51 protein-coding genes and 2 tRNA genes are annotated in these 54,003 nt (G+C 66.8%); 29 read left to right on the top strand and 24 right to left on the bottom strand.

Annotated elements, in window-relative coordinates:
• The 5 genes from bioB to LH128_RS10930 all read left to right on the top strand — a co-directional run.
• Positions 1-716, top strand: a 716-nt coding sequence (bioB, locus tag LH128_RS10950; protein WP_008829692.1) for a biotin synthase BioB, incomplete at its 5' end; no start/stop codon positions are given.
• Complete coding sequence (locus LH128_RS10945) at positions 716-1,570, top strand: alpha/beta hydrolase (RefSeq protein WP_236727276.1); 855 nt, start codon at positions 716-718, stop codon at positions 1,568-1,570. The genes bioB and LH128_RS10945, both read left to right, overlap by 1 nt.
• Entirely contained in the window at positions 1,552-3,573 is a 2,022-nt protein-coding gene (locus LH128_RS10940) for an acetyl-CoA carboxylase biotin carboxylase subunit (RefSeq protein WP_008829690.1), read from the top strand. The genes LH128_RS10945 and LH128_RS10940 overlap by 19 nt, the downstream gene beginning before the upstream one ends.
• Position 3,574: 1 nt before the next feature.
• Positions 3,575-3,946, top strand: a complete 372-nt coding sequence (locus tag LH128_RS10935) for a tRNA-binding protein (protein ID WP_008829689.1) — start codon at positions 3,575-3,577, stop codon at positions 3,944-3,946.
• The gene (locus tag LH128_RS10930; protein WP_008829688.1) at positions 3,946-4,725 is read left to right on the top strand and encodes a thioesterase family protein; all 780 of its coding nucleotides are present in this window, start codon (positions 3,946-3,948) and stop codon (positions 4,723-4,725) included. The genes LH128_RS10935 and LH128_RS10930 overlap by 1 nt, the downstream gene beginning before the upstream one ends.
• Positions 4,726-4,729: 4 nt before the next feature.
• On the opposite strand, the gene LH128_RS33325 is transcribed toward LH128_RS10930, so the two are convergent.
• From LH128_RS33325 to LH128_RS10915, 4 genes are all read right to left on the bottom strand, one after another.
• Positions 4,730-4,906 carry a hypothetical protein gene (locus LH128_RS33325; protein WP_008829687.1) on the bottom strand — a complete coding sequence of 59 codons (177 nt, stop codon included), beginning with the start codon at positions 4,904-4,906 and terminating at the stop codon, positions 4,730-4,732.
• Positions 4,906-6,288, bottom strand: coding sequence for a peptide MFS transporter (locus LH128_RS10925; protein WP_008829686.1), 1,383 nt, complete (start codon positions 6,286-6,288; stop codon positions 4,906-4,908). The genes LH128_RS33325 and LH128_RS10925 overlap by 1 nt, the downstream gene beginning before the upstream one ends.
• A 484-nt stretch (positions 6,289-6,772) precedes the next feature.
• Positions 6,773-7,879: a 3-dehydroquinate synthase gene (gene aroB / locus LH128_RS10920; protein WP_008829685.1), complete on the bottom strand. Its 1,107-nt coding sequence runs from the start codon at positions 7,877-7,879 to the stop codon at positions 6,773-6,775.
• Positions 7,870-8,454: a shikimate kinase gene (locus tag LH128_RS10915; RefSeq protein ID WP_008829684.1), complete on the bottom strand. Its 585-nt coding sequence runs from the start codon at positions 8,452-8,454 to the stop codon at positions 7,870-7,872. Before LH128_RS10915 ends, aroB begins: the two co-directional genes overlap by 10 nt.
• A gap of 57 nt (positions 8,455-8,511) precedes the next feature.
• On the opposite strand from LH128_RS10915, the gene LH128_RS33320 reads away from it, so the two are divergent.
• The 4 genes from LH128_RS33320 (at position 8,512) to LH128_RS10900 (ending at position 13,056) form a co-directional block, all read left to right on the top strand.
• Positions 8,512-8,670 (top strand): hypothetical protein, encoded by a 159-nt coding sequence (locus LH128_RS33320; RefSeq protein WP_155986147.1) that lies wholly within the window; start codon positions 8,512-8,514, stop codon positions 8,668-8,670.
• Positions 8,667-10,559: a hypothetical protein gene (locus tag LH128_RS10910; RefSeq protein ID WP_008829683.1), complete on the top strand. Its 1,893-nt coding sequence runs from the start codon at positions 8,667-8,669 to the stop codon at positions 10,557-10,559. The genes LH128_RS33320 and LH128_RS10910 overlap by 4 nt, the downstream gene beginning before the upstream one ends.
• Before the next feature lie 5 nt (positions 10,560-10,564).
• Positions 10,565-11,461: a tyrosine recombinase gene (locus LH128_RS10905; RefSeq protein WP_008829682.1), complete on the top strand. Its 897-nt coding sequence runs from the start codon at positions 10,565-10,567 to the stop codon at positions 11,459-11,461.
• An 89-nt stretch (positions 11,462-11,550) separates the two neighbouring features.
• On the top strand, positions 11,551-13,056 hold the full coding sequence (locus tag LH128_RS10900; protein WP_008829681.1) for a M48 family metalloprotease: 1,506 nt from the start codon (positions 11,551-11,553) through the stop codon (positions 13,054-13,056).
• Positions 13,057-13,161: 105 nt separating this feature from the next.
• Here the strand turns inward: LH128_RS10900 and LH128_RS10895 are convergent, their stop codons facing one another.
• Both LH128_RS10895 and LH128_RS10890 read right to left on the bottom strand, forming a co-directional pair.
• Positions 13,162-13,335, bottom strand: a complete 174-nt coding sequence (locus LH128_RS10895; RefSeq protein WP_008829680.1) for a Flp family type IVb pilin — start codon at positions 13,333-13,335, stop codon at positions 13,162-13,164.
• A gap of 121 nt (positions 13,336-13,456) precedes the next feature.
• Positions 13,457-13,645 (bottom strand): Flp family type IVb pilin, encoded by a 189-nt coding sequence (locus LH128_RS10890; protein ID WP_008829679.1) that lies wholly within the window; start codon positions 13,643-13,645, stop codon positions 13,457-13,459.
• Between the two features lie 121 nt (positions 13,646-13,766).
• On the opposite strand from LH128_RS10890, the gene LH128_RS10885 reads away from it, so the two are divergent.
• The 3 genes from LH128_RS10885 (at position 13,767) to LH128_RS10875 (ending at position 14,469) form a co-directional block, all read left to right on the top strand.
• On the top strand, positions 13,767-14,222 hold the full coding sequence (locus tag LH128_RS10885) for a (deoxy)nucleoside triphosphate pyrophosphohydrolase (protein ID WP_008829678.1): 456 nt from the start codon (positions 13,767-13,769) through the stop codon (positions 14,220-14,222).
• A gap of 44 nt (positions 14,223-14,266) precedes the next feature.
• Positions 14,267-14,343 (top strand) — tRNA-Arg (locus LH128_RS10880).
• A gap of 49 nt (positions 14,344-14,392) precedes the next feature.
• Positions 14,393-14,469, top strand: a tRNA-Arg gene (locus tag LH128_RS10875).
• A 206-nt stretch (positions 14,470-14,675) separates the two neighbouring features.
• Here the strand turns inward: LH128_RS10875 and LH128_RS10870 are convergent.
• Together LH128_RS10870 and LH128_RS10865 are read right to left on the bottom strand one after the other, a co-directional pair.
• Positions 14,676-15,974: a chloride channel protein gene (locus LH128_RS10870; protein ID WP_008829677.1), complete on the bottom strand. Its 1,299-nt coding sequence runs from the start codon at positions 15,972-15,974 to the stop codon at positions 14,676-14,678.
• A 195-nt stretch (positions 15,975-16,169) separates the two neighbouring features.
• On the bottom strand, positions 16,170-16,796 hold the full coding sequence (locus tag LH128_RS10865) for a hypothetical protein (RefSeq protein WP_008829676.1): 627 nt from the start codon (positions 16,794-16,796) through the stop codon (positions 16,170-16,172).
• Between the two features lie 560 nt (positions 16,797-17,356).
• On the opposite strand from LH128_RS10865, the gene LH128_RS10860 reads away from it, so the two are divergent.
• From LH128_RS10860 to LH128_RS10845, 4 genes are all read left to right on the top strand, one after another.
• Positions 17,357-18,910: a phospholipase D-like domain-containing protein gene (locus LH128_RS10860; protein ID WP_008829675.1), complete on the top strand. Its 1,554-nt coding sequence runs from the start codon at positions 17,357-17,359 to the stop codon at positions 18,908-18,910.
• Positions 18,888-19,508 carry a GTP cyclohydrolase I FolE gene (folE, locus tag LH128_RS10855; RefSeq protein WP_008829674.1) on the top strand — a complete coding sequence of 207 codons (621 nt, stop codon included), beginning with the start codon at positions 18,888-18,890 and terminating at the stop codon, positions 19,506-19,508. The genes LH128_RS10860 and folE overlap by 23 nt, the downstream gene beginning before the upstream one ends.
• A 17-nt stretch (positions 19,509-19,525) precedes the next feature.
• A complete protein-coding gene (locus LH128_RS10850; protein WP_008829673.1) occupies positions 19,526-19,987 on the top strand; it encodes a GFA family protein in 462 nt (153 codons plus the stop codon).
• A gap of 218 nt (positions 19,988-20,205) precedes the next feature.
• Entirely contained in the window at positions 20,206-21,663 is a 1,458-nt protein-coding gene (locus LH128_RS10845; RefSeq protein ID WP_008829672.1) for a hypothetical protein, read from the top strand.
• Here LH128_RS10845 and LH128_RS10840 read toward each other — a convergent pair.
• A complete protein-coding gene (locus LH128_RS10840; RefSeq protein ID WP_008829671.1) occupies positions 21,626-22,306 on the bottom strand; it encodes an SDR family NAD(P)-dependent oxidoreductase in 681 nt (226 codons plus the stop codon). The genes LH128_RS10845 and LH128_RS10840 overlap by 38 nt on opposite strands.
• A 148-nt stretch (positions 22,307-22,454) precedes the next feature.
• The gene (locus tag LH128_RS10835; protein WP_008829670.1) at positions 22,455-22,934 is read right to left on the bottom strand and encodes a peroxiredoxin; all 480 of its coding nucleotides are present in this window, start codon (positions 22,932-22,934) and stop codon (positions 22,455-22,457) included.
• Between the two features lie 321 nt (positions 22,935-23,255).
• Between LH128_RS10835 and LH128_RS10830 the strand changes: the two genes are divergently transcribed.
• Both LH128_RS10830 and ahcY read left to right on the top strand, forming a co-directional pair.
• Positions 23,256-23,768 (top strand): hypothetical protein, encoded by a 513-nt coding sequence (locus LH128_RS10830; protein ID WP_008829669.1) that lies wholly within the window; start codon positions 23,256-23,258, stop codon positions 23,766-23,768.
• 254 nt (positions 23,769-24,022) lie between these two features.
• The gene (gene ahcY / locus LH128_RS10825) at positions 24,023-25,432 is read left to right on the top strand and encodes an adenosylhomocysteinase (RefSeq protein WP_008829668.1); all 1,410 of its coding nucleotides are present in this window, start codon (positions 24,023-24,025) and stop codon (positions 25,430-25,432) included.
• 100 nt (positions 25,433-25,532) lie between these two features.
• Here ahcY and LH128_RS10820 read toward each other — a convergent pair whose 3' ends face one another.
• Complete coding sequence (locus LH128_RS10820) at positions 25,533-25,847, bottom strand: helix-turn-helix domain-containing protein (RefSeq protein ID WP_008829667.1); 315 nt, start codon at positions 25,845-25,847, stop codon at positions 25,533-25,535.
• Positions 25,848-26,318: 471 nt separating this feature from the next.
• Here LH128_RS10820 and LH128_RS10815 point away from each other — a divergent pair, with 471 nt between their 5' ends.
• The 7 genes from LH128_RS10815 to trxA all read left to right on the top strand — a co-directional run bounded on the left by LH128_RS10815 (position 26,319) and on the right by trxA (position 37,683).
• The gene (locus LH128_RS10815; RefSeq protein ID WP_036522691.1) at positions 26,319-28,670 is read left to right on the top strand and encodes a PAS domain-containing sensor histidine kinase; all 2,352 of its coding nucleotides are present in this window, start codon (positions 26,319-26,321) and stop codon (positions 28,668-28,670) included.
• Positions 28,667-29,113, top strand: coding sequence for a tRNA (adenosine(37)-N6)-threonylcarbamoyltransferase complex ATPase subunit type 1 TsaE (gene tsaE / locus LH128_RS10810; RefSeq protein WP_008829665.1), 447 nt, complete (start codon positions 28,667-28,669; stop codon positions 29,111-29,113). Before LH128_RS10815 ends, tsaE begins: the two co-directional genes overlap by 4 nt.
• On the top strand, positions 29,110-30,108 hold the full coding sequence (locus LH128_RS10805; protein ID WP_008829664.1) for an aminoglycoside phosphotransferase family protein: 999 nt from the start codon (positions 29,110-29,112) through the stop codon (positions 30,106-30,108). Before tsaE ends, LH128_RS10805 begins: the two co-directional genes overlap by 4 nt.
• Positions 30,105-30,824, top strand: a complete 720-nt coding sequence (locus tag LH128_RS10800) for a nucleotidyltransferase family protein (protein ID WP_008829663.1) — start codon at positions 30,105-30,107, stop codon at positions 30,822-30,824. Before LH128_RS10805 ends, LH128_RS10800 begins: the two co-directional genes overlap by 4 nt.
• Positions 30,817-33,792, top strand: coding sequence for a PD-(D/E)XK nuclease family protein (locus tag LH128_RS10795; protein WP_008829662.1), 2,976 nt, complete (start codon positions 30,817-30,819; stop codon positions 33,790-33,792). The genes LH128_RS10800 and LH128_RS10795 overlap by 8 nt, the downstream gene beginning before the upstream one ends.
• Positions 33,789-37,283 carry a double-strand break repair helicase AddA gene (gene addA / locus LH128_RS10790; RefSeq protein ID WP_008829661.1) on the top strand — a complete coding sequence of 1,165 codons (3,495 nt, stop codon included), beginning with the start codon at positions 33,789-33,791 and terminating at the stop codon, positions 37,281-37,283. The genes LH128_RS10795 and addA overlap by 4 nt, the downstream gene beginning before the upstream one ends.
• Positions 37,284-37,362: 79 nt before the next feature.
• Complete coding sequence (gene trxA / locus LH128_RS10785; RefSeq protein ID WP_008829660.1) at positions 37,363-37,683, top strand: thioredoxin; 321 nt, start codon at positions 37,363-37,365, stop codon at positions 37,681-37,683.
• A 173-nt stretch (positions 37,684-37,856) separates the two neighbouring features.
• Here trxA and LH128_RS10780 read toward each other — a convergent pair whose 3' ends face one another.
• From LH128_RS10780 to argJ, 3 genes are read right to left on the bottom strand one after another with little or no spacing between them, the layout of a single operon-like run.
• A complete protein-coding gene (locus LH128_RS10780) occupies positions 37,857-38,666 on the bottom strand; it encodes an inositol monophosphatase family protein (RefSeq protein ID WP_008829659.1) in 810 nt (269 codons plus the stop codon).
• Positions 38,663-39,301: a glutathione S-transferase family protein gene (locus LH128_RS10775; protein ID WP_008829658.1), complete on the bottom strand. Its 639-nt coding sequence runs from the start codon at positions 39,299-39,301 to the stop codon at positions 38,663-38,665. Before LH128_RS10775 ends, LH128_RS10780 begins: the two co-directional genes overlap by 4 nt.
• 1 nt (position 39,302) lies before the next feature.
• Positions 39,303-40,529 (bottom strand): bifunctional glutamate N-acetyltransferase/amino-acid acetyltransferase ArgJ, encoded by a 1,227-nt coding sequence (argJ, locus tag LH128_RS10770; protein ID WP_008829657.1) that lies wholly within the window; start codon positions 40,527-40,529, stop codon positions 39,303-39,305.
• 402 nt (positions 40,530-40,931) lie between these two features.
• On the opposite strand from argJ, the gene LH128_RS10765 reads away from it, so the two are divergent.
• Positions 40,932-41,399, top strand: a complete 468-nt coding sequence (locus tag LH128_RS10765) for a hypothetical protein (RefSeq protein ID WP_008829656.1) — start codon at positions 40,932-40,934, stop codon at positions 41,397-41,399.
• 39 nt (positions 41,400-41,438) lie between these two features.
• On the opposite strand, the gene LH128_RS10760 is transcribed toward LH128_RS10765, so the two are convergent.
• The 3 genes from LH128_RS10760 to pdxH all read right to left on the bottom strand — a co-directional run bounded on the left by LH128_RS10760 (position 41,439) and on the right by pdxH (position 44,673).
• Complete coding sequence (locus LH128_RS10760; protein ID WP_008829655.1) at positions 41,439-43,001, bottom strand: outer membrane protein assembly factor BamB family protein; 1,563 nt, start codon at positions 42,999-43,001, stop codon at positions 41,439-41,441.
• Between the two features lie 128 nt (positions 43,002-43,129).
• On the bottom strand, positions 43,130-44,053 hold the full coding sequence (locus LH128_RS10755; protein WP_008829654.1) for a cation diffusion facilitator family transporter: 924 nt from the start codon (positions 44,051-44,053) through the stop codon (positions 43,130-43,132).
• Complete coding sequence (gene pdxH / locus LH128_RS10750) at positions 44,050-44,673, bottom strand: pyridoxamine 5'-phosphate oxidase (protein ID WP_008829653.1); 624 nt, start codon at positions 44,671-44,673, stop codon at positions 44,050-44,052. Before pdxH ends, LH128_RS10755 begins: the two co-directional genes overlap by 4 nt.
• A gap of 170 nt (positions 44,674-44,843) precedes the next feature.
• Between pdxH and LH128_RS10745 the strand changes: the two genes are divergently transcribed.
• From LH128_RS10745 to fabI, 3 genes are read left to right on the top strand one after another with little or no spacing between them, the layout of a single operon-like run.
• The gene (locus LH128_RS10745; protein ID WP_008829652.1) at positions 44,844-45,779 is read left to right on the top strand and encodes a DnaJ C-terminal domain-containing protein; all 936 of its coding nucleotides are present in this window, start codon (positions 44,844-44,846) and stop codon (positions 45,777-45,779) included.
• Positions 45,769-46,710: a YihY/virulence factor BrkB family protein gene (locus tag LH128_RS10740; RefSeq protein ID WP_008829651.1), complete on the top strand. Its 942-nt coding sequence runs from the start codon at positions 45,769-45,771 to the stop codon at positions 46,708-46,710. The genes LH128_RS10745 and LH128_RS10740 overlap by 11 nt, the downstream gene beginning before the upstream one ends.
• A gap of 21 nt (positions 46,711-46,731) precedes the next feature.
• Positions 46,732-47,535 (top strand): enoyl-ACP reductase FabI, encoded by an 804-nt coding sequence (gene fabI, locus LH128_RS10735; protein WP_008829650.1) that lies wholly within the window; start codon positions 46,732-46,734, stop codon positions 47,533-47,535.
• A 187-nt stretch (positions 47,536-47,722) separates the two neighbouring features.
• Here the strand turns inward: fabI and LH128_RS10730 are convergent, their stop codons facing one another.
• The 7 genes from LH128_RS10730 to LH128_RS10700 form a co-directional block, all read right to left on the bottom strand.
• On the bottom strand, positions 47,723-48,577 hold the full coding sequence (locus LH128_RS10730) for a sulfite exporter TauE/SafE family protein (RefSeq protein WP_008829649.1): 855 nt from the start codon (positions 48,575-48,577) through the stop codon (positions 47,723-47,725).
• 158 nt (positions 48,578-48,735) lie between these two features.
• Positions 48,736-49,320 carry a hypothetical protein gene (locus LH128_RS10725; RefSeq protein ID WP_008829648.1) on the bottom strand — a complete coding sequence of 195 codons (585 nt, stop codon included), beginning with the start codon at positions 49,318-49,320 and terminating at the stop codon, positions 48,736-48,738.
• A 136-nt stretch (positions 49,321-49,456) separates the two neighbouring features.
• Positions 49,457-50,026, bottom strand: a complete 570-nt coding sequence (locus tag LH128_RS10720; RefSeq protein WP_008829647.1) for a hypothetical protein — start codon at positions 50,024-50,026, stop codon at positions 49,457-49,459.
• 162 nt (positions 50,027-50,188) lie between these two features.
• On the bottom strand, positions 50,189-50,710 hold the full coding sequence (locus LH128_RS10715) for a demethoxyubiquinone hydroxylase family protein (protein ID WP_008829646.1): 522 nt from the start codon (positions 50,708-50,710) through the stop codon (positions 50,189-50,191).
• A gap of 1 nt (position 50,711) precedes the next feature.
• Positions 50,712-51,197, bottom strand: coding sequence for a disulfide bond formation protein B (locus tag LH128_RS10710; RefSeq protein ID WP_008829645.1), 486 nt, complete (start codon positions 51,195-51,197; stop codon positions 50,712-50,714).
• Between the two features lie 19 nt (positions 51,198-51,216).
• Positions 51,217-52,581, bottom strand: a complete 1,365-nt coding sequence (locus LH128_RS10705; RefSeq protein WP_008829644.1) for a S41 family peptidase — start codon at positions 52,579-52,581, stop codon at positions 51,217-51,219.
• A gap of 276 nt (positions 52,582-52,857) precedes the next feature.
• The coding region (locus LH128_RS10700; protein ID WP_008829643.1) for a murein hydrolase activator EnvC family protein at positions 52,858-54,003 on the bottom strand (1,146 nt) is incomplete at its 5' end.

Below are 54,003 nucleotides of genomic sequence, written 5' to 3'. Positions count from 1 at the left end.
ACCGCGACATGCCCGCCATCATCGAGATGGTGAAGGGCGTGCGCGCGATGGGCATGGAAACCTGTATGACGCTGGGCATGCTGACGCCCGATCAGGCCGACATGCTGAGCGACGCGGGCCTCGATTACTACAACCACAACATCGACACTTCGCCTGAGCGCTACGATCAGGTCATCACCACGCGCACGATGGAAGACCGCCTCGATACGCTGTCGAACGTGCGCATGGCGGGCATCAACGTATGCTCGGGCGGCATCGTCGGCATGGGCGAGACCCGCGCCGATCGCGTGGGCTTCGTCCACACGCTGGCTACGCTGCCGGAGCACCCGCAGTCGGTCCCGGTCAACGCGCTGGTGCCGGTGAAGGGCACGGTGCTGGGCGACATGCTGGCCGATACGCCGCTCGCGAAGATCGACGACGTGGAGTTCGTCCGCACTGTTGCCGTGGCGCGGATCACCATGCCGCTGTCGATGGTGCGCCTCTCTGCGGGCCGCGAGTCGATGTCGGAGATGACGCAGGCGATGTGCTTCATGGCCGGCGCCAACTCGATCTTCACCGGCGACAAGCTGCTCACCGCGCCCAACGCGGGCGACGACAGCGATCTGGCGATGTTCGCACGCCTCGGCCTCAAGCCGATGGCGATCGAACTGACGCCTGCGCAAGTCGAAGCCCAGCGTATGCCCAAGGGCTGCGCCAAGCTGGAAGCGGCCGAGTGATGAAACGGGCGGGATCAATGCTGCTGGCGTTGTCCTGCCTCCTTTGCGTGCCGGGCGTTGCGGTTGCCGAAGCGCCTGCATCCACTCCGATCACGATCGGACAAACACACCTCGTTGCCTCTGCCGATGGCGACCAGCGACAGGTCAACGTCTATCTGCCCGAAGGTTACGCGGAGGGGACCAAGCACTATCCGGTGCTGTATCTCATCGATGGCGGCCTTTCGCAGGACTTCCTGCATGTTGCCGGAACGAGCGCGCTGAATGCGATCTGGGGCCGCTCGCTGCCGGTCATCGTCGTCGGGATCGAGAGCAAGGACCGCCGCGCCGAGCTGATCGGCAGTGCTGGCAATGCCGCGCAGCACAAGCAGTACCCGACGGCTGGACAGTCCGCACGGTTTCGCGCCTTCCTGCGTGACAAGGTCAAGCCGCTGATCGAGGCGGACTATCGCACCAATGGCGACGATGGCGTCATCGGTGAATCGCTCGCGGGCCTATTCATCGTCGAGACGTGGCTGCGCGAACCCGGCCTGTTTCACCGTTACGCCGCCATCGACGCGAGCCTGTGGTGGGATGACGCGGCCCTCGCGAAAGCGGCTGCAGGTCTCATCGCGACGTCTCCCCGGACCGGTTCGCTGTACCTGACATATTCGAACGAAGGTCAGGAAACCGCTCAGGCCGCGCAGCGCGTCGCCACAGCGGGCGGCTCGCTGGTCTGCCTCTCGCCGCGTGAGGATCTGACCCATGCGACGGCCTACCACGTCCTCTCGCCGCAGGCGCTGCAGTTCCTGTTTCCGACCGCCAACAAACAAGACCCCGAATGGGGCTTCGAGGTGCCATGTTCAAAAAAATCCTGATCGCAAACCGGGGCGAGATCGCCTGCCGCGTCATCAAGACGGCGCGCCGCATGGGTATCGCTACGGTCGCCGTCTATTCCGACGCCGACGCCCGTGCGCCGTTCGTGCAGATGGCGGATGAGGCGGTTCACATCGGCCCGGCGCCTGCCGCGCAGTCGTACCTGATCGCCGACAAGATCATCGCCGCCGCCAAGCAGACCGGCGCCGACGCCGTGCACCCCGGCTACGGCTTCCTGTCCGAGCGCACGTCCTTTGCCGAGGCACTCGCCGCAGAGGGCATCGAGTTCATCGGCCCTCCCGTGAACGCGATCGCGGCGATGGGCGACAAGATCGAGTCCAAGAAGCTCGCCAAGGCCGCCGGCGTCAACGTCGTCCCCGGCTTCGTCGGCGAGATCGAGGATACCGAGCACGCCGTGCGCATCTCGGCCGAGATCGGCTACCCGGTGATGATGAAGGCCAGCGCGGGCGGCGGCGGCAAGGGCATGCGCCTCGCCTATAACGAAAACGACGTGCGTGAAGGCTTCGAGGCGACCAAGCGCGAGGGCCTGAACTCGTTCGGCGACGACCGCGTCTTCATCGAGAAGTTCATCCTCAACCCGCGCCACATCGAGATCCAGATCCTCGGCGACAAGCACGGCAACATCCTCTACCTGAACGAGCGCGAATGCTCGATCCAGCGCCGCCACCAGAAGGTGGTCGAGGAAGCGCCGTCACCCTTCGTCACGCCCGCGATGCGCAAGGCCATGGGCGAGCAGTGCGTCGCCCTGTCGCGCGCGGTGGGATACTACTCGGCGGGCACGGTGGAACTGATCGTCTCGGGCGCGGATCCGACGGGCGAGAGCTTCTACTTCCTCGAAATGAACACCCGCCTGCAGGTGGAGCACCCCGTCACCGAAGCGATCACCGGCGTCGACCTTGTCGAGCAGATGATCCGCGTCGCGGCGGGTGAAAAGCTGGAACTGACGCAAGACGACGTGAAGATCGACGGCTGGGCCATCGAGAACCGCGTCTACGCCGAAGATCCCTATCGTGGCTTCCTGCCCTCGACGGGCCGCCTCGTGCGCTACAATCCGCCGGTCGAAGGCTGGACGGATGACGGCGAAGAGAACGGCCGCCGCGGCGTGGACGGCGTCCGCGTGGACGACGGCGTCTACGAAGGCGGCGAAGTCTCGATGTTCTACGATCCCATGATCGCCAAGCTCATCACTTGGGGCGAGACGCGCGACGAAGCGGCGGACAAGCAGATCGCCGCGCTCGACGCCTTCGAGATCGAGGGCCTTGGCCACAACATCGACTTCGTCTCGGCCATCATGCAGCACCCGCGCTTCCGTTCGGGCGAACTGACCACCGGCTTCATCGCCGAGGAATATCCCGAGGGCTTCCACGGCGCGCCTGCGTCGGACGAAATCAAGGTACAGCTGGCCGCCGTCGCCGCCTTCGTCGCCACCGCGCGCGCTGATCGCTCGCGCCGGGTCGAAGGCCAACTGGGCGGCCCGCTCGATCCTCCGGGCGAGTGGACCGTCACCATCGATGGCAGCACGTTCGCGGTCGAACTCGACGAGGACCTGCTGACGGTCAATGGCGAGGAAGTCGAGCTGGAGCTCGAGTACACCCCGGGCGACCGCTTCGTGGATGCGGAAGTCGATGGCGAGGACTTGACGCTCAAGCTGGACGTCACTCGCACCGGTTTCCGGATGACCACGCGCGGCGCGATCCACAAGGTGGACTGCCTGCCCGCGCACATCGCCGGCTACACGCAGCACATGATCGAGAAGATCCCGCCGGATCTCTCGAAGTACCTGATCTGCCCGATGCCGGGCCTGCTCGTTTCGCTCAATGTGGGCGAGGGCGACAAGGTCGAGGCCGGCCAACCGCTGGCGGTGGTGGAAGCCATGAAGATGGAGAACATCCTGCGCGCCGAGAAGTCGGGCACGGTGAAGTCCGTCAACGCCAAGGCGGGGGAAAGCCTTGCGGTCGATGCGATCATCCTCGAGATGGAGTGATATGCATCTCGATCACGACCCTGCCGCGCCTCCAGGCGAAACCATAGGCTTCGACGACTTCCTCAAGGTGGACATCCGCATCGGCACTATTGTCGGCGCGGAAGTCTATGAGGACGCACGGAAACCCAGTTATAAGCTGCGGATCGATTTCGGTCCCGGCATCGGCGAGAAGAAGAGCGTGGGCCAGGTAGCAGCGCTCTATTCTCCCGAGGAACTGACCGGGCGACAGGTGGCGGCGGTCGTAAACTTTCCCGTTCGCCAGATCGGCAAGGCGCTGTCCGAAGTGCTGACGCTCGGCTTCGCGGACGAGGAGGGGCGAGTGACGCTGTTCTCGCCCGACAAGCGCGTACCCGATGGATCGCGGCTGTTCTGATGGCGGGGCTGGGAGATATGCTCGCTGGGGCGGAGCCGCTGGAAGGCGGTTTCGCGCTGGAAATCACCGAGGACTGGCTGCAGGGGCGCACCGCTTACGGAGGACTGACTTCGGCAATCGCATTGGCGGTGGCAAAAGGTGTTTCCGAGGATCTGCCGCCGCTGCGCTCGGGTCAGTTTTCGATGGTCGGGCCATTGTCCGGGCGCATCGAGGCTCGCGCGAAAGTGCTGCGGCAGGGGCGCAATGCGACCTGGGTTTCGGTCGAACTGACCGGCGAGGCGGGAGTGGGATTCACCGCCGCTTTCGTCTTCATGCGCCGGATCGAGAGCGTGCTGTCGATCGATCACTATCCGCTGCCGGACGGCGTCATTCCGCTCGACGAGGCGAAGCCGGTGCCGATGGATCATGCCCCGGCTTTCCTGCGCAATCACTTCGAGGCGCGCTTCGCCATGCCGAAGAATGCGCTGGGCGAGGCGGACCTCGCCTGGTGGGTGCGGCCGCGCGAGCGCGGGGGCCTCGATCCCGAACTAGAGTGCCTGCTGTGCGGCGATGTGCTGCCGGTGGCGGTCTGGCCGCTGCTGGGCTTCAAGGTGCCGATTTCCTCGATGCAATGGCACGTCAACATGCTGGACGCGAAGCCCTCGGCAGAGGGCTGGTGGATGATCCGTTCGACCAGCCTGCATGCGGCGCATGGCGGGGCGAGCGAGCATATCATGCAGTGGAACGCGGATGGTGTTCCGGCCGTCGCGGGCATGCAGTCGGTCGCCGTGTTCGGCTGAGCACTCAGCGGCCGCGCATGCCTTTGATGAAGGCGTAACTGCCGCCGCCGAACACCGCGATGGCAAGGGTAAAGCCGATCCCGGCACCCCATTTCGCACCTTCGGCTCCCCAGAGAAAACCGCCTGCCGTGAGGCCCAGCAGCGGCAGGACGATCAGCAGCAGGCAGCCGATGACGGGCATCAGGCGGTGCCCATCAGCCTTTTCGCGAAGAATAGCTTGAACACCACAAAGCCGATGGTCGCCACGGCGGCCGAGGCCATGTGCAGCAGCCAGAACTGCGTCGTCGGCATCGTCGAGAACAGCGTGCCGATCTTGCCCACGGCAAGGTTCGCGCCGAAGAACGACAGGTAATAGATGCCCACGATCGAGGCGTTCAGCGCGCGCGGGGCAAGGCGGGTGAACAGCGCGAGGCTCACCGGCAGCAGGTGCGCGAAGCCGATCGAGTTCACCAAGTGAAACATCACGGGCCAGAATAGGCCAATCTTTCCGGTACCTTGCGTCGCCGCAGCCATATAGAGGCACGCCGCGCCGCCGACGATGAAGGCGCAGCCGAGGATCATCTTGCCCAGTTCGTCCGGCTCCTTGCCGGTGCGCTTGCCGACGAAGGCCCAGAACGCGGCGACGGCCACCAGCATCGAGAAGCTGAGCGTCGCGTCGATGGTGATCATCCAACTGGACGGCAGCGTCTCACCCATGAAGCTGAGCTGGAACTGCTGATCGGCCCAGACGAGATAAGCGTTGAAAATCTGCTGGTTGGTCAGGAGCGAGATGCCCATGATCGGCACCAGTACCAGCACGGCCAGAAGACGTGGGCCGTCTCCCTTCTCGAACGTGGCGCGGGGCTCGGAGGACTTGGCGGCCTTGCTGTCGGCGGGCAGCCAGGGCTTTGCGTAGATGTACAAAAGCAGGCCGAGCACCATGACCACGCCGGCGCAGCCGAAGCCCCAGTGCCAGCCGACTTTCTCACCCAGCGTGCCCGAGATCAGCGGCGCGACGATTACCGAGACATTGATAAATATGTAGAAAATCTGGAACGCCATCGCGCGGCGGATATCGCCCTGCTTGTAGAGTTCGCCGACCTGGCTGGCGATGTTGCCCTTGAACAGGCCGACGCCGACCACCAGAGATATCAGCGCCAGCAGGAAGGCGCTTTCGAACGCCATCAGGAAATGGCCGAGCGACATGACCACGCCGCCCGCGATCAGCGCGGCGCGGCGGCCGAGCAGCAAGTCGGCCAGAATGCCGCCGAGGATCGGGGTCAGATAGACCAAGGCCGTGTAAAGGCCGAATATTTCGGAAGCCAGCGGCTGTCCGGACAGGCCCGGGAACACGTGCGTTGTCACCCAGTCGAGCCCGATCACGCCCTCCTGCCGCCCCGGCACCAGCAGGTACTTGACCATGTAGAGCGTCAGCAGCGTCTGCATCGAATAGTAGGAAAACCGCTCACACCCCTCGACCAAGCCGAGCAGGCCTAACCCTTTGGGATGGCCCAGGAAAGCGCGGTCGTCTCGCGCCGCTTCTTCAGGGAAGTCGAGGTTGGGCGTCGCTTCGGGTGCGGTCATGTCTGTCCCGTAATTATCTTGTGCATCGGCGTAATCGCCGTTCCTGCGCGAGCAATGTCATGTCGATGTAACAGGGTCAAACCTGAATGCGTGGCTAATGAAAAGGCGGCAGGCCGATCGACCTGCCGCCTTCCGCAACGCCCCGGGGGATTCGCACGGGGCGTCTTGGCCCCCCGGCCAGCGTGACAAACGCCTACTCCATTGAAAGAGCATGCAAATATACAACGTTCGCGAGCCTGCATCGATCCGGGCTTCGTCGCTGCACGGCCACAAAGCGGCGCATAAGCACTGTGTTTTGCAGGGTGCACTCAACGGCACTCAACGGCACTCAAAGATGCCACAAGGCGCCACGAGGTGAATGGCAGTGACGTACCCGCCATCGTCATTGCGAGCGTAGCGAAGCAATCCAGAGCGGTTTAGGCGGCTCTGGATTGCTTCGCTACGCTCGCAATGACGACGTTGAGGGATGGTGCTCAGGAGAGCGTCAGCGCCCCAATTCCTCGTCGAGGAACACCGCCACGTCTTCCAGCGAAACCTGCTTGTCGAGGTAGGTCTGGCCGATGCCCTTCATCAGCAGGAAGGGCAGGGTGCCGGCGTCCATCTTCTTGTCGTGGAGCATGTGCTGCACGAGAGCGGCACCGTCGCAGTCCATCCCGAGCGCCCTGAGGCTGGCAGGCAGCCCTATCTCGCCGATATGCTGCGCGACATGCTCGGCGCTCGCCTGCGGCATCAGCCCGCGCCTTGCCGAGTAACGCGCCGCCAGCACCATGCCGAGCGCGACGCCCTCGCCGTGGAGCAGGCGGTCGCCGAAGCCGGTCTCGGCCTCCAGCGCGTGGCCGAAGGTGTGGCCGAGGTTTAGCAGGGCGCGGCGGCCGGTGGTCTCGAACTCGTCCTCGGCGACGATGCGCGCCTTGGCCGCGACCGAATGCGCCACCGCATATTCGCGAAGCGCGCTGTCGCCCGCCAGCATCGCGGCGGCATTGCCGTCGCACCAGGCGAAGAAGTCGGCGTCGTCGATCAGCCCGTACTTCACGACTTCGGCATAGCCCGCGCGCAAGTCCCGCTCGGGCAGGGTTTCCAGCGCCGAGAGGTCGGCCAGCACCAGCGAGGGCTGGTGGAACGCGCCGACGAGGTTCTTGCCGGCCGGCGTGTTGATCGCGGTCTTGCCGCCGACGCTCGAATCTACCTGTGCCAGCAGCGTGGTGGGCACCTGGATGAAGTGGCACCCGCGCTTCAGCACCGAGGCGCAGAAGCCGGTGAGGTCGCCGATCACGCCGCCGCCCAGCGCGATGATGTGATCGCCGCGCTCCACTTCGAGGCCGAGCAGCCAGTTCACCGTGGCCGAGAGTTCGTCCCACGACTTGGTCGCCTCGCCCGCAGGCAGGATGCGCCAGTGCGGTTCGTGGCCGTTGTCGCGCAGGGACTTTTCCACCACGTCGCCCCAGGCCGCGTGGACGTTGGCGTCGGTGACGATTGGCACGCCGCGCTTGCGCAGCTTGCCCCGGCAGTTGGGGGCGAGTTCCGCGAGCAGCCCGGCGCCGACGCGCACTTCGTAAGGGCGACCGGCGATATCGACGGGGATCACAGCCATTGGGAAATTCCCTGAAGTACTTTGTTGATCGTCTGGACGTGCGGGCCTGCGCTGCTCAGCACGTGGATCGGCGCCTGGCAATAATGCTGCGCCCGTTCCTCGCGCAGGCGGCCGAGAATTTCGCGCGGGTTGCCGCCGCGCAGCAGCGGGCGGTTCTCCTTTCGCGCAGTGCGCTCGACGAGGGTATCGACCTCGCTGTCGAGCCAGATCGTGATCGCCTTGTCGAGGATCAGCGCGCGGGTTTCGGCATTGACGAAGGCGCCGCCGCCGGTGGCGATGACGATGCGCTGCCGTCTGGTCTCGCTGTCCGTGATCAGGCGCGCAATCACCCGGCGCTCGCCGTCGCGGAAATAGTCCTCGCCATAAGCGTCGAAGATTTCCGGGATGCTCATCTGCGCGGAGCGTTCGATCTCGTCGTCGGCATCGACGAAGGGGCAATCGAGCAGGTTCGCAAGCCGCTTGCCGACGCTGGACTTGCCCACGCCCATCATACCGACAAGCACGATGGGCCGGTCGATACGGCGGGCGAGCGCTGCAATTTCCTGCGCGGAAAACCGGGTTTGTTGAACGTCCATTGCCCGATCGCCTATAGTTGCGCTAGGTCGCAGCGCAAGCATGGTGAAGGAAGCCGAGTGAACATCGTAAAGCGCAGGCGCCGTATAGCGTCGGCCGTTGCCATTCTCCTGCCGATTGCCGTGGTCGGCCTTGGTATTGCCGCATGGAATGACGCGGGCGTGCAGCCGGTGACGCAGCAGACCGTCTCGATCCCGCTGCCGGAACTGTCGAAATGAGAGCGGTGCACCTGCTCGCGGGAGGCGCCTTGGCGCTGACTTCGGTGTGGGCGGTGGCGCAGGACAGCCCCGAATCGCTGCTGCCCAAGATGTTCGACGAGCCCGCACCCGCGCGCACGGCCACGCCGCGTCCGCAGGCGCCGCGCACCCAGGCACCTAAGCCGCAAACTTCCTCCGCGCCGAGTGCTGCGGCGTCGAGCGCTCCGCGTCCCGCCGCGACATCGACCCCGGTGGTGCAGGCGATCCCGACCGGTACGCCGGGCGCGACGCCCACGGTGATCGCGCAGGACGACGGCACCTTGCGCCGTATCCCGAGCCTCGAGGAACTCGAGAAAATGTCGCCCGAGGATTTCGAGGCGCTGCTCGGGGCCAAGGTGGTGATCGACATGCCGCCCGCCGCGCGGCGCTCCGCCGACGAGGCGGGGATGCTCGGTGCCGACGAAGGGGGGCTGCCGCTGGCCTCGCTCGCCGGGCAGAACGGCAGCCTGATCCGCGTCGCGCTGGAAGGCAACCGGGGGCAGCTTGTTTCGCGCTGGGGGCATATCCTGTTGCGCCGCGCGCTGGCCTCGCGCCTCAATCCGCCGAGCGGGATGAGCGCGGCCGACTTCATGGCGATGCGCGTCGGCCTGCTGCTGCGCATGGGCGAGACCGATGCGGCGCGCGTGGTGCTGCAGGACCTCGACATCGCCGATTACACCCCGGCGTTCGGGCAGGTGGCGTTCGACGTCTATGCCCGCAATGCCGACTTCACCGGCATGTGCCCGGTGATGGCGACGCAGGGCTCGCTGCGTGACGATGCCGCGTGGAATACCTCGCGCACCATCTGCGAGGCGTTTCGTGGCAACAGCACGGCGGCGATCTCGAAGCTGGAGCGCGACCGGGTTCGCGGCAAGATGGACCAGATCGACCTGCTGCTCGCGCAGAAGTACGCAGGCGCGGCCGGCAAGGCGCGGCGCGCGGTGACGATCGAGTGGGACAAGGTCACGACGATGACGCCGTGGCGCTACGGTCTCGCGATCGGAACGGGGCTGGAACCGCCGACCGCGCTGATGGCCACGGCCGGGCTGTCCTACGATTATGCGACGGCGCTGGCGCCGATGGTCAGCCTTGGCCGCCGGGCGGCGGCGGCGGATCGTGCCGCGGCGGCGGGCGTGCTGTCCAACGCGGCGATGGTGGACCTCTATTCGCAGATCTTCGCCGATCCCGATGTCACCGGCGAGTGGCAGGACCGCGCGGAATCGCTGCGGGACGCTTATGTGCAGCAGGACCCCGCCGCTCGGCTGGCGGCGATGCAGGCGCTTTGGAACGTGACCGGGTCGGCGCTCTATGCGCGGCAGGTGCTGACGGCCGCTGCCGCCGCGCGCATGGCGCCCAGCGCCGACATGGCCGACAGCGCGTCCTCGCTGATCGCCTCGATGCTGGCGGCGGGATACGACGCCAATGCCCTGCGCTGGTCGAGCGTGGTCGAGGCCGGATCGCGGGCATGGGGCATGCTGATCCTTGCGGCACCGGGGCGCGTGGCGACGGTCGGCAGTTCTACGCTCAATACGTATGTCGATGACGACGACAGCACGCAGAAGCGCCGCTCGGCCTTCCTTGCCGCCGGTCTTGCCGGGCTGGAGCGCGTCGATCGCGCCGACGCCGAGCGGGTCACCCGCGATGCCGGGATGGACATGGCTGGAAGCACGCGCTGGACTCAGGCGATCGACCATGCCGCCAGTCGCGGCGACGAAGCCAGTGTCGCGCTGCTCGCGGCCTTCGGCATGCAGGGCGACAACTGGCAGCGCATGACGCCGCGCCACCTCTATCACATCGTCTCGGCGCTGCGGTCGGTGGGGCTCGACGCCGAAGCGCGGATGATCGCCGCCGAGGCGGTCGCGCGGGTCTGAGCGCAGTGACTGTGGCCGCGGCCGGGAACGATCTCGCCGAGCGGTTCCTGGCGATGCTGGCGGCGGAACGCGGCGCGGCGGCCAATACGCTCGCCGCCTATCGCCGCGACCTCGAAGCCGCGCGCGAGGTGCTGGGCGATGTCGCCAATGCCACGCCCGAGGCATTGGAGGGGCTCGGAGGCGCGTGGAGCGGACTGGCGGCGTCCAGCCTCGCCCGGCGGTGTTCGGCGCTGCGGCAGTTCTATGGTTTCCTGATCGATGAAGGGCTGCGCAAGGACGATCCTTCCGGTGCGCTGCCCAAGGGGCGCGTGCGCCGCCCGCTGCCGCGCCTGCTCAGTCACGAAGAAGTCGAGCGGTTTCTCGCGCAGGCGGACGAGGAGGCGACTTCCGAGCGGTCCGACGCGGTGCGGCTGCTGGCGCTGCTCGAACTGCTCTACGGGTCCGGCCTGCGCGCGACCGAACTGGTTTCGCTCCCCGTCACCGCAGTGCCGCGGGATGCGCCGTTTCTCCACATAACCGGCAAGGGCGGGCAGCAGCGCATGGTGCCGGTCAGCACCCGCTCTCGCGCGGTGCTGTCGCGCTGGCTGGCGTTGCGGAAGGGGACCTCGCGGTTCCTGTTCCCGTCGAGCGGGGCAAGCGGTCACCTGACGCGCGTGCGGCTGTTCCAGTTGCTGCGGGCACTGGCGGGCAGGGCGGGGCTCGATCCGGAGCGCGTCTCGCCGCACGTGCTGCGCCATGCCTTCGCAACTCACCTGCTGGAAGGCGGCGCGGATTTGCGCGTGCTGCAGATGCTGCTCGGCCATGCCGACATCGCGACGACGCAGATCTATACGCATGTGGACAGCGCGCGGCTGGTGGAACTGGTGAACTCGCGCCATCCGCTCGCGAAGGGGCAGATGTAGGGCGCAAGGGAACAAGCCCGCCGTGCGACTCGTTGCGCGAAGGGCAAGAATCGCGGGTGGCGGCCCGCAGAATGGAGGAAGGGAGCGACATGGTATCCAACGTGAAGCGCGTGGTTCGGGCCGGAGTTCGGGGAGGCGCGGTCGTCTCGGCGCTGGGGCTGCTGGTGGTCTCGGCGGGGCCGGCGCGGCTGGAGGCGCAGGCGTCGAAAGCGCCGCAAGTCTATGCGATCAGTGCTGCCGACAAGTCGCAAGGGGCCAAGGCCCATCCCGAACTGCTGGCCGAATTCGGCGGCGGCCTGACCGGTCCGCAGGCCAGCTACGTCGAGCAGGTTGGCAAGCGAATCGCGGTGCAGTCGGGCCTGTCGAACGCGACGGGGGATTTCACCGTCACCCTGCTCAATTCGCCGGTGAACAACGCTTTCGCGATTCCCGGCGGCTATATCTACGTGACGCGCCAGCTGACCGCGCTGATGAACAACGAGGCGGAGATGGCGGGCGTGCTCGGCCACGAGGTCGGCCACGTCGCCGCGCGGCACTCGGCGCAGCGGCAGAAGGCGGCGCAGCGCAACCAGATCCTTGGCGTGCTGGGCTCGGTGCTGGCGGGCGCGGTGCTGGGCGACAACGCTTTCGGGCAATTCGGGCAGAAGCTGTTTTCGCAAGGTTCGCAGCTACTTACGCTGAAGTTCTCACGCTCGCAGGAGCTGCAGGCGGACCAGCTGGGCATTACCTACCTCAAGCGCGCGGGCTACGATCCGCGCGCGATGTCGAGCGTGCTGGAAAGCCTTGCGCGGCAGAACGCGCTGGAGGCGCAGCTGCGCGGGAGCACGAATCAGACGCCGGAATGGGCCTCGACTCACCCCGATCCCGCCTCGCGCGTGCGCTCCGCACTGACATATGCGGGGCAAGGGAGCAGCGGCACCACGAATCGTGACACTTTCCTCACGCGAATCGACGGGCTGGTCTATGGCGACGACCCCAAGCAGGGCGTCGTGGACGGCCGAAAGTTCACGCATCCGACACTTCGATTCGCCTTCGAGGCCCCTGACGGCTTCTTCATGGTCAACGGAACGCAGGCTGTTACGATCAGCGGATCGTCGGGGAAGGCACAATTTTCCGGCGGGAAGCTGACCGGCAGCCTCGATTCGTACATCACCGGCGTCTTCGCCGGGCTGACCGAATCGAATCAGGCGCGAATCACTCCCGCCAGCATCGAAAAAACCACGGTGAATGGCATCCCCGCCGCTTACGGAGTCGCACGGGTGCAGCAGCAGAGCGGGGCGGTGGACGTCGTCGTCTTCGCCTACGACTTCGGCAACGGGCAGGCCTATCACTTCCTGACGCTGGCGCAGGCGGGTGGTGCAGAAGTGTTCACGCCGATGTTCCGCTCGATCCGGCGCATCTCGGCGGCGGATGCAGGCAGCGTGAAGCCGCGATTGCTGCGCGTCGTCACTGTAAGGCAGGGCGACACCGTGCGCTCGCTGGCGGCGAAGATGGCCTATACCGACGCGGCGGTGGACCGTTTCCTGGTGCTCAACGGCATGGATGCGAACACCGCGCTGACGCCGGGGCAGAAGGTGAAGATCGTAACCTACTGATATTGCTGCTTTATGGATTCCGCAGGCCACAAAGCGAAAGGGGCGGCAGGTTTCCCTGCCGCCCCTCATTCCTTAATCTGTAAGTACAGTTCAAGTATTCAGATATTAGCTGACGCCCTTCGACATTGCCGACGAGGTCTTCGAGAAGGTCGAAACGAGCTGCGAGCCCATGCCCTGCATGGCGGCAATGGCGGCAACTGCGATGAGAGCGGCGATCAGGCCGTATTCGATGGCGGTTGCACCCTTTTCGTTGCGGCGCAGCTTGGCGAGAAACTTCATGGTGGTCTCCTGATAAAGCAGTCTAGTGTACCCGGTCCGCCTCGCTTCAGTCTCTCTTCTGCGCCTTGGACAATCTCTTTTTAGCCTGCAATCGTTGATAAACGCTTAAGGCTGTTTCACCCTAGTTTTTGGACATCGCGGCCGACGACTTAGCGGCTACGTTGTTCCACATAGATACGGTCTCGCTGGCCACGCCCTGCAGCGTGGCGAAGATGGCCAGTACGATGAAGGCGAGGATCATGCCGTATTCGACCGTGGACGCACCGTCCCGGTTTTCGATGATCGTCTTGAGAAGGCGATGAAGGCGCATGGTCACCGTGCTAGTTCGCGCGAGGGACGTCTGATCCCACGGCAGCGTTAATTAGGCATTAAGGCAGGAGGCACAGCTGGAAAGTCCACCGACACCTTTACTCGTCGTCGCAGGCGCACTCGTGCGTCCCGATGACAGCGGGCGCGACGACGGGCGTTCCGGCACAGTGCTTATGCAGCAGCGCGATTTCATCGGGGTGCATGGCGGCCTATGGGAATTTCCCGGAGGCAAACTGGAGCCGGGTGAGAGCCCGGAGGGCGCCCTTGTACGCGAACTCGAAGAGGAACTGGGCGTAATCGTCGCGCCGGGCGATCTGGAGGCGGTGGGCTTCGCCAGCGGCCGCACCGCTTCGGTCGAGGAAGGCGGGAAGGGGCCGCCGCGCCCGCTCGTGATTCTGCTCTATATGTGCTTCCGCTGGCAGGGCGAGCCGCGCGCCATCGAGGCCGCAGACGTGGCCTGGGTCGCGCCCGGCGCGATCGCGGGGCTGCGGATGCCGCCGCTCGATTACCCGCTGGCCGAGGCTCTCCAACGGCATATGGGGGCTGTGGAAAACAATCTGCAAAAAAGCGGAACATAGGCGTTGACCGATCCCGATTCCCCCCCTAGAGGCAGCCCTCCAAGGCGCCCGTAGCTCAGCTGGATAGAGCATCAGACTACGAATCTGAGGGTCGGACGTTCGAATCGTTCCGGGCGCACCACTCTTCCTTCCGGGGGTGATGTGGTCCTTGTTTGGGTTGAAAATGGTAGGCGCCCGTAGCTCAGCTGGATAGAGCATCAGACTACGAATCTGAGGGTCGGACGTTCGAATCGTTCCGGGCGCACCACCATCCAAAACGAAAAACCCCGCCCTCACCGGCGGGGTTTTTCGTTTTGGCGTTTCATCGCTGCGACCGCACCGGGTCTTGATATTTTGCCCGTCATCCCCGCGAAGGCGGGGACCCAACTGATGACGCCTCGACAGGGAACATCAGGAGATGGGTTCCCGCCTTCGCGGGAATGACGACGCGTGGTGATGATGAACGGCGCTCGGTCACCCTTTCGCCAGAAACCCGCGCGAGAGGCCGTGGTAGAGCTTTTCCCGGCACACCAGCGTGCTGGCGGTATCGGCGATGATCGCTGTCAGGAACAGCGGCAGTATCATCCCGCGGCTTGCGGTGGTCTCCATCAGAATTATCACGGCGGTCAGCGGCGCGCGCACGACGCCGACGAAGTAGCCGGTCATGCCCAGCAGGACGACGGCGGGCATGGGATCGCCTGAGAAGACGTAGGACAGCAGTTCACCGAAGCCCGCGCCCACCGACAGCGATGGGGCGAAAATGCCCCCGGGAGCGCCGGAGATCGCCGTCGCGGCGGTGGCGACGAACTTGGCCGGGCCGAACCAGGGGGAGGCGCTCTGCTGGCCGTCGATCATCAGGCGGGTGGTCTCGTAGCCGGTGCCCCAGGTGGAGCCGCCGGTCATGACGCCGAGCACCGCAACGACAAGCCCGCAGACCAGCGCCGTCGTCACCGGCCGCGCCCGCATGGCTGCGAGCATGGGGTGCTCGCCGCGCGCGCAGGCCAGCAGCAGGCGCGAGAACAGCCCGCCGAGTACGCCGCCGAAGATACCCGCGACTGGCGCGATCATGACGACCGAGCTGACTTCCAGCGTCTGTCGCATGGCTCCGAAGTAGACGTAGTCGCCGGCGATGCCGAGGCTGACGAGGCCCGAGACGACAACCGCGCCCATCACCAGCACCGCGACACGCTGCTCGAAGGCGGCGGCGAGTTCCTCGATGGCGAAGGCGACCCCGGCCAGCGGCGTGTTGAAGGCGGCCGCGACCCCGGCCGCGCCGCCTGCGATTAGCACGCCCGCCGTCATCGGCACGCGCAGCATGCGGTGGCAGGCGACCATGATCGCGGCGCTGACCTGCACCGTCGGCCCCTCGCGCCCGACCGAGCCTCCGGCCAGCAGCATCGTCACCGTCAGCAGTAGCTTGGTGATCGCGGTGCGCATCTGCAGCAGCGGCGAGCGCGCGAGTTCGAGGTTCTCGCCCGCTGCCATGACCTGTGGAATGCCCGAGCCGCGCGCAGCGGGCGCCCAGCGCCGGGTGATGAAAACGACGGCGGCGAAGATCGCAGGCGTCATGACCAGCGGCGCGTAAGGGTGGACGGCGGTGAACCCTCGGAACACTTTCTGCGCGGTGTCACCCGCCCACGCGAAGGCGATGGCGATCAGGCCCAGCAGCACTGCGCCGCCGATCGTCGCGGCCCTGCGGCGGGCGAGGTCGAGCGAGGCGTCGATGCCCGGGACGGCCTTGAAAAAGGCCGTGAAGCGTTCCGAGATGGTCAATGCGGACCCCAAGATGGTCTGGCGGCGCGCTTGTTGCGCGTCTGGACGGGCTCGCGCCTCTATTGGGGCAACGGGTGCGCGAATCGCAAGACCTTTTTGACCCGGATAAATAGAGAGGGCCGGAAGCGACCTCGATCGCTTCCGGCCCTCGGCCACTTTTCCGGTCACCCTGCCAAGGCAGGATGAGGCAGAGGCTTACTGGCCTTCGGGCGTGGTCGCCGCAGCCGCACCGCCTGCGGTCGCGGCGGCGTCCGCGCCCGGCTGGCCGCCGGCGGCCGACTGGGTCGCCTTGGCGAAGTCGGCAGCGCTCATGCCCAGAGCCAGCGAACCGTCGGCACCGAGGCCGAGGTAGGACTTCTTGAGCTGCGCGGCCGAACCGCCGCTGAGGGCCACGGTGACGTTGTCACCTTCGACCTTGCTGACGGTGCCGAGTACGACGCCGTCGCTGCTCTTGATCGGCGCGTCGGCGACGATCGCGGCATCCTTGGCGGCGGTGTTCTCGGCCTTGGCGCCGTTTACGGCCGATTCCAGCTCGGCCTTGGTCATGCCGATGGTGAGGCCCTTGTCGCGCGTCACGAAGGCGTTCTTGGGAAGACCGGCGCGGGCAGTGCCGGTGGAGACGGTGACGATGTCGCCCTGGACGGCCTCGACAGTGCCGACTTCAGCGCCTGCGGCGTCGAAGACCTTGGCGCCGGTGGTCGGGTTGGCCGTTGCGGTCGCCGACGCGGCGGGAGCGGCAGCCGGTGCAGCGGCCTGAGCCATCACGGCAGCAGGAGCGAGGGCGGCCGCAGCGATGGCGGCGGTGATGAGGGTTTTCTTCATGGCGTACTCCTTGTTTGCGGGACCCGTGGGAGGACGAGCCCGGAACAAGCCCCCCTGAAGGGGCGAGAAATGCGGCCCGGCGAACCCGGGCTGGGGTTACCCCGTCCGACTTTCGCCGGCCCCGCCGTGGCGAAACTTCGCACACGGCAGACGGGGTGAGGGACAGGTATAGTCAGGCAAATCCATCGCAGGGTGAACGGTTGCGTGTACAAGGGGCGAGTCGAGCCATTCCCGCGATGAGCCGGTCAACCCTTGTGGAAAACTGCGGATTCCCGCCGTTCTCGCCATCGGGTGATGTACGAGTGGTTGTTGGGATGACCACCACGCGGTCACGAATGGCCAAATCCTCGCGTTGGCGCAAACCGGGCGGCAACCACTTCCGACGCGAGCGGCGAGCGAAATCTGGTCCTTGCCGCCCGCGCCCGCAAAGGTTGCTGCGACGAATGCCGGGAGGGATCGGGCGAACGCCTCCTTCGTGTGCACAAGTTGACATTCGAGGGGAACTTTCGCGGCCTTCGGTGCTTGAACCGGCCGTGGTGGAAGCTCCGGCAGGATGGACGATGCAAGATCAGAACGACGAGGGTGTAGCGCCTTCGGTATGGCGCTATGCCAAGGCTTCGCGCGCGCACGTGGTCGTGGACGCGGCCGATTACTTCGAGGCCATTCGCGAGACGATGGAAGGCGCGCGGCAGCGCATCTTCATGATCGGGTGGGACTTCGATTCCCGCATCCTGCTGACCTCCGGGCGGCGCTGGTGGCAGCGTGGCCGCAAGCGCAAGTTTCCCGCGCGCCTCGGCTCGTTCATGCTCTGGGTGGTGAAGCGCAATCCGGAGCTTGAGATCAGGCTGCTCAAGTGGAACGTCGCCATGCTCAAGTACCTGTTCCGGGGTACGATGCTGTTCGACGTGGTGCGCTGGGCGAAGCATCCGCGCATCGACTTCAAGTTCGATTCCGCCCATCCGGTCGGCTGCAGCCATCACCAGAAGATCGTGGTGATCGATGACAAGGTTGCGGCCTGCGGCGGCATCGACATGACCTCCGACCGCTGGGACACGCCCGACCACCTGCCGCAAGACCCGCGCCGCAAGCGGCCGACCGGGCGGCTCTACGGTCCCTGGCACGACGTCACGATGATGCTGGAGGGCGACGTCGCCGTGACGCTCGGCGAACTGGGGCGCGAGCGCTGGAAGGTCGCCGGCGGCGAAGACCTCGCGCCCTGTCGCCCGCGCGAGGGGACGCCGTGGCCGGAGGGGCTGACCGCCGAGTTCGAGAACGTCGAGATCGGCATCGCCCGCACCCGCGCGGAGTATAACGACTGCCCGCAGGTCGCCGAGATCGAGAAGCTCTTCGTCGAGCAGATCGCCCGCGTGAAGCGCTTCATGTATGCCGAAACGCAGTACTTCGCTTCGCGCGCGATCGCCGAAGCCATCTGCAAGCGGCTGACGGAGGACAATCCGCCCGAGTTCTTTATCGTCAACCCGGTGACCGCCGATGGCTGGCTGGAGCAGCAGGCGATGGACACTGCCCGCGTCGAACTGGTCGAGACGCTGCAGGCGGCCGACGCGCATGGTCGTTTCCGCATCTTCACCCCCTCCAACGCCGAGGGCGAGCCGATTTACGTCCACGCCAAGCTGACGATCATCGACGACGAGGTGCTGCGGGTCGGCTCGGCGAACATGAACAACCGTTCGATGGGCCTCGACAGCGAGTGCGACGTCTTCATCGACCTTGCCCGGCCCGCCAATGCCCACGTCGATCCCGCGACGATCACCGAATTGCGCCTGCGCCTGCTGGCCGAGCACTGCGGTATCGCGGAAGGCGAAGTGGCGGCCGGGATCGAGCGGCATGGCTCGATGGCGGCGATGGTGGACGCGCTCAATCGCGACGGACCCAAGGCCGGAAAGAAATATCTCGAACCCTTGCCCTTGAAGAACTTGTCGGAAGCTGAAAGAGCACTCGGCCAAAGCGGGGTGCTCGATCCGGAACGCCCCGGCGAAATGTTCGAGCCCATCGCGCGACGCGGGTTGTTCCGGGGCAAGGGACACCTGATGCGTGTGCGCCTGATGAAGAAATTGAGAAGGAGCAAGTCGGATGAGCAGCCTGGTCGGTCCTGATGAGGACAGCCCGCGCCATGACCCCTTGCGCAAGCCGGATGTGCCCGACAACGTTCAGGACGCAATCCGCACGCTGATCCAGTGGGCCGGCGACGATCCGACGCGCGAAGGGCTGGTCGACACCCCCAAGCGTGTTGCGCGCGCCTGGCTGGAATACTGCCAGGGCTATCAGGAGGATCCGGCGGTCCACCTGTCGCGCATCTTCGAGGAAGTGGGCGGCTACGACGAGGTCGTGCTGCTGAAGGACATTCCCTTCCAGTCGCACTGCGAGCACCACATGGCGCCGATCATCGGCAAGGCCGCGATCGCCTACCTGCCGCGCAACCACGTTGTCGGCATCTCCAAGCTGGCGCGCGTGCTGCACGGCTTCGCGCGCCGCCTGCAGATCCAGGAGCGCCTAACCGCCGAAGTCGCGCAGTGCATCTGGGAACACCTGAAGCCGCAGGGCGTCGCGGTCGTGATCGAGGCGAACCACGCCTGCATGACCGCGCGCGGCGTGCGCACGCCGGGCGTCGGCATGATCACCAGCCGCATGATGGGCACTTTCCTGGAGGACGAACGTTCCCGCAAGGAAGTGCTCAGCCTGATGGGCTACTGAATACGCGGAGAGGCGTCATGGGTCATGCGCAGGTACTCGAGGGCGGTTGTCGCTGCTCGCGCCTGCGCTTTCGCCTGACGGCGCCTCCGCTGATCGAGGGCCTGTGCCATTGCACCGGCTGCCAGCGAATGACCGCCAGCGCCTTCTCCACCACGATCTCGGTTCCGGTGAAGGGCTTCGAGGTCGTCACCGGCGAGACCGAGATCGGCGGCATCCACGGCGACGAGGCGCATCACCATCACTGCGTCTGGTGCAAGTCCTGGGTCTTCACCCGCGTCGATCCGTCGATGGGATTCGTCAACGCGCGCGCCACGCTGCTCGACGATCGTTCGGTGTTCATGCCCTACATCGAGATGCAGGTGGCGGAGAAGCTACGCTGGGTGGAGACGAAGGTGGAGCGTCGCTACGACCGCTTTCCGGAGCTGGAGGAGTATCCGCAGCTGATCGCCGACTATGCGGCTTGGCGGGCGGTGCGGTAATTCCGTGGCCCACCACGTTTCGTCATTGCGAGCGTAGCGAAGCAATCCAGGGCAGTGTTACGCCGCCCTGGATTGCTTCGCTACGCTCGCAATGACGAGAGCAGGGGATGGCGGCGCGGGAGAGACTTCCTTCCGCGAAAGATTGCGCTTGAACGCCGCCGCGCCTGCGGCCAGAGCCGCTGCCATCCGGTGAGGGCAGGCCGGAGGCGGACGGGCAGATGATCGAGCAGAATAACGGGGCATTTCAGGCAAGACCGGCGCGCGTGCGCCTGCTGCTGGCGCTCGTCCCCGCGGTGACGTTGCTGGTCCTGCTGCTGCGGCCGGTGTGGGACGTCGATATCTTCTGGCAGCTCAAGCTGGGCGAACTGATCGTCGATCGCGGCGGTCCGGTGCCGACCGAGCCTTTCGCCGCGCTCCATGCCGGAGAGCCGCTGCCCGCCGTCGCATGGGCCGGGCAGGCGGTAATGGCCACGGTGCGGCGGATCGGCGGCTGGGACCTGCTGCGCGTGTTCGACGCGCTGTGCTGGCTCGGCGGCTTCTGGGCCGTCGCCGCCGCGTGCCGCTGGAAGGGCGCGGGGCTGCAGGCGGTCACGGTCGCGCTGGCGCTGGTCTTCGTCGCGGCGCTGCCGACCGCGAGCGTGCGCCCGCAGAGCTTCGCCTGCCTGTGTTTCGGGCTGCTGCTCGCGTTGCAGCGGCTGGACTTGCGGCCGCTGCCGATGGTGGCGCTGGGTCTGCCGGTGCTGATTGCGTGGCAGAACCTGCACCCCTCGGTGAGTGTCGCGGTGGCGGCGCTGAACCTTGCCGCCGGGGCCGGATGGTATCGCTGGACGACCGGCCGCGCCGCCGCTCGCCCATGGGGGCTGAGCGCCCTCGGCGTGCTTTCGGTGGCGGCGATGTTCGCCACGCCCGACGGCGCCTCGATACTCGCGACCTCGGCCGCCAACGCGCAGGCGAGCGTAGCCATCGGCGCGAGCGAGTGGTTCCCGATCTGGACACCCGCCAACTACGCCAATGCCCTGCCGGTGCTGGTGGTGACCGTGCTGACGCTCTGGCTGATCGTGCGTCGGTGCGGGTGCGTCGATCTGGCGGAAATCGCCGTCGTCATCGGCCTTTCGGTGATGACGCTGACGGCCTATCGCTTCGTGCTGTTCTGGGCGGTGGCGATGGTGCCGGTGATCGCCCGCGCTGCCGGAAAGGAGGGCGCGAAACCCACCCGTTCGGAATGGCTGACGGTGCTGGCTCCGCTCGCGCTCGTCGCTGTGGTCACCCCGCTGCTCGCCCCGACCCGCTTCGCGCCGACTCTGCCGCTGAAAGCGGTGGAGCACTTGCGCAAATTCGGGGTGCGCGGGACGGTCTACGGCGATTTCCCGTTCGGCGGCGTCATCATCGACACCGGCTACCCGGACTGGAAGGTCGCTTACGACGGCCGCTACTACCGCTACGCGCGCGAGGAGTGGCAGTACAACGGCGGGATCGAGAACGGTATCGTCCCGCTCGTCGACGTCGTGCGCAAGTGGAACCCGGCCGCCTTCGTGCTCGACGAGGACCACAATGCGCCGCTCGCCGAGGCACTCGCCCGCAGCCGCGCATGGCAGCGCATCTATGCGGGTGAGGGCATCGTCGTCTACGTGCCGCGCATCATCCGCCGCGCGTCACCGGGATCAGCGCCCCGCTGATCGCCCGCGCCTGTGCCGAGGCGAGGAACACGATCACATCCGCGATGGCCGAGGGCTGCACCCATGTCGCAAAGTCCGAGTCCGGCATGTCGGCGCGGTTGGTCGGGGTGTCGATGGTGCTCGGCAGGATCGCGTTGACGGTGACGGCGGTGCCGGAAAGCTCCTCGGACAGCGCCTCGGTCAGCCGGTGGACGCCCGACTTCGACGCTGTGTAGGCACCCATGCCGGCCGCCGCCTTCCCCGCCGCGCCCGCACCGATGTTGACGATCCGGCCCGCAGCCGAAGCCTTTAGTGCGGGCAGGGCGAGCTTGGTGATCGTTGCGCCGGTGAGCACGTTCATCGCCTGCATCTTCACCCAGGCATCGATCGAGCCGTCCTCCAGCGTCTCCCAGGTGAAGCCGCCGGCGACGTTGACCAGCACGTCCACCCCGCCATGCGCCGCCGCGACCGTGTCGAGCGCGGCCTGGGTGGAGGCCGCATCGGTCAGGTCGACCCCGCCGATGTCGAGCGCGCCGTCCAGCGGCTCATGCGCGGTCTTCGCGAAGTCCACGCGGGCGACCTTGTCTCCCGCCGCAGCGAAGGCCTGCGCCACTGCCTGCCCCAGAACCCCGAAACCACCGGTGACGATAACCGAGCGCGCCATGATCTAACCCCTGAGATGAATTGTTCGCACAAGTGCTACCCGCGCACCCCGTCAAGGCCAAGGTGCGAGGCCATTCCACCGCCCCGCCGATACGAAAAGGGCGCCCCTCCGCATGGAAGGGCGCCCTTTTGCCGAATATGCCTCAGGCTCAGAGCTGGCCGAGCATGTGCTCTGCCGAGCTGACCTCGAACGAGCCGGGCGCCTCGACGTTGAGCTGCTCGACCACGCCGTCGTTGACGACCATCGAGTAGCGCTGGCTGCGCGTGCCCATGCCGAAGCCCGAACCGTCCATGGTCAGGTCCACGGCCTTGGCGAAGTCGGCATTGCCGTCGGCCAGCAGGGTCACGTCCGATGCCTCGGCGGCCTTGCCCCAGGCGCCCATCACGAAGGCGTCGTTGACCGAAGTGCAGACGATCTCGTCGATGCCCTTGGCCTTGAACTCGTCGATCTTTTCGACGAAGCCGGGCAGGTGCTTGGCCGAGCAAGTCGGGGTGAACGCGCCGGGGACCGCGAAGAACGCGACCTTCTTGCCCGCGAAGTATTCGGAGGACTGCACCGGCTCGGGGCCGCTTTCACCGACCTTGATGAGCTTTACGTCGGGCAGCGTGTCGCCAACGGAGATGGCCATGGCATTCGTCCTTTCATGACAGCAAAAACGGCTTTGCCGCGCAGATATAGGCCGCGTGCCCGGATGGGCAACGCCGCGCCTGCGGGAATTTCGATTCGCACCGTGAGCCGGGCGCCGAGCAAGGCGTGTCGCGGCGGCGTCCGGGGATACGTTCACTCATGCTCTCAAAAGGCGTCCGATGTGGTCATTCGTGATCGTTCAAACGGCCATTTTGCGGGGATTTTCATCGTGAAAATGCGTTAACCGTGGTTCTTCAGATCGCGGTATGCAATCGATGACATTCCCGTCCGGTCAGGCGATGTGCCTGCGGGGAACAGGGCAATGATCAGGATCGGAATCAAGCGGCCGTGGCTGGCCGTGACACTCGCGTGCGGGCTCGGTGCGGCAACACCGGCACTCGCGCAATCGGCAGTACCGGAGGCACCTCATACCGTCGTCGCACCGCCGACGGCTCGCCCGAGCGAGGCGCAGAAGCTGCGCCGCATGGACATCATGCTGATGGTGACCGGCCTGCGATGCCGCACCACGGCGGACGACTTCATGGAGGACTACGGCAAGTTCACCAGCAGCCACATGTCCGAACTCAACGAGGCGAATGCCCAGTTGCGCGCCGAACTCGGCGATGCCGCCGACGCCTCGGGCGGGCCGCTCGACCGCATGAGCGTGGTCATGGCCAACGAGTACGGCGGCGGCCATCCCTGGCTGTCGTGCCACCAGTTGCGCTCGATCACGCAGGGGCTGGCCACGGTGCAGGGCCGCGCAACTTTGGTGGAAGTCGCGGGGCAGCTCTTGGAGCGCCAGCCGCCTATCCTCATGGCGTTGGCCATGCGCTGACATCAAATCAAACCACACTTCGTCATTGCGAGCGTAGCGAAGCAATCCACGGATGGCCCACGGCGCTGGATTGCTTCGCTACGCTCGCAATGACGATCCGAGACAAAGGTATCGTGCGGCAGACATAACATATAAAGCTATCTTTATATTTGCCTCGCTGATGCGGAGCGGGTAGGGACGCGGCAGTACCGGCGCCGCTCGCGGGGGGTTTTCCGCGCGCGGCGCCGGCGTGACGCAATCTTCAGGAGTCCCACGTGGCCACCACCCCCGACTACGCCATCACCGACATCGGCCTCGCCGACTTCGGCCGCACCGAAATCGCCATCGCCGAGACCGAAATGCCGGGCCTGATGGCGCTGCGCGAGGAATTCGGCGCGTCGCAGCCGCTTAAGGGCGCGCGCATCACCGGTTCGCTGCACATGACGATCCAGACCGCCGTGCTGATCGAGACTCTGGTGGCTCTCGGTGCGGAAGTGCGCTGGGCCACCTGCAACATCTTCTCGACGCAGGACCACGCCGCCGCCGCCATCGCCGCCGCCGGTATCCCGGTCTACGCGATCAAGGGTGAATCGCTGGCCGATTACTGGGACTATGTCGGCAAGATCTTCGACTGGTCGAGCGAGGGCAATCCCGACCTCACCGCCAACCTGATCCTCGACGACGGCGGCGACGCCACGATGTTCGCCCTGTGGGGCGCGCGCGTCGAAGCGGGCGAGACGCTGTTCGAGCCGAGCAATGCCGAGGAAATCGAGTTCGTCCGCGCGCTGAACGCCTTCCTCAAGGCCAAGCCGGGCTACCTGACCGCTTCGGTCAAGGCGATCCAGGGCGTTTCGGAAGAGACCACCACCGGCGTTCACCGCCTCTACCACCTCGCCAAGGACGGCAAGCTGCCGTTCCCGGCGATCAACGTGAACGACAGCGTCACCAAGTCGAAGTTCGACAACCTCTACGGTTGCCGTGAATCGCTGGTCGACGCGATCCGCCGCGCCACCGACGTGATGCTGGCCGGCAAGGTCGCCTGCGTCGCCGGCTTCGGCGACGTCGGCAAGGGCTCGGCCGCTTCGCTGCGCAACGGCGGCGCGCGCGTCCTCGTCACCGAGATCGACCCGATCTGCGCGCTGCAGGCGGCGATGGAGGGCTACGAGGTCGTCACCATGGAGGACGCGGTTTCGCGCGCCGACATCTTCGTGACCGCCACCGGCAACGAAGCCGTCATCACCGGCGAGCACATGGCCGCGATGAAGGACAAGGCGATCGTCTCGAACATCGGCCACTTCGACAGCGAGATCCAGATCTCGGCGCTCGACAACTACGAGTGGAAGGAAGTGAAGCCGGGCACCGACCTCGTGACCTTCCCGGACGGTAAGCAGATCATCGTGCTCGCCAAGGGCCGCCTGGTGAACCTGGGCTGCGCCACCGGCCACCCCAGCTTCGTGATGTCGGCCAGCTTCACCAACCAGACGCTGGCGCAGATCGAACTGTTCACCAAGAACGACGCCTACAAGAACGACGTCTACGTGCTGCCCAAGCACCTCGACGAGAAGGTCGCCGCGCTGCACCTCGAAAAGCTGGGCGTGAAGCTCACCAAGCTTTCGAAGAAGCAGGCCGACTACATCGGCGTGCCGGAAGCGGGTCCGTTCAAGCCGGACCACTACCGCTACTGATCACGGTTTGATGTCGATGCAGAAGGGGCGCCTCTTTAAAGGAGGCGCCCTTTTTGCGTTCCGCAGTCATTCGAGGTGCAAAAGCCTAAATAATGGCTGATCAATTCTTACATATGAATACGGTGAACGGTCCGATGTCATCAAGGCGGACGAGTGACATCGCGCGGGGTAAACAATCTCCCGGCAAACGTTCGGATTGGTCCACCTGGAGGTGCGCCAACGCGAAATCGCGCGCGGCCTCCTGCCGATTGTTCTTTCCCATACGCACAATGGCTTCTCGCAGGTGATTATCCACCGTCGATGGCGAAAGATCGAGTTGCCGGGCGATCTCCTTTGAGGTCATCCCCTGATTTACCAGGGCCAGGCACTGGCTTTGCCGGCGTGTCAGGCCGTTGTAGCCGCGGTTGTTCGTCATTACCCATGGGGTTCCCTTATGATTTTGGGAACATTGGAAATTTTTATCCGTGAGACACAGTGAAGATTTATTAACTGTTCCATCAAAATGAAAATTCTCTTTTGATGATATAGTCTTATTTCGATTGCCTAGTTATTTTGCCTATTCATTTGGGCAGCCGCAGGCTTCGACGCCGTACCATGCTTTCTCCATATTGTGCGTGGCGATCGGCGGATTGGCCATAGCTCCGGAGGGGTAAGGAAAGGCGGGGGCGTCTTCCTGACCTGCTATCCGTGGGAATCCACTTTCCCACCCGCCCTAACCTGTCGCCGATAATTTTCGTGAATGTCACGCATGATGGACGGGAGGGGCTTATGACGGTGTCGTAAACAAGAGGGCGTGAACGTCGATCCGTCGGCCAACCCGCGTATCTACCGCTTTCGCGCCATCCCCCATTGTCAGGGCCATCCGCGCGCATCATAGCCTGTGGCGATGGAATTCTCGCGTTTCCTGCCTCTCCTGATCGGCCTGCTGCTCGGCGCCTGGACGATTGCCGCAGCCTGGGCGGTGCTGTCCGCGCGTTCGCGCCAAAACCGCGCCGAGGCGCAGTTGCGCTCCGCCCGCCGCCTCGGCCGCATGGTCGAGGAATCGCCCGCGCTCCCGTTGCTGGTGCGCACGGACGGCCGGATCGAGGCTTCTCCGCGCCTCGCGCAGTGGCTGGGGCTGGACGAAGTGCCGCAGTTCCTCTCCGAACTGGATGGAAATGATCGCGGCCTGCCCGCCGAGAAACTCGCCGAACTGACCGAGGCCGTTCGCCGCTGCCAGAAGACCGCCGCGCCGTTCCGCATGGCGGTGACGCCGCATGGCTCCAGCCGCAGCCTTGCGCTGCGCGGGCACCTCGCCGACCCGCAAGTCTCGCCCGGCGGCGCCGCACTGGTCTGGGTCTTCGACTTTTCCGACAGCGAGACCGAACTCGTCCGCCTGCGTGACGAAGCCGCCCGCGCGCGCGGTGACTTCCACGCGCTCGTCTCGCTGATCGAGGCCGCACCGATGCCGATGTGGTTCCGTCGCCCGGACGGCGAACTGCAACTGGTCAACCACGCCTACGTCGCCGCCGTGGGCGCGAAGAACGCCGACGACGTGGTCGTCAAGGGCATCGAACTGATCGAATCTGTCGATGGCCTCGCCCCGGGACAAGTCGCCCGGAAGGCGGCGGAAAAGGGCATCCCGATCGAGCGTATCGTCTCGACCACCATCGACGGCCAGCGCCGCGCCCTGCGCGTCAGCGACCTGCCGCTGGGAGACGACGGCGTCGCGGGCTATGCCGTGGATATCGAGGACCTGGAGGAGATGTCCCGCTCCTTCCGCGCCTTCCGCGAGGCGCAGCGGGCCTTGCTCGACCAGCTTTCCGCAGGCGTGGCGCAGTTCGACGCCAAGCGGCGGCTCGCTTTCGCCAACCAGCCGTTCCAGCGCCTATTCAAGCTCGACGGCCGTATTCTCGTCGACCCGCCCGCCTTCGAGCGCCTGCTCGATGCCGCGCGCGATGCGGGCCGCGTGCCCGAGGCGCGCGACTTCCCGGCATGGCGGCGCGAGAAGGCGGGCTGGTTTTCGGCAGGCTCGACGCAGGAGGAAAGCTGGACGCTGGCGGACGGCACGCACTTGCGCATCGTCGCCCAGCCGGTCCCTGATGGCGGGCTGCTGCTGATCGTCGAGGATCGCACCGAACAGCTGCGCCTTTCCGCCGTGCGCGACACCCTGCTGCGCACCCGCACCGCCACGTTCGACAGCCTGTTCGAATCGGTCGCGGTCTTCGCGCCCGATGGCCGGATGCAGATCTGGAACCGCCGATTCGCTGCCGACTGGGGGCTGGAGAGCGAATTCCTCGACACGCACCCGCATGTGGAGGCGCTGCTCAAGAAGATCGCCTCGCGCCTCAAGCGCCCGGTCGAGGCGGAAACCGTAGGTAACGTCGTGCGCGCCGCGACGCTCGACCGCGCGCAGACGGGCGGGCGCATCGGCCTCGCCGACGGGCGCGTGCTGGAATATGCGGGCGTGCCGCTGCCGGACGGCAATGGCCTGCTCGCGGTGCTCGACATCACCGATTCGATGAAGGCAGAACAGGCGCTGCGCGAAAGCAATGCCGCGCTGATCGAGGCGGATGCGATCAAGACCCGCTTCCTTGCCAACATGAGCAAGGAACTGCGCACGCCGCTGACCTCGATCGGCGGTTTCGCCGAAATGCTGGACCTTGGCATCGGCGGCGACCTCAACGATTCCGGGCGCGACTATGTCGGCTCGATCATCGAGGCGTCGCAGCAACTGGGCGATCACATCGACAGCCTGCTCGACCTGTCGCAGAGCGAGGCGGGGCTGCTCCCGCTCAAGTTCGAGGAAATCGACCCGATGCCTTTCGTGCGCGCGGTGGTGGAGGAACGGGCAGGGCGGCTGCAGAAGGCGGGCCTCACGCTCGACCTGCAGGCCAAGGGCCTGCTGCGTCCGCTGGTGGCCGACCGGCGAAGGCTGGCGCGGGCGCTGGGGCACATCGTCGACAACGCCATCGCCGCCTCGACGCGCGGCGGGCGCATTCTCGTGCAGCTTTCGCGCCGGAAAGCCGGAGAGGGGGATGCGATCCAGATCCTCGTGCAGGACAAGGGAGCCGGAATGGACAGTCGTACGCTCGCGCGCGCGCTCGACGGGATGAAGGTCAGCGCCGACGGCAAGGTGGAGAGCCGCGACGGCCTCGGCCTGCCACTCGCCCGCCAGTTGGTGGAGGCGCACGGCGGCAGCCTGCGGCTCGAATCGGAGCCGGGCAAGGGCACCAGCGCGCTGATCGAACTGCCATGAGACTCGCGCTGCCAGACCTCGCGGCGATGGACGCATGGGGCCGCAAGCTCGCCGATGCGCTGCTCCCCGGCGACGTGATCGCGCTAACCGGCGGGCTCGGCGCGGGCAAGACGACGCTGGCGCGCGCGATCATCGCCGGATTGGGCCACGAGGGCGAAGTGCCGTCACCCAGCTTCGCGATCATCGAGCCTTACGATCCGCCTGCCGTACGCCTGCCGCTGGTCCACGCCGACTTCTACCGCCTGAACCATCCCGACGAAGCGCAGGAGATCGGCCTCGACGATTACCGCGAGGGCGCGGTGCTCATCGCCGAGTGGCCCGATCACGCGGGCGGCTTCACACATGAGTCGGGCTGCCTCTCGATCACGCTGGAAGTTGTCGAGGACGGTCGGATCGCCATTGTCGAAGGCGGGGCGGATTGGCTAGGGCGTATACCTGTATGACGCTCGAACACGCGAACTTTCCCGAGGGCCTTGATGCCTTTCTCGCCGCCGCCGGTTGGGGAGGCGCGGCTGTCGAGCCGCTGCCGGGCGATGCCTCGTTCCGCCGCTATTTCCGTATCCGCAGTGTCGATGGCGCCACTGCGATGCTGATGGATGCGCCGCCGCCGCAGGAGGACATCGGCCCGTTCCTGCGCGCCGCGCACTGGCTCGACGACAATGGCATGCGCCCGCCGCGCATCCTCGCGGAGAAGCCCGACAAGGGCCTCATCCTGATGGAGGACTTCGGCGAGGCGCGCATGCGCGATTATCTCGACCAGTGGCCAGCGGACGAGGCGGCGGTCTACTCCGCCGCGATCGACGCGCTGGCGAAGCTGCACCAGCTGCCCGCCGGGCCGTTCCTCGATTACTCGCTGGCGGAATATATCCGCGAGGTGAAGCTGTTCATCGACTGGTACTGCACCGCGCAGAGCCTCTACGTCGATGCCGCAGGCTTCGTGAGCGCGTGGGAGCAGGCGCTCTCGCCGCTGCTGCCGCGCCAGCGCCCGGGCGTCACGGTGCTGCGCGACTATCATGCCGAGAACATCATGCTGCTCGGCAGCCTCGAGAAGCAGGGCTTGCTCGACTTCCAGGACGCGCTGGTCGGTCATCCGGCCTACGACCTCGTCTCGCTGCTGCAGGATGCCCGGCGCGAAGTCGCGCCCGAGCTGGAGGCGCAGATGTTCGATCGCTACGTGCAGAAAACGGGTACGGACGTCGATGCCTTCCTCGCCGATTACGCGCGGCTCGGCGCGCAGCGGAACGCCAAGATCGTCGGCATCTTCGTGCGGCTGTGGCGCCGTGACGGCAAGCCGCGCTACCTCGACCTGATCCCGCGCGTCTGGGCGGCGATGGAGCGCGACCTTGCCCATCCCGCGATGGCGCCGGTCGCGGCATGGTTCGACGCCAACATCCCCGCCGCCTTGCGCGAGGCGAACGGCGGGGAGTTCGCCCGATGAAGCCTCTCGCCAGCGACACCGCGATGGTGCTCGCCGCAGGGCTGGGCAAGCGCATGCGCCCGCTCACCGCCACCCAACCCAAGCCGCTGGTGCGCGTAGCGGGCAAGTCGCTGATCGACCATGCGCTCGACAAGCTCGGCAACGCGGGCGTGACGAAGGCGGTGGTCAACGCGCACTACATGGCCGACGCGCTGGAAGGCCATCTCAAGGTCCGCAAGACCGCGCCTGCCGTCACCCTGTCTGACGAGCGCGAACTGCTGCTGGAAACCGGCGGCGGCATGGTCAGGGCGGCCGATCTGCTGCCCGATCCGTTCTTCTGCCTGAACAGCGACAACATCTGGCTCGACGGCCCGCAGGACGTCTTCGCCGAACTCTCGCTGGCCTGGGATGCGGAGCGGATGGACGCGCTGCTGCTGATGGTGCCGCACACCCGCGCGCTCAATTATCGCGGCGAGGGCGACTTCCACCTCGATCCCGAAGGTCGCGTCTCGCGCCGCCGTCAGGGGCGGGTGGCGCCGTTCATCTACACCGGCATCCAGCTCGTGTCGAAGCGCCTGCTGCGCGATGCGCCGGAGGGCGCGTTCTCCACCAACATCCTGTGGAGCCGCGCGATCGAGGAAGGTCGCCTCTACGGCATCTCGCACCAGGGCCTGTGGTTCGAAGTGGGCGAGCCCGCCGCAATCAGGCCGACCGAGGAATGGCTGACCCGTGCCTGACCGGACGGGTCCGAAAGTCTACTCCATTGCTGCGCATCGTGGTTTCGCCGACGCTCTCGTCGCCGGGCTCATCCCGCGCTATGCCAAGGACGAGATCGCACTTGCGCGGCTGACGCTGCTGCTGCCGAGCCGTCGCACGATCCGCACGATGACCGAGGCGTTCGTGCGCCATTCGGGGAGCGGCATGTTGCTGCCGCGCATGGTCGCGGTAGGCGATCTCGATCTCGACGAAGCGCTCGGCCCGCTGCTCGATCCGCTGGGCGCGGCGGACATCCCGCCCGCCGCCGACCCGACGCGCCGCTGGCTGCGCCTTGCGCATCATTTGCGTGAGGTGGAGGGCGATGCTGCGGGAACCGGGGCGGCATTGCTGCGCCGCGCCTTCGAGATCGGCCGCACCATGGACCGCCTGCTGGCCGAGGAGATCGCGCCGATCGACCTCATGTCAGAGCGCGTCATCGGCATCGTCGGCGATCTTGCCGGGCACTGGAGCGACAATACCCGCAGCTTCCTGATGGTGCAGCAGCACTGGATCGCCGAGTTGGCCGCGCGCGGGGAGATCGACGCACCGGACCGTCGCAATCGCCTGTTCGACCATGCCGCCGCGCGCTGGCGGGAAGAGCCTCCGCCATATCCAGTCATCGCCGCCGGTGTCACCGGCGCCTCGCCCGCGCTGGCGCGATTGCTGCGCGTGGTCAGCGAGATGCCGCAGGGCCTCGTCGTCCTGCCCGATCTCGATTTGTCGCTCGCCGACGAGGTGTGGGAGGAACTGGGCGTCGCCGGCGCTCCGGCCGAGGTCGGTGAGCCGCCTTTCGCGCGCGGCGATGCGGTGACCCATCCGCAATACCATCTCAAGCTGCTGCTGAACCGGATGGGCATTGCGCGCGGTGAAGTGCAGCCGTGGCACCGCTCCGGCCTTGCCGCCGCGCCGCCCGAGCGCAGCCGCGCGATCTCCAACCTGTTCCTGCCGCCGCGCGCTTCCGCCGCATGGGTCGATCTGCCGCCCGAGCAGCGCCGCCTGAGCGGTGTGCGTCTGATGGAATGCACGCATCCCGGCGAGGAGGCGCAGGCGATCGCCGTGCTCATCCGCGAGGCGCTGGAGACACCCGAGCGCCGCGTCGCGCTGGTCTCGCCCGACCGGGGGCTGGCGGCGCGAGTCGTCAGCCATCTGGAGCGCTGGGGGATCGAGGCGGATGACACCGCCGGTCGCCCGCTGCCGCAGACCGCCGCTGGCCGCCTGCTGCTGCTTCTGGCCGAAGTCGTCGCCGAGCAGGCCGCGCCGGTGCCGCTGATCGCGCTGCTCGTCCATCCGCTGACTGGAGCCGGGCCGGGCCGCCCGCGCTGGTTGGAGAATGCCCGCAAGCTGGACCTCGAATTGCGAGGGCCGCGCCCCGGGGCCGGGCTCGCTCCGCTGGCGGCCAGGGCAGAAGGCGCGAAGCTGGGTGAATGGTGGGCCGGGATCGAGGCGATCCTGACGCCGCTGTTCGCGCTCGGCGAGACGGAGCCGCTGGACCGTCTGCTGGGCCTCATCGCCGACGCCGCCGAGGCCCTTTGCGGCGAGGCGCTGTGGGGCGGTGCGGACGGCCGCGCGCTCAGCGCCTTCGTGGAGGAACTGCGCGGCGCAGCGGGCGCGGCAGGCACGCTGCTGGACCCGCGCGAGATCAATGCGGTGCTGCGCGATGCGATGGACCGCGTCTCGGTGCGTCCGCCCTGGGGCGGGCATCCGCGCGTCTCGGTCTACGGCCTGCTCGAAGCGCGCATGAGCCGTGCCGATCTGGTCATCTGCGGCGGTCTGGTCGAGGGCGTCTGGCCGGGGACTGCGGCGCAGGATGCGCTGCTGCCGCCCGCCGTGCTGCGTGCTCTGGGCGTGCCCGGCGCGGACTTTCGCATCGGCCTTTCCGCGCACGACCTTGCCGCCGCGCTCGGCGCGCCCGAAGTGGTGCTGAGCTGGGCGCAGCGGGACGAGGGCGGTCCGGTGATCCCATCACGCTTCGTGCTGCGCGTGCGCGCGATGCTGGGCGACCAGCTGGAACGCCACATCGAGGGCGAGGCCGTGCGCCTCGCCCGCCTGCTCGACGATGCGGCGCCGGTCGCGGCGCATCCGCGCCCGCAGCCGATGCCCTCGGCCGAGCAGCGCAAGGTGGACGTCTCGGTCACCGGGCTCGACCGGCTGCGTGGCGATCCGTACCAGTTCTACGCCAGCGCGATCCTCGGCCTGCACAGCCTTGACGGTCTGGATGCCGAGCCGAGCGCGGCGTGGAAGGGCGAGGTTGCGCACCTCATCATGGAGCGCTGGCACAAGGCAGGTGAGCCTGCTGGCGGCCTCCATGCCATCGCGCAAGGCGTGCTGACCGAGCAGAACGCCCACCCGCTGATGCGCGTGCTGTGGTGGCCGCGCCTCTCCGCTGCGCTGGAGACGTTCGAGACGATGATCCTCGATGCCAAGGCGACGGGCCGCGAGGTCGTTGCGGTCGAGAAATGGGGCGACATGCGCCATCGCGACGTGCGCATCCACGGCCGCGCCGACCGCATCGACCGGCGCGAAGACGGCAGCCTTGCCGTGGTCGATTACAAGACCGGCCAGCCGCCGACGGGCAGCCGCGTGCAGGAGGGCTTTGCGCTGCAGTTGGGCCTGATCGCGCTGATCGCGAGGGACGGCGGCTTCGAGGGTGTCGAGGGCGTGGCGGATTCGTTCGAATACTGGTCGATGGCCAAGGGCAAGGACGGCACGATGGGCTACATGTTCGAGCCGGTGCTGGAAGGCCGCAAGAAATCCGGCATCCCGCGCGAGGACTTCCTGCCCGAGACGCTGCGCTACCTGAACGACGCGCTCGACCGCTGGATTCTCGGCGAGGAAGCCTTCACCGCGCGGCTGAACCCGGAACTGGGCAGCTATGCCGACTACGACCAGCTCATGCGGCTCGACGAATGGATCACCTCGCTTGGCAACAGGCCGGAGGGCGCAGCATGAGCGGCCCGGCTACCGTCCATCCGCTCCACGGCAATCAAATGCTGGCGGTTGATCCGCAGGAGACGGTGTGGCTGTCCGCCTCCGCCGGGACGGGCAAGACGCAGGTGCTGTCCTCGCGCGTGCTGCGGCTTTTGCTGCAGCCGGACGTCGATCCCTCGCAGATCCTGTGCCTGACGTTCACCAAGGCCGGTGCGACCGAAATGGCCGCGCGCATCAATGGTACGCTGGCCGAATGGGTGCGGCTCGGCGAGTTCGATCTGCGCGCGCGCCTTGCCGCGATCGGGGCGCTGGCGAGCGACGAGAACCTCGCGCGGGCCCGCACGCTGTTCGCCTCGGTGCTCGACAGTCCGGGCGGCGGGCTGCGGATCGACACGATCCATGCCTTCTCGCAATGGCTGCTGGCGACGTTCCCGCTGGAGGCCGATCTTATTCCCGGCAGCCGCCCGATGGAGGACCGCGAGCGCGACCTGCTGGCGCGGCAGGTACTGGCCGACCTGCTGGTCGATGCGGAGGGTGGAAATCCCGCCTTGCTGCAGGCGGTCGAACAGCTTTCGCTGCGCCATGGCCCCGATGCGGTGATGGCGTTCCTGCTGCGCTGCGCTTCGGCGCGCGAGGCGTGGTTCGGACCCGGCAGCTGGCAAACGGGCGACATGCGCGGCAACGTGCTGCGGCTGCTGGGCCTGCCATTCGATGCGGATCAAGCCTCGCTGGCGGCGCGGTGCGAGGATGCGGCGTTCGACGTGCGATCGCTGCGGCACTGCATGGCGGTGAACGCCGAGTGGGGCACCAAGACCGGGCTCGGCGCGGTCGATGCGATCAGCGAATGGCTGCTCGGCAACGGGGCGCAGCGGCTGGACAGCCTTGATGGGCTTGCCAAGGAGTTCCTGACTCAGAAGAACGAGCCCAAGGCCAGCAAATCGCAGGATAAGCTTGACCCGGGCTATGCGGATTCCGCTGCACGGGTGATTGAGTGCATCCTTGAGATCAGAGCGATGCGTGCGCTACTGGCGCTGGCGGACCGGCTGGTCCCGGCGCTGCTGCTCGGCCGTGCCTTTGCGATGGCGTGGGATGCGGCCAAGCAGCGCGAGGGGCTGATCGACTTCGACGACCAGATCCGCCGCGCCGCCGATCTGCTGGCCAACCAAGCGCAGGCGGACTGGATCCGCTACAAGCTCGATCGCCGGTTCGACCATATCCTCGTCGACGAGGCGCAGGATACCAACGCGGCGCAGTGGGACATCATCTTCGCCATGGCGGGGGAGTTCTGGGCTGGATTGGGCCAGCACGAAGACCTCATGCGCACCCTGTTCGTGGTTGGGGACTACAAGCAGGCGATCTTCCGCTTCCAGGGCACCAGCCCGGAGAACTTCCGCCGCGCCGCCGACCGCGTGCGGCGTGAGATGGGGCAGGCGGCGCAGAACGCCGAGATGCTGCGCGACAGCTTCGCGCCGCCCGAGTTCCGGGAGTACGGCCTCGACCGCTCGTTCCGCACGGCGCAGACGGTGCTCGACTTCGTGGACCGGGCCATCGCCGGGATCGGCCACGCAAACTTCGGGCTCGACCGTCCCGCCGATCCGCACCAGGGGCAGGAGCGCCCGGGCTACGTGGCGCTCTGGCATCCGGTCAGCGATGCGGCCGATGCCGAGGACGACGAACTGCCGGACGAGGAAGGCGCGACGCCGGACTGGCTCTCGCGCCCCGATCGCCAGATGGCGGAGCGTATCGCGCTGCAGGTGCGTGACTGGCTGGACGTGCAAGGACCTGGCTTCACTCTGGTCAAGGGCAACCCGCGCCGTGCGCAGGCGGGCGATATCATGGTGCTGGTGCGCCAGAGGAAGGAACTGGCCGGGCTGATCGTCGCGCGGCTCCATGCAGCCGGTGTGCCGGTGGCGGGCGTCGATCGCCTGCGCCTCGGCGCGCCGCTGGCGGTGAAGGATCTCGTCGCGGCGCTGCGCTTCGCGGTGCAGCCGCTGGACGACCTCAACCTTGCGGCGCTGCTGGTCTCGCCGCTGGTCGGGTGGAGCCAGGAGCAGCTTCTGGCCCATGGCTACCGCGACAGGCACACGCGGCTGTGGGAGCACTTGCGCCGCTCTCGCGAGCCTGAGGTTGCGGCGGTCATGGACCAGTTGGGCGAGGTGCTGAAGCGCGCCGACTATGCGCCGCCGCAGGACTTGTTGCAGTGGTTGTTGGTCGGCTCATGGCAGGGGCGGCGGCGTCTGGTGGCGCGGCTGGGTTCCGAGGCGAACGATCCGATCGACGAACTGGTCAATGCCGCCAAGGCTTATGCCGTCACCGATACGCCGAGCCTTGCGGGCTTCCTCGCGTGGTTCGACGCAGGCGACGGGGAGCTGAAGCGCGAGGCGGACAATGCGGCGGGCCTCGTGCGGGTGATGACGGTGCATGGCTCGAAGGGCCTGCAGGCGCCGATCGTCATCCTCGCCGACGCGACAAGCAATCCGGACAACGCCCGCGAACGCGGCATCGACTTGCCCGATCCCGCGAACGAGACGCGCGCGATCCCGCTGCCGCCGCTTTCCAAGGACGAGAAGCAGGGCCGCATCGCCGCGCGGCTGGACGAGGGCAAGCGTGCGGACGAGCAGGAGCACTGGCGCCTGCTCTACGTAGCGATGACGCGGGCGGAGGAGGCCCTGTTCGTCGGCGGGGCTCTCACCAGCCGCGACAAGGGGGAGCCTAGTCCGAAGAGCTGGTACGCGAGGTTGCGGGCGCTTTTTCCGGCCGAGGCAGAAGTCGGCGATCCGATATGGGGTGCACGCTGCGAGCATGGTCAGCCCGCCGCTCCGGTTCCGGTCAAGGCTGGAAAGCAAGGTGGTGGACCGATGCTCGACCTGCGTGAGCCGCTGCCACGCTGGCTGGAGCGCGGGCCGCCCGCCGAACCGCGTCCGCCGCGCCCGCTCGCACCATCTTCGCTGGGTGAGGAGGACGCGCCCGATCCGCCGTTCCCGCCCGGTGCCGGCCGCGATGCAGCGCGGCGCGGTACGCTGGTCCACAAGTTGCTCGAACGCCTGCCGGACGTGGCTGCAGCGGTGCGTGAGGATGCCGGGCGAGGGTGGCTGGCCCGCCACGCCGTCGATCTTGCACCGGCGGACCGTGAAGCCCTGCTGGCCAGCGCCCTCACGGTGCTCGGCAATCCGGAGTGGGCGGACCTGTTCGGGCCTGACAGCCTTGCCGAAGTGCCGGTCGCGGCAGTGGTCGGCGGGCAGGTGGTTGCGGGCACCATCGACCGGCTGGTGATCGAACCGACCCGCGTGCGGCTCGTCGATTACAAGAGCGCGCGGCGGCCGCCCGATAGCTTGCAGGCGGTGCCGCGCGGCGTGCTGCGCCAGATGGGCGCTTATGCCGCCGCGCTGGAAGCGACCTTCCCGGGGCGGACGGTGGAAGTCGCGCTGCTTTACACGGCCGTCCCGCGCCTGATCGCGGTGCCTGCCGACGTGCTGGCGGCCCACAAGCCGGACTTGGCGCCGCGCGAGTAAAGCTTTCACCGCTCCGGCGTTGCGTCGCCGGGTTTCATCCCTAAGTTGTCGCCCAATTCCAAAGTTCAGGAGTCAACCGATGTCCACTATTGCCGTCACCGATGCCAGCTTCGAGGCCGACGTCCTCAAGTCCGACAAGCCCGTCCTCGTCGATTTCTGGGCGGACTGGTGCGGCCCGTGCAAGATGATCGCTCCCGCTCTTGAGGAAATCGCCGAGGAACTGGGCGAACAAATCACCATCGCCAAGATGGACATCATGGCCAACACCGAGACGCCCTCGGCGATCGGTGTGCAGTCGATCCCGCTGCTGGTGTTGTTCAAGGACGGCCAGCCGGTGGCCAAGAAGCTCGGCGCCGCTCCCAAGAGCGCGCTGAAGGGCTGGATCGAAAGCGAACTCTGATCGCTTAGGTCTGAGTTTGAAGAGGCCCCTGCCGTGGGAACGGCGGGGGTTTTCTTTTGCGGGAAAGCCCACCCCCGCAGAAGTAGGGGCGCTTTGCCCTCCCGCTTGCGGGAGGGCCGGGAAGGCTTGGCGATTTATCGCCTAGCCGGACGGGGTGGGGAAAATCCCTGCCGTCAGCCTAGCCTTGCCACCACTTCCGCAAACGCTTCCCAGAGCGCCGGGCTGGAGGCGCCGATCAGGTCGCGGCGTTCGTACTCGTTCACGCGGTAGGCGCTGCCGTCCGGCCTTGCCGCCTTGCCGCCGGCCTCGTTGAGGAACAGTACGCCCGCCGCGTGGTCCCACGGCAGGGTGCGGTTGAACACCGAGATGTCGTTGGTGCCATTGACGAGGCGGGGATATTGCTCGGCCGCGCAGCGCGGGATATCGACCAGGGTGTAGTGCGGGGCGATGTGCGTGAGCACCTTCTCGCGCGCGCCGTCATCGAGGAAGATCGTCGAGATCGCGGCGACCGGCGGCTCGGCCCCGGTGGTGCGCGCGGTGATCCGTTCCCCGTCGATCCAGGCGCCGCCGCCGAGGTCGGTGCGGCAGAAGCGGCCGGTCAGGCAGTCGAGGATCCAGCCGCCGATCGTCTCGCCCTTTTCCGCCAGCGCGACGAGAACGCCGAAGGGCGGCTTGCCGGCGGCGAAGTTGTTGGTGCCGTCGAGCGGATCGACGATCCAGCACAGGCGGTCCTTCAGGCGCTCCATCACCGAGGTATCGGCGAAGGCGGCTTCCTCGCCCACCACGTCGGCTTCGGGCAGGAGCGTGGACAGGCGCTCGGTCAGCAGCGCTTCGGCCTGCTTGTCGGCCACGGTGACGACGTCGTCCGGGGCCTTGGCGTCGATCTGGCTGGCGGCGAGCTTCTGGTAGTGCGGGAGGATCGCGTGCTCGCTCGCCTCGCGCATGATCGTCTCGACGGCGGCGTGAAGGGCGGGCATCATCATGTCAGGGGGATCATCACCTGCTCGGCGAAGCCGGGGCGCTTGACGATGCGCGCGTACCAGTCGGCGATGGCAGGGAACTCCGGCTGCTCGATCCCGAAGGCGTCGAACTTCAGGTTGAACCAGGTGTAGGCGTAGACCCCCATGGGAATGTCGCCGATGCCGAACTGCGCGCCCGAGAGCCAGGGCTTGCCGGTGAGGTACGTGTCCATGATCGCCAACTGCTTCGCGCAGTCGGCGATGCCCTTGGCGATGGCGGCATGGTCCCACTGATCCGGCGACTGGCGCGCCGTGGCGAGGAACGGCGCGCGCTGCGCGTCGGCATAGGTGAACTGCCAGTCCATCCAGCGGTCGGCGAGGGCACGGTCGATGGGATCGGCGGCAAACCATGCAGCGCCGCCGTATTCGGCCGCCATGTAGCGCAGGATCGCGTTCGATTCCCACAGCACCACCTTGCCGTCCTCGATCGTGGGGATCAGGCGGTTGGGGTTCTTGGCGAGGTATTCATCGGTGAAGCCGAACTTTCCGCCTATGTCATGGCGCTGGTACTTGAGGCCCAGTTCCTCGGCGAACCAGGCCACCTTCTTGACGTTGTGCGAGTTCAGGCGGCCCCAGATCGTGAAGAACGGTGCAGTCATATCAGCTCCGGTAGTCCGCGTTGATCGAGATGTAGCCGTGCGTCAGGTCGCAGGTCCACACGGTTGCGGTGCCTTCGCCGAGGCCGAGATCGACCTCGATCGAGATGTCCTGACCCTTGAGATGCGCGGCGACGGGCGCCTCGTCGTAGTCTGCCAGCGGCAGGCCCTGCTGCGCGGCCCAGGTGCCGCCGAAGCCGATCGAGAGCTTGTCGCGGTCGGCTGGCTCGCCGGCCTTGCCGACGGCCATGACGACGCGGCCCCAGTTGGCGTCCTCGCCGGCGATGGCGGTCTTGACCAACGGGGAGTTGGCGATCGCCATGCCGACCTTGCGGGCACTCTCGTCCGACACCGCGCCCGATACGGAGACGGCGATGAACTTCTGCGCGCCTTCACCGTCACGCACGACGAGGTGGGCGAGCTGGCGGCAGACGTCATGGATCGCGGCGGCGAAGGCGTGGGCGCCGGGGCTGTCGAAGCCGGTGATCGGTGCATTGCCCGCCTTGCCGGTGGCGAAGGCGAGGACGGTGTCGCTGGTCGAGGTGTCCGAATCGACGGTGATGCACGAGAACGTGCGCAGGTTCGCGGCGGAAAGGCAGGCCTGCAGGAAGCCCGGCTCCACGGCGGCGTCGGTGAACAGGTAGCCCAGCATCGTCGCCATGTCGGGCGCGATCATGCCGGAACCCTTGATGATGGCGCTGATCTTCACCTTGGTATCGCCGACCATGGCGGTGGCGGCGGCGCCCTTCGCGAAAGTGTCGGTGGTGGCGATGGTATTGGCGGCGTCTTCCCAGCTGCAGGGCTCGGCGGTGAGGGCCTTTTCCACACCCTCGCGTGCCTTGTCCTTGGGCAGCGGCACGCCGATCACGCCGGTCGAGGAGACGAAGACCTGCTCCTTCGGACAGCCGATGTGCGCGGCGACCTGCTCCATGATCTGCTCCACCGCCTCGCGCCCGCGATAGCCGGTGAAGGCATTGGAATTGCCCGCATTCACCACCAGCGCGCGGGCGCGGCCGAGCTTCGCGTTCTCGCGGCCGAGATCGACCTCGGACGAGCAGCATACGTTCTTCGTGAAAACGCCCGCGACCGCGGTGCCTTCCTCCAGCGTGACGTACGTGAGGTCGCAGCGGCCCCAGTCCTTGTAGCCGGCGCGCACGACATGCGGCACGACCCCCGCGATCTCGGGCAGGGCGGGGAAGGGCGAAGCGAGCGGGGAGACGGGGTAGGACATGGCGGGTTGCCTAGCGCTTGGGTGTTGCAGGTCAAGGGCGGTTCGGCGGCCGCGCAAGGTGACGCAGGTTTACACGGTTGACACGGTCCAGAGGGAAAAGGTGTCACCTTGCGGCGATTTTGAGCCATTTCGGGCCCGAAAGTGTCACCTTGTAAGCCCTGATGTGTCACCTTGTGCCGCAAAGGTGTCACCTTGTGCAGGCGATGTGTCACCTTGCAGGCGCAAAGTGTAACCTTGCGCGCGGCGCAAGTTGACAGGTCTGGGAAACGGGTGATCCGGAACATGGCACCAGAATACCCCGCCGCCGCGTCTGTAGGAAAGCCGCCGTTCCCCGCAGGCGCATGGGCTTCGGGCGATGGCCCGTTGACTCGGCCGCGCCCTCGGGCGATGCCGCCTGCAATCATGAGCACGACGTCTTCCGGGAGAGTTCCCCTGCAGCCCCGCTTCCTTCTTCCGCTTGGTGCGGCTGCGCTGGCGCTTGCCCTGTCGGCCTGTTCATCGACCGGCGGCAACGTGGCGAGCACGCCCGCGCCGCCACCCGGCAAACGGATCAAGGGCGTCCCCGTCACCCGCCAGCCGACCCGCGCCGCGCCGCGCGACGCCGCCGTGCAGATGGCGCCCGGCCTCGAAGGCGTGATCGGCGCCAACCAGGGCCAGCTCACCCGCATGTTCGGGGAGCCCCGCCTCGACGTGTGGGAAGGTGACGCGCGCAAGCTGCAGTTCATTGGCACCGCCTGCGTGCTCGACGTGTTCCTCTATCCCAGCACCAGCTCGAAGGAGCCGCACGCCACATACGTGGAAACGCGGCGTTCCTCGGACGGGCAGAATGTGGACCGGGCCGCCTGCGTCGCGGCGCTGAGGCAGAAGTAAGGGCCGGCGGGCAAAGAACGCCCATCGGCCCATGCCCGCTCAGAACAGCTTGTAGGCGGTCAGCTTGGCACGCTGCGCCGTCAGCAGCAGATTGCCTGGCGTGATCGCCAGACGGCCGCCGGTCGGCGCCGTCCAGACGATCTTGTGCCCGGCATCCTTGAGGTCGATCGCCCAGGTCTCATTCTCGGTCGAGACGAAGACATGGCTTCCGGTGGCCACGACATTGCCCGCGAACGTGTCCGAGGTGGGAATCGAGGTCGACCATTTGACCTCGCCCGTTGCCGCATTGATCGCGCTCAGGACGTGCGCATCGTCCCGCACGGCGTAGATCGTATCGCCGGCATAGGCGAAGGCCGTCGTGTACCGCGCGATCGAGCGCCACGATGTCGTCTCGGTATTCAGGTCCAGCGCGATCAGCTGGCTGGCCGTATAGAATGTCCGGTTCGCCGAATAGAGAAAGACCTTGCCGCCCGATCCCAGGACCGGCGCGCTGAACCAGTCGTAGCTCTGCTGCTGGTATCCGGAATCGGCGACGCTGCGCACGAGTACGCCGGTGCCCCGGTCGATGACGTCCAGCGCGCGGCCCGAATAGTAATAGACATAGTTGTCATCGACCGCCGGGCTTTCTCCCGCCCACACGCCGTAGCTCCCGAACGTCTCCCAGCGCTTGGCGCCGGACAAGGCATCGAAGCCGTAGACGACGTTGCCGTAGTACCCCGCCGACATGTAGACGGAGCCCGCCGAAGCGACCGGCTGGTTGAATGTCGACCATTGCGACGCGAAGTGCATCTGCTGCTTGAACGCGCCGGTAGCGAGGTCGAACACCCATTGCGGGTTCGTGCCGCTCGAACTCTCCATTGAGGTCACGTGCACCAGTCCGTCGGAGATCGCAGGACCGCTGAGATAGCCGGAGGCGTAGATCTGCGAGCCCAGATCGTAGTTCCACTTCTCGGCGCCGTCCGCAGCATTGAGGCCGCGCACCGTGCCCCGATACTGCCAGGTCCCGCCGGTCGACGGCTCGACGGTCGTGATAGCCACCATGTCGGCCGTCGCGGCCGGGGCCTGGATCGACTGCCCCGCGTATTCCCAGGCCTTCACGAAGTCCGCGACCTTGTAATTCACCGGCACATAGCCGGTATGCGCACCGTTGCGCTGGAAGGTGCCCCACGCCTGGAGCGGCACGTCGAGGTTGACGGTGAAGGTCTGAGTAGAACCCGGATAGACGGTCCCGCATGTCGCATCGGTGCAGAGGCGGAAGGTCACCTCGGTAGAGGTCTTGCCGCCCGCCGGAAGATCGACGGTGGCGAACTTCACGGTGTAGCCCTGCCCCGCGGCGACCGGCGCACCATCGAGGGCGAAGCGCCGGTCGGAGAACTTCACGTCGGCCACGACATTGCCCGAAGACGATCCGGTGTAGCTGGCGCCGATCTCGAAATGGCCGGTCTGGCCTTCGGCGGAGCTGACGTTCAGCGTCGGGGCTGCCATCGTGACGTTCAACGTCGCCAGGGGCGGAGGGCCTCCGTTGCCATTGCCATCGTCACCGCCGCACGCACCCACCATGGCGGCCGCAGCAATCGCCGCGCCCCAGTACACGATCTTCATGAAATCCCCCGTTCGCCTGCGGGCTGCAGGCGGTCATCGGGTGCATCAGAAAATCCGAAAATACAAGGTAATGAACGAGTTGTAATAACAGGCGGGACAGACGCAAAAACCTCCCGTTCCTGTGCTCCTCACCCCACCCGGATCGGCGGCAGCACGTCCAGGCCCGCATCGCCGGCCTCGTCGACCAGTCCTTCGGGGTCCGGATGGATCAGTATCTCGGTGCCGGGAAATTCCGCCTTCAGCCGCGCTTCCAGCGCATCCATCACCTTGTGCGCCTCGCGCACGGTCATGTTCGCATCGACCCAGACGTGGAACTGCACGAAGTCGCGGTTGCCCGAGGTGCGCGTGCGCAAGTCGTGGACGCCGGTGATGTCGGGATTGCGGGCGAGCACCTCGAGGAAGCGCTGCTTCTTCTCCGCCGGCCACTCGTGGTCCATCAGCTGGTCGAGCACCTCCTCGGACGCCTTCCAGGCGCCCCAGGCCAGCCACAGCGCGATGCCGAGGCCGAACAGCGGGTCCGCGCCCGAAACGCCGAGGTACTGGTCGATCACCAGCGCCGCGATCACCGCCACGTTGAGCAGCAGGTCCGACTGATAATGCACGCTATCGGTCGCGATCGCGAGGCTGCCGGTCCGGCGGATCACATGGCGCTGCCAGGCGATCAACGCGAACGTCACTACGATCGCCGCCAGCGAGACGCCGATGCCGGTGCCCGCCGCCTCGACCCGTGCACCCGCGAAGAAATCCTCCACCGCGCGCGCGGCGATGCCCAGCGCCGAGATCGAGATCAGCACGATCTGGAACAGCGCCGCGATCGCTTCTGCCTTGCCGTGGCCGAAGCGGTGCTTGTCGTCGGGCGGGTGCGCGGCGATCCACACGCCCAGCAAGGTCGCCACGCTGGCGACGAGGTCAAGCGCGGTGTCGGCCAGGCTCCCCAGCATCGCGGTGGAGCCGGTGGACCATGCCGCCCAGCCCTTGATCGCGATCAGCAACGTTGCCGCGCCGATGCTGGCGAAGGCCGCGCTGCGGTTGAGAGCCCCGTGATCACTCACGGATAGAGCAGCGAACTGGCCCAGCCTTCCGGGCCGTGCTCGAAGCGGCGGCGCTCGTGGAGGCGATAGGGGCGGTCGTGCCAGAACTCCATCGCCTGCGGGCGCACGCGCCAGCCGCCCCAGTGCGCGGGACGCTCGACCTCGCCGCCCTCGAAGCGGGCACGCACGTCCTCATAGCGGGCGAGGAAGGTTTCACGCGAATCGAGCGGGGCGGACTGGTCGGACGCCACTGCGCCGAGCTGCGAATCGCGGGCGCGCGAATGGAAATAGGCCTCGGCCTCGGCCTCGCTTACGGGCGAAAGGGTGCCTTCGATGCGGATCTGGCGGCGCAGGCTCTTCCAGTGGAACAGCAGCGCGACCTGCGGGTTGGCGGCGATCTCCTGCCCCTTGCGGCTGTGGCCATTGGTGTAGAACACGAAGCCGGAGGTGTCGTAGCCCTTCAGCAGCACCATGCGCACCGAGGGCTGGCCGTCCGGCGTCGCGGTGGCGAGTGCCATTGCGTTGGAATCGTTGGGTTCCCTCTCGCGCGCTTCATCGTACCACTGCGTGAACAGCGCGAAGGGATCGCCATGCGGGATAAGCTCGCGGGCGTCGGTTTCGGAAGGATGCGCTATGGTCACTGTGCGAATTCCTGCGTTTCGAGATGGGAACCCTTGCGCGGATGCCCGGTTGCACGGGAGATGGCCTTGATCGCGGACAAGTCTCCTGTGCGAACTAGGGAACGCAAACGTTCCGCGCAACCTGCGAGAGCGCTTGTCCAAACCCGCCACGCAACCTAGCTAGGGGCATCATGGCAGCAGATCCCTATACCACCCTTGGCGTGCCCCGCGGTGCGAGCGAAAAGGACATCAAGTCCGCCTACCGCAAGCTGGCGAAGGAACTCCACCCCGACACCAACAAGGACAACCCGGCGGCGGCCGCGCGCTTCAACGACGTGACGCGCGCTTACGACCTGCTTTCGGACAAGACCAAGCGCGCCCAGTTCGACCGGGGCGAGATCGACGCCGAGGGCAACCCGGCCAGCCCCTTCGGCGGCGGTTTCGGCGCAGGCGGTTATGGCGGCGGCCCCGGCGGCCAGCGCGGCTTCGGCGGCGGTTTCGGCGCCGAGGAAGGGATCGACCTCGAAGACATCTTCGGCGGCATCTTCGGTGGCGGCGGCCGCGCCGGGATGGGCGGCATGGGAGGCGGCCGGGGCCGCGCCGCGCCCAAGGGCGCCAACGTCAACTACCGCCTCGCCGTGCCGCTGACCGACGCGGCGGAACTGAAGCCCCAGCGCATCACCCTGTCGGACGGCAAGACCATCGACCTCAAGCTGCCTGCGGGCGTCGAGGACGGCACCCAGATGCGCCTTGCGGGCAAGGGCGAGCCCGGCCCCGGCGGCAATGGCGATGCCACCGTCACCGTCCACATCCAGCCGCACGCCTTCTTCCGGCGCGACGGCGACGACTTGCGCCTCGACCTGCCGATCACGCTGGACGAAGCGCTGCTCGGCGCCAAGGTCAAGGCGCCGACGCCTTCGGGAGCGGTGATGCTCTCGGTTCCGGCGGGCTCCAGCTCCGGCAAGGCGCTGCGCCTCAAGGGACGCGGGATGACGCGCAAGGACGGCTCGCGCGGCGACCAGTTGATCACCCTGCAGATCACCCTGCCCGAGGGCGATGCAGACCTCGCCGCCCGCCTCGAAGGCTGGCATGACAGCCGCGACGTGCGCGGGAAGTTTGGCGTCTGATCCTGACCATGAAGCGCTGAGCAAAAAGCTGCGGCGCAAGGCGGGACCGGGCACCCGGACATTCCGCGTAATCGGCCGCGTCGTGTCGGGCACCTGGGACGACGGGTTCATCCATGCGGGCAATCTCGCCTACATGAGCCTGCTGTCGCTGTTCCCCTTCTTCATCGCGCTGGCCGCGATCCTCTCGGCGCTGGGCGAGCAGGACCAGATGGGCGCCTCGATCGACACCATCCTGCGCGCCCTGCCTCCGCGCGTGGGCGACGTGCTGCGCCCGGTGGCCCACGACGTCGCCGCCGCGCGCCATGGCTGGCTGCTGTGGATCGGCGGGTTCCTGGGCATGTGGACCTCGGGCAGCCTGATCGAGACCATCCGCGACATTCTCCACCGCGCCTACGACGCGAAGAAGCGCCACCGCTTCTGGCGATCCCGGCTGGTGTCGAGCGCGGTGATCTTCGGCTCGGTGCTGCTGCTGCTGATCTCGCTGTCCTCGCAAGTGCTGCTCTCGACCGCCGAGACGGTGCTGGCGACGCTATTCCCCCGGCTCGATACGCTTTCCGAGCAAATGGCGCTCACTACGGCGATGAGCGGAGGCGGCATTTTCGTCTCGATCTATCTGCTGTTCTATCTGCTCACCCCTTCGGCATACCAGAAGCGGCGCTACCGCAAATGGCCCGGAGCGGCGTTCGTCACGCTATGGTGGCTGCTGGTCGCCTGGGCGCTGCCGAAAGTGTTGCAGAGTTTCCTCATGTACGATTTGACGTACGGAAGCCTCGCCGGAGTGATGATCGCGCTTTTCTTTTTCTGGCTTGTCGGCTTAGGGATGGTCATAGGCGCGGAGTTGAACGCGGCGCTCGCGCAGGCGAACGAGGGTACAGGTGTCCCCGTGGAATTCGGCGCGGGTTCCGGCCCGGCGAACGGGCCCAACGATTAAAGTGGTTACAGGAAGAAACGAATGACCGGTCTGATGCACGGCAAGAGGGGGCTCATCATGGGCCTCGCCAACGACAAGTCGCTGGCCTGGGGTATCGCGAAGAAGCTGCACGAACAGGGGGCCGAACTGGCCTTCGCCTATCAGGGCGAGGCGCTGGCCAAGCGGGTGAGGCCGCTGGCGGAAAGCCTCGGCTCCGATTTCCTCATCGACTGCGACGTGTCGAACATGGACGCGATCGACACCGCCTTCGCCACTCTGGCGGAGCGCTGGGAGACGATCGACTTCGTGGTCCACGCCATCGGCTTCTCGGACAAGAACGAGCTGCGCGGCAAGTATGTCGACACCAGCCTCGACAACTTCCTGATGACGATGAACATCTCGGCCTACTCGCTGGTCGCCGTGACCAAGCGCGCGATGGCGATGATGCCGAATGGCGGCTCGATCCTGACGCTGACGTACTACGGCGCCGAAAAGGTCGTGCCGCACTACAACGTCATGGGCGTGGCCAAGGCGGCGCTCGAGGCCTCGGTGAAGTACCTCGCCAACGACCTCGGCCCGCAAGGCATCCGCGTCAACGCGATCTCGGCCGGCCCGATCAAGACACTGGCCGCCAGCGGCATCGGCGACTTCCGCTACATCCTCAAGTGGAACGAGCTGAACTCGCCGCTGCGCCGCAACACCACGATCGAGGACGTGGGCGGCTCGGGCCTGTACTTCCTGTCGGACTTGTCCTCGGGCGTGACCGGCGAGACGCATCATGTGGACTCGGGTTACCACCTCGTCGGCATGAAGCAGGAAGACGCGCCGGATATCGCGCTGGTCTGAGGGCCTTCTCGAACTGCCGAAGTACAAAAGGCCGGAGCTGATGCTCCGGCCTTTTCCATTTTCGTCGTCCCGGACTTGATCCGGGACCGGTGGCTGTCTTTAGAAGTAAGCGATAGGCAAGGCACCCTGCCGTGGGCCGGGTCGGTCTCGGCCAGCGGTCCCGGATCAAGTCCGGGACGACGAAGTCTCAGCGAACCTCCGCCGCCTTGGCCGGAGCAATGACATCCACCTTGACCTTATCCGGCGCGTTCGCCTTCACGAACAGCTGCCATGACGACACCGCCAGCACCGCCGCCAGCAGCGGCTGCAACACCTTGTCCGGCGCGCGCGAGGATAGGTAGCTGCCCACCACCACGCCCGGAATCGAGCCGATCAGCAGGTTGGTCAGCAGCGTTCCGTTGACGTCACCCATGATCCAGTGCCCGGTGCCCGCGATCAGCGTCAGCGGCACGGCATGGGCAATGTCCGACCCGACGATGCGTGCCACCGGCAGGCGGGGATAGAGCACGAAGAGCACGGTGACCCCGATCGCTCCCGCCCCCACCGAGGACACCGAAACGGCCACGCCGATCAGGGCGCCCAGCGCGATCGTGCCGCCGAGTTCCACCATCGGCGAACGCTGCGCGGCGCCGTCATGGGCATGGCGGAACAGCCACTTGCGCCCGATGACCGCGAGCGAAGTCAGCGCCAGAAGGCATGCCAGCGAGAGGAGAATGACGTGCTCTGTCGACTTGCCGACCGAACCCATCCGGGCCATCACCAGCAATGTCACCACGGCGGCGGGCACGCTGCCCATGGCCATGCGGCGCACGATCTTCCACTCCACGCTCTCGCGCGAGCCATGGACCGCCGATCCGGCGATCTTGGTCACGGCGGCGAACAGCAGGTCGGTGCCCACCGCCGTCTTGGCGCTGACGCCGAACAGCAGCACCAGCAGCGGCGTCATCAGCGAGCCGCCGCCCACCCCGGTCAGTCCGACCAGCAGACCGACGAGCAGCCCCGCGATGGCATGGAAAAAATCGATCGAACCCGTCACGCCCATTGCGTACCCATAATGCTGCACCCGGCCATATTATCACGCGCCGTTCCAGCCGGTTTGGTCTCACAAGACAAGCGGATTTGCGGTTTCAGGGGGCGAAGCGGGGCTTCGCAGGTTTGCAATGCCGCTCCAGGCTGTCCGTGTCGATCGCGTGGCGACGGCTATTCCTGCGCCGTAGCATCGACGGCGCCTTGCATCTGCTCCACCGCGTCGCCTGATGCCGACTGACGTTCCTGCCGCTCGAAGTAGGCCCGCTCGATTTCCTCCACGCGGGTCTGCTCCGCCTTGGCCTCGGCGTCGATCCCGGCAAGGCGCTTCTCCCGCTCGGCCTGGATCAGCTGTGCGTAGCGACCTTCGGCACCGTCCTTGCGTTCGCGAAAGGCGCGGTCGACGAACTGCCGCCAGCATCCCAGCGCACCGAACCGCCCGGCAACGGAACATCCACCCAGGCCGGCATCGTCCTGATAATCCCGAACCTTGTTGGTCCAGCTGTCCACCGGCGGGCGATCGGCGTCTCGCAGCACTTCGGGAATGCGGTAGCGCTCCTCTTCCGGCTTGCGGGCGCAGACGGTGATCTCACCCGAGGCCGACACCGGGCACGGATCGTCGCCGTACACGATGGTCTGCGCGACCCGCTCGCCCCCCTGCCCGACATCAATCGGAACGCGTTGCGGCATGGGCGTCTCGCCCAAGGCAGGCACGGCGATCAAAGCCAAGGCGCTCGAAGCGAAAGCGAAACGGTTCATCCTGTAGCCCCCTTAGTCACGATGCCAGCGAGTTCCATCGGACATAGCCGCTCGTACGCATTCGGGGCAGGATTTCCGAACGTGTCAGATCCCGGTCGGAAATCCAACGTTACCGGGCCGCAGCGTTCGTTGCGCGTTACTTCTGGTCGGGGGTCTTTGCCCCTGCGGCCGCGTCCTGCTGCGCCTCCTGACGCTGGCGCTGGTCGAAATAGGCCTTTTCCGCTTCCTCGACACGCGCCTGATCGGCGGCGGCATCGGCATCGATGGTGGAGAGGCGCTTTTCACGTTCGGCCTGGATCAGTTCGCTGAAGCGGACTTCCGAGCCGTTGGCCTTTTCCGCATAGGCACTGTTGATGAGCTGCTGCGTGCAGCCCAGCCAGCCGCCCGAACCCGCCGGCGAACAGCTCTGCGTGCCGAAGCGACCCACGGTTTCGTAAGCCTGCACCTTGTTCGCCCATGCCTCGGACTGGGGCTGGTCTATGCCGCGCAGCGGCTCAGGGATGCGGTAGCGTTCTTCCTCGGGCTTGCGCGCGCAGACGGTGATGTCGCCCGAGGCCGATTGCGGGCACGGATCGTCGCCGTAGATGATCAGCTGGTTGACCTTCTCCCCGCCCGGATCGGTAAGCCCGGCGTCCTGTGCGAATGCGGCGGGCGCGACGGCCAGCGAAAGAGCGGCAGCTGCAGCAGTGAGGAGAAGGCGGGTCATCGGTGGCTCCAGCAGGTATCGGCCCGGAGGCGTCATGATCGGGTCGCGCCCGATATAGGTAGGCTACGGGTTGAATGACAGCTTAAGAGCGTTTTCTAATCGGGTGGAAACACCCGATGACTCGGAAAACGCGGCAAATACAACCAGACAACCCGCGAGAGGTCAGATCCGTTCCGACAGCTTGATGGCCACGCGGCAGCCCATGCGGATCGCGTGGAACAGCAGCGGATAGGCCGGGGCCTTCTCCGCGCCCGCCGCCAGCGCGGCATCGCGGTGCTCGCGCTCCTCGTCGCGGAACTTCAGGATTGCGGCGCCCAGTTCGGGGTCTTCGTCGCCCAGTTCCTCGAGCTGCTCGGTATAGTGGCGGTCGATCTCGGTCTCGATCGCGGCGGTGCAGGCCATCGCCGCTTCCGGCCCGATCAGTGCCGTCGCCGCGCCCAACGCAAAGCCCGCGGCCGACCACACCGGCTGCAGCAGCGTGGGACGCACGCCGCGCTGCGTGATCATCGCGTCGAACTTCGCCTGATGCTCGGCCTCCTGCGCGGCCATGCCGGCGATCTCGGTCGAGTGCGGACCGCGCGTGCCCATCACCGCCAGCTGGCCCGCGTAGATTCGGTTGGCGCCGAATTCGCCCGCCTGATCGACCCGCAACATCCGTTCGCTGCGCTTACTCATCGCGTTCATCTCAAGCCTTTCGGTCGCTGCGGGCGATGAGGGCGAAGACCGCCAGCGCGCCCAGCGTCGAGAACAGGAAGTTGAAGCCCGCCAGCGAAATGCCGAAGAGGCTCCACGGCGCCACGTCGCAGCGGATCACCGGCGCCTTCATGATCGCGTCGAGCGGATCGCCGCCTGCCGCGAAGGGGCTGGCGGTGCAGGCGGTCACGCCTTCCCACCACTTATATTCGACCCCGGCGTGGAAGCCGCCGATCAGCCCGGACACCAGCACCGCCAGCGCCGCGACGGCCACCAGCGGGCGCACCGGCCGCCAGAAGAACGCCAGCAGCGCGAAGACGATGGCCAGCATGTGCGGATAGCGCTGCCACCAGCACATCTCGCAAGGGTTGAGCCCGAACACGTACTGGCTCACCAGCGCCCCGCCGAGGGCGATGACGGGAATGCCAAGCGCCAGCATACGCGCGGCGCGCACGGACGGTGCGGCGGAAACGGCCATGCCCTTCGTGCCCCTGCCGTCAGTTCTTGGAAACGGCGGCAAGCGCGGGCTTGCCCGCCGTGCGCTGCAGCGTGGAGATCGCGTAATGCAGCTGGAAGTCCTTGATGCCTTCCTTTTCAAGCTCAGCGGCCGTCACCTTGAAGCGCGGATCGTCCTGCTTGTCGGTTTCCAGATCCTTGTCCTTGAGCGCCGCCTCGTTGATGAGGTGGCCGCGCAAGTCGGACTCGCGCACCGCACGTTCGGCGCGGGCACGGGCGTCGGGATCGGACAGCTGCGGAACCTTGATGTCGGGGGCAATGCCGCCCTCCTGCACCGAGTGGCCGGAAGGCGTGTAGTAGCGCGCCGTCGTGATCTTGATCGCGCTGTTCTGGTCGAGCGGCAGGAACGACTGGACCGAGCCCTTGCCGAACGTGCGCTCGCCCATGATCACCGCGCGGTGCTGGTCCTGCAGTGCGCCAGCGACGATCTCCGAGGCCGAGGCCGAACCCGCGTCCACCAGCACGACGACCGGCAGGCCCTTGGCGACGTCGCCCTTGAACACCGATTCGGCGCGGTAGAACTGGTTCTCGTTCGCGTTGCGCCCGCGCTGCGAGACGATGTCGCCATGGTCGAGGAACAGGTCGGACAGCGCCACCGCTTCGTCCAGCGAACCGCCGGGGTTGGAGCGCAGATCGAGCACGAGGCCGGTCAGCTTGCCGCCCTTCACCGCCGCCTGCTTCTTGAGGTCGGAAATGGCGTTGTTCACGTCGTTACCGACATCGCGCGAGAACTCGTTGACCGAGATCACGCCGACGTTGTCCTTGAATTCCCAGGTCACCGGCTCAAGCTCGATCACGCCGCGCGTCACGGTGACGTCGAACGGCGCGTCGCGGCCCGGGCGGAAGATCGTCAGGCGGATCGAGGAGCCCGCCTCGCCGCGCATCTTCGATACCGCCTCGTCCAGATCGCGCTCGTAATAGAGCACGCCATCGAGGTGGGTGATGTAGTCGCCCGCCTTGAGCCCCGCCTTCTCCGCCGGGCTGCCCTTGAACGGCGAGACGATCTTCACCGCGCCGTCATCCTCGACCACCGAGAGGCCGAGGCCGGTATACTTGCCGTCGATCATCGTCTCCAGCCGCTGCAGCGACTGGCCGTCGAGGTAGTTCGAATGCGGATCGAGGCTGGCCAGCATGCCGTCGATCGCGCCCTTGAGCAGCTTGTCGTCGCTCACCTGGTCGACATAGTTGTCCTTCACGATCTGGTAGATCGTGAAGAGCTTGTCGAACTCGTGACTGGTGCGCGTGTCCACCGCCGACAGGCCAGAGGTCGCCACAGGCAGCACGGCCACGGCGGAAACCAGCAGGGTAGCCCTGAACAGCTTGGGGATTAGCGGGGCAATCTTCATCGGGCGTGATGCCTCTTCAATGCGTCGGTCCGGCGCGGTGGCCGGCGGGGGTTCATGACCGTCATCCTATCGTCCGATGACCGTGAACGCCAGCGGAACGGCAGGATTTGCGTTCATATAGGAGGCATCAGGTTAATTGCCCGAAAAACCATGTCGTCGTCCCGGACCTGATCCGGGACCGCTGGCCATGAACAGCATTGCAAGCGGTGAGGCGCCTGGACGACGTCGCGTGCCTAAAGACCGCCGCCGGTCCCGGATCAAGCCCGGGACGACGCCTTACAATGCCCGGATATACTGAAGCGGATTGACCGGCGCCCCGCCCTGCCGCAGCTCGACCATCACGCGCGGATCGCCCGGCCCGGTCACGCCGATGGGAGACCCGGCGACCACTTGCGCACCCACTGCCACGTCCAGCCGCGCCAGGCCCGTGACAAGCGAGGTCCAGCCGCCGTCGTGCTCGATGATGACGATGCTCTGGAAGCCGCGATACGGCCCCGCGAAAGCCACTCGCCCCGGCGCCGGAGAGACCGCCTGCGCATGCGCGCGCGGGGCCATGACCAGCCCGTTGGAGCGCGCCTGCCCCGGCGCATCCTCGCCGAATCCGGTCACCAGTCGCCCGGTCACCGGCAGCATGTAGCTGGACAATCCCTCGGGCAGCGGCGTGAACTGCCCGGCGCCGATGACTTGCGCATCCTCCGGCCGGGCGGGCCGCATGATCGGCCCCGGCAGCGCCGCGAGGCTCGCCCGCAATTCCCCCTGCCGACCGACCTGCACCACCAGATCGCCCAGATCGCGCGCCTTCTCCGCCAGCGCCAATGCCCGGTCGCTTTCCCGCGCGGCGATACCGCTGGCTTCGCGCCCGGCCAGCCGCTGGCGCGATTCGATGGCGGCGAGTTGCCCGCGTCGCTCGCGCATCTGTGCCTGCGCCTGCGAGAGCCCGGCGGCAGCGGCCTTGGCCTGCTGCTCCAGCGCCCGCCCACGCTCGATCGCTACCCGCAGGCCCGCCGTGCGCGCCTCCACCTCGGGCAGCATCGTGTCGAGCAATGCCCGCATGTAAACCGCATCGCGTACCGAACCCGGCCGCAGCAAGGCCAGCAACGGAGGCCGCCGCGACAGCCGCTGCAATGACCCGGTGAGTCGCGCCAGAGGCCCCTGCTTCTGCGCCAACTGTGCCCTCAGGCCCTGCCGCTGCGAAGCGATCAGCCGGATCTGCGCGCACTGCACGGCGATCTGCGCATCGGTTTCCTGAATCCGCGCGGCGATAGCGGCGGCCTCACGCGCAGTGGTTTCGGCCTGCTCGGTGACTTCGCGGGCACGTGCCTCCAGCTTTTCCGCCCGCTTGCGAGCCGCTGCACCTTCGCGCCGGGCGGCGATCATGTCCGCCTGCGCCTGCCGCGCATCGACCGCCGGGTCGAGCACCGC

Origin of the sequence: Sphingomonas sp. LH128 (genome assembly GCF_000293195.2) — a bacterium.
Taxonomy (GTDB): domain Bacteria; phylum Pseudomonadota; class Alphaproteobacteria; order Sphingomonadales; family Sphingomonadaceae; genus Novosphingobium; species Novosphingobium resinovorum_A.
Note: the sequence above shows the minus strand (reverse complement) of the source record. Positions and strands in the feature narration are given on the sequence as shown.

Coding starts and splice junctions, on each gene's coding strand:
- LH128_RS10945 (WP_236727276.1), top strand. CDS start 716: ATGAAACGGGCGGGATCAATGCTGCTGGCGTTGTCCTGCCTCCTTTGC.
- LH128_RS10940 (WP_008829690.1), top strand. CDS start 1,552: ATGTTCAAAAAAATCCTGATCGCAAACCGGGGCGAGATCGCCTGCCGC.
- LH128_RS10935 (WP_008829689.1), top strand. CDS start 3,575: ATGCATCTCGATCACGACCCTGCCGCGCCTCCAGGCGAAACCATAGGC.
- LH128_RS10930 (WP_008829688.1), top strand. CDS start 3,946: ATGGCGGGGCTGGGAGATATGCTCGCTGGGGCGGAGCCGCTGGAAGGC.
- LH128_RS33325 (WP_008829687.1), bottom strand. CDS start 4,906: ATGCCCGTCATCGGCTGCCTGCTGCTGATCGTCCTGCCGCTGCTGGGC.
- LH128_RS10925 (WP_008829686.1), bottom strand. CDS start 6,288: ATGACCGCACCCGAAGCGACGCCCAACCTCGACTTCCCTGAAGAAGCG.
- aroB (WP_008829685.1), bottom strand. CDS start 7,879: ATGGCTGTGATCCCCGTCGATATCGCCGGTCGCCCTTACGAAGTGCGC.
- LH128_RS10915 (WP_008829684.1), bottom strand. CDS start 8,454: ATGGACGTTCAACAAACCCGGTTTTCCGCGCAGGAAATTGCAGCGCTC.
- LH128_RS10910 (WP_008829683.1), top strand. CDS start 8,667: ATGAGAGCGGTGCACCTGCTCGCGGGAGGCGCCTTGGCGCTGACTTCG.
- LH128_RS10900 (WP_008829681.1), top strand. CDS start 11,551: ATGGTATCCAACGTGAAGCGCGTGGTTCGGGCCGGAGTTCGGGGAGGC.
- LH128_RS10895 (WP_008829680.1), bottom strand. CDS start 13,335: ATGAAGTTTCTCGCCAAGCTGCGCCGCAACGAAAAGGGTGCAACCGCC.
- LH128_RS10890 (WP_008829679.1), bottom strand. CDS start 13,645: ATGCGCCTTCATCGCCTTCTCAAGACGATCATCGAAAACCGGGACGGT.
- LH128_RS10865 (WP_008829676.1), bottom strand. CDS start 16,796: ATGAAGAAAACCCTCATCACCGCCGCCATCGCTGCGGCCGCCCTCGCT.
- LH128_RS10860 (WP_008829675.1), top strand. CDS start 17,357: ATGCAAGATCAGAACGACGAGGGTGTAGCGCCTTCGGTATGGCGCTAT.
- folE (WP_008829674.1), top strand. CDS start 18,888: ATGAGCAGCCTGGTCGGTCCTGATGAGGACAGCCCGCGCCATGACCCC.
- LH128_RS10850 (WP_008829673.1), top strand. CDS start 19,526: ATGGGTCATGCGCAGGTACTCGAGGGCGGTTGTCGCTGCTCGCGCCTG.
- LH128_RS10845 (WP_008829672.1), top strand. CDS start 20,206: ATGATCGAGCAGAATAACGGGGCATTTCAGGCAAGACCGGCGCGCGTG.
- LH128_RS10840 (WP_008829671.1), bottom strand. CDS start 22,306: ATGGCGCGCTCGGTTATCGTCACCGGTGGTTTCGGGGTTCTGGGGCAG.
- LH128_RS10835 (WP_008829670.1), bottom strand. CDS start 22,934: ATGGCCATCTCCGTTGGCGACACGCTGCCCGACGTAAAGCTCATCAAG.
- LH128_RS10830 (WP_008829669.1), top strand. CDS start 23,256: ATGATCAGGATCGGAATCAAGCGGCCGTGGCTGGCCGTGACACTCGCG.
- LH128_RS10820 (WP_008829667.1), bottom strand. CDS start 25,847: ATGACGAACAACCGCGGCTACAACGGCCTGACACGCCGGCAAAGCCAG.
- LH128_RS10815 (WP_036522691.1), top strand. CDS start 26,319: ATGGAATTCTCGCGTTTCCTGCCTCTCCTGATCGGCCTGCTGCTCGGC.
- tsaE (WP_008829665.1), top strand. CDS start 28,667: ATGAGACTCGCGCTGCCAGACCTCGCGGCGATGGACGCATGGGGCCGC.
- LH128_RS10805 (WP_008829664.1), top strand. CDS start 29,110: ATGACGCTCGAACACGCGAACTTTCCCGAGGGCCTTGATGCCTTTCTC.
- LH128_RS10800 (WP_008829663.1), top strand. CDS start 30,105: ATGAAGCCTCTCGCCAGCGACACCGCGATGGTGCTCGCCGCAGGGCTG.
- addA (WP_008829661.1), top strand. CDS start 33,789: ATGAGCGGCCCGGCTACCGTCCATCCGCTCCACGGCAATCAAATGCTG.
- trxA (WP_008829660.1), top strand. CDS start 37,363: ATGTCCACTATTGCCGTCACCGATGCCAGCTTCGAGGCCGACGTCCTC.
- LH128_RS10780 (WP_008829659.1), bottom strand. CDS start 38,666: ATGATGATGCCCGCCCTTCACGCCGCCGTCGAGACGATCATGCGCGAG.
- LH128_RS10775 (WP_008829658.1), bottom strand. CDS start 39,301: ATGACTGCACCGTTCTTCACGATCTGGGGCCGCCTGAACTCGCACAAC.
- argJ (WP_008829657.1), bottom strand. CDS start 40,529: ATGTCCTACCCCGTCTCCCCGCTCGCTTCGCCCTTCCCCGCCCTGCCC.
- LH128_RS10765 (WP_008829656.1), top strand. CDS start 40,932: ATGAGCACGACGTCTTCCGGGAGAGTTCCCCTGCAGCCCCGCTTCCTT.
- LH128_RS10760 (WP_008829655.1), bottom strand. CDS start 43,001: ATGAAGATCGTGTACTGGGGCGCGGCGATTGCTGCGGCCGCCATGGTG.
- LH128_RS10745 (WP_008829652.1), top strand. CDS start 44,844: ATGGCAGCAGATCCCTATACCACCCTTGGCGTGCCCCGCGGTGCGAGC.
- fabI (WP_008829650.1), top strand. CDS start 46,732: ATGACCGGTCTGATGCACGGCAAGAGGGGGCTCATCATGGGCCTCGCC.
- LH128_RS10730 (WP_008829649.1), bottom strand. CDS start 48,577: ATGGGCGTGACGGGTTCGATCGATTTTTTCCATGCCATCGCGGGGCTG.
- LH128_RS10725 (WP_008829648.1), bottom strand. CDS start 49,320: ATGAACCGTTTCGCTTTCGCTTCGAGCGCCTTGGCTTTGATCGCCGTG.
- LH128_RS10720 (WP_008829647.1), bottom strand. CDS start 50,026: ATGACCCGCCTTCTCCTCACTGCTGCAGCTGCCGCTCTTTCGCTGGCC.
- LH128_RS10715 (WP_008829646.1), bottom strand. CDS start 50,710: ATGAACGCGATGAGTAAGCGCAGCGAACGGATGTTGCGGGTCGATCAG.
- LH128_RS10710 (WP_008829645.1), bottom strand. CDS start 51,197: ATGGCCGTTTCCGCCGCACCGTCCGTGCGCGCCGCGCGTATGCTGGCG.
- LH128_RS10705 (WP_008829644.1), bottom strand. CDS start 52,581: ATGAAGATTGCCCCGCTAATCCCCAAGCTGTTCAGGGCTACCCTGCTG.